At 61.1% G+C, this 57,671-nt stretch carries 47 protein-coding genes (1 of these 47 running past the window's edge); 29 read left to right on the plus strand and 18 right to left on the minus strand.

Annotation, left to right across the window (positions count from 1 at the left end):
* Positions 1-673 (minus strand): type VI secretion system-associated FHA domain protein TagH (tagH, locus tag BFP89_RS02245; protein ID WP_141689026.1); only part of this gene is annotated, 673 nt, incomplete at its 3' end.
* Between the two features lie 391 nt (positions 674-1,064).
* Between tagH and tssA the strand changes: the two genes are divergently transcribed.
* The 14 genes from tssA (at position 1,065) to BFP89_RS02310 (ending at position 19,613) form a co-directional block, all read left to right on the plus strand.
* On the plus strand, positions 1,065-2,081 hold the full coding sequence (tssA, locus tag BFP89_RS02250) for a type VI secretion system protein TssA (RefSeq protein WP_065883757.1): 1,017 nt from the start codon (positions 1,065-1,067) through the stop codon (positions 2,079-2,081).
* A gap of 54 nt (positions 2,082-2,135) precedes the next feature.
* Positions 2,136-2,642, plus strand: coding sequence for a type VI secretion system contractile sheath small subunit (tssB, locus tag BFP89_RS02255; RefSeq protein ID WP_003195557.1), 507 nt, complete (start codon positions 2,136-2,138; stop codon positions 2,640-2,642).
* A gap of 2 nt (positions 2,643-2,644) precedes the next feature.
* Positions 2,645-4,141: a type VI secretion system contractile sheath large subunit gene (tssC, locus tag BFP89_RS02260; protein WP_065883759.1), complete on the plus strand. Its 1,497-nt coding sequence runs from the start codon at positions 2,645-2,647 to the stop codon at positions 4,139-4,141.
* A 175-nt stretch (positions 4,142-4,316) separates the two neighbouring features.
* A complete protein-coding gene (locus BFP89_RS02265) occupies positions 4,317-4,805 on the plus strand; it encodes an Hcp family type VI secretion system effector (protein ID WP_017735732.1) in 489 nt (162 codons plus the stop codon).
* Between the two features lie 78 nt (positions 4,806-4,883).
* Positions 4,884-5,399 (plus strand): type VI secretion system baseplate subunit TssE, encoded by a 516-nt coding sequence (gene tssE / locus BFP89_RS02270; protein ID WP_065883847.1) that lies wholly within the window; start codon positions 4,884-4,886, stop codon positions 5,397-5,399.
* Positions 5,396-7,255 carry a type VI secretion system baseplate subunit TssF gene (gene tssF / locus BFP89_RS02275; RefSeq protein ID WP_065883761.1) on the plus strand — a complete coding sequence of 620 codons (1,860 nt, stop codon included), beginning with the start codon at positions 5,396-5,398 and terminating at the stop codon, positions 7,253-7,255. The genes tssE and tssF overlap by 4 nt, the downstream gene beginning before the upstream one ends.
* Complete coding sequence (tssG, locus tag BFP89_RS02280) at positions 7,219-8,262, plus strand: type VI secretion system baseplate subunit TssG (RefSeq protein WP_065883763.1); 1,044 nt, start codon at positions 7,219-7,221, stop codon at positions 8,260-8,262. Before tssF ends, tssG begins: the two co-directional genes overlap by 37 nt.
* On the plus strand, positions 8,255-10,906 hold the full coding sequence (gene tssH / locus BFP89_RS02285; RefSeq protein WP_065883766.1) for a type VI secretion system ATPase TssH: 2,652 nt from the start codon (positions 8,255-8,257) through the stop codon (positions 10,904-10,906). The genes tssG and tssH overlap by 8 nt, the downstream gene beginning before the upstream one ends.
* A 152-nt stretch (positions 10,907-11,058) precedes the next feature.
* Complete coding sequence (locus BFP89_RS02290) at positions 11,059-13,002, plus strand: type VI secretion system Vgr family protein (RefSeq protein ID WP_065883768.1); 1,944 nt, start codon at positions 11,059-11,061, stop codon at positions 13,000-13,002.
* 15 nt (positions 13,003-13,017) lie between these two features.
* Positions 13,018-13,452, plus strand: a complete 435-nt coding sequence (locus BFP89_RS02295; protein WP_065883769.1) for a DcrB-related protein — start codon at positions 13,018-13,020, stop codon at positions 13,450-13,452.
* 12 nt (positions 13,453-13,464) lie between these two features.
* A complete protein-coding gene (locus BFP89_RS02300) occupies positions 13,465-17,841 on the plus strand; it encodes an RHS repeat-associated core domain-containing protein (protein ID WP_083207999.1) in 4,377 nt (1,458 codons plus the stop codon).
* Entirely contained in the window at positions 17,835-18,392 is a 558-nt protein-coding gene (locus tag BFP89_RS02305) for a hypothetical protein (RefSeq protein WP_065883770.1), read from the plus strand. Before BFP89_RS02300 ends, BFP89_RS02305 begins: the two co-directional genes overlap by 7 nt.
* Entirely contained in the window at positions 18,382-18,690 is a 309-nt protein-coding gene (locus BFP89_RS28205; protein ID WP_141689027.1) for a hypothetical protein, read from the plus strand. The genes BFP89_RS02305 and BFP89_RS28205 overlap by 11 nt, the downstream gene beginning before the upstream one ends.
* 260 nt (positions 18,691-18,950) lie before the next feature.
* The gene (locus BFP89_RS02310) at positions 18,951-19,613 is read left to right on the plus strand and encodes a hypothetical protein (RefSeq protein ID WP_065883772.1); all 663 of its coding nucleotides are present in this window, start codon (positions 18,951-18,953) and stop codon (positions 19,611-19,613) included.
* Between the two features lie 94 nt (positions 19,614-19,707).
* On the opposite strand, the gene BFP89_RS02315 is transcribed toward BFP89_RS02310, so the two are convergent.
* The 3 genes from BFP89_RS02315 to BFP89_RS02325 all read right to left on the minus strand — a co-directional run bounded on the left by BFP89_RS02315 (position 19,708) and on the right by BFP89_RS02325 (position 21,526).
* The gene (locus BFP89_RS02315; RefSeq protein ID WP_003213368.1) at positions 19,708-19,983 is read right to left on the minus strand and encodes an HU family DNA-binding protein; all 276 of its coding nucleotides are present in this window, start codon (positions 19,981-19,983) and stop codon (positions 19,708-19,710) included.
* 190 nt (positions 19,984-20,173) lie between these two features.
* Positions 20,174-21,322, minus strand: coding sequence for an NAD(P)/FAD-dependent oxidoreductase (locus BFP89_RS02320; protein ID WP_065883774.1), 1,149 nt, complete (start codon positions 21,320-21,322; stop codon positions 20,174-20,176).
* 36 nt (positions 21,323-21,358) lie between these two features.
* Positions 21,359-21,526 (minus strand): rubredoxin, encoded by a 168-nt coding sequence (locus BFP89_RS02325; protein WP_017476746.1) that lies wholly within the window; start codon positions 21,524-21,526, stop codon positions 21,359-21,361.
* Between the two features lie 194 nt (positions 21,527-21,720).
* Here BFP89_RS02325 and BFP89_RS02330 point away from each other — a divergent pair, with 194 nt between their 5' ends.
* Together BFP89_RS02330 and ubiA are read left to right on the plus strand one after the other, a co-directional pair.
* Positions 21,721-22,284: a chorismate--pyruvate lyase family protein gene (locus BFP89_RS02330; protein ID WP_065883775.1), complete on the plus strand. Its 564-nt coding sequence runs from the start codon at positions 21,721-21,723 to the stop codon at positions 22,282-22,284.
* On the plus strand, positions 22,284-23,174 hold the full coding sequence (ubiA, locus tag BFP89_RS02335; RefSeq protein WP_065883776.1) for a 4-hydroxybenzoate octaprenyltransferase: 891 nt from the start codon (positions 22,284-22,286) through the stop codon (positions 23,172-23,174). Before BFP89_RS02330 ends, ubiA begins: the two co-directional genes overlap by 1 nt.
* 118 nt (positions 23,175-23,292) lie before the next feature.
* Here the strand turns inward: ubiA and BFP89_RS02340 are convergent, their stop codons facing one another.
* Positions 23,293-23,670: a COG4315 family predicted lipoprotein gene (locus tag BFP89_RS02340; protein ID WP_065883778.1), complete on the minus strand. Its 378-nt coding sequence runs from the start codon at positions 23,668-23,670 to the stop codon at positions 23,293-23,295.
* A gap of 156 nt (positions 23,671-23,826) precedes the next feature.
* Here BFP89_RS02340 and phoB point away from each other — a divergent pair, with 156 nt between their 5' ends.
* From phoB to BFP89_RS02355, 3 genes are all read left to right on the plus strand, one after another.
* A complete protein-coding gene (gene phoB / locus BFP89_RS02345) occupies positions 23,827-24,516 on the plus strand; it encodes a phosphate regulon transcriptional regulator PhoB (protein ID WP_065883780.1) in 690 nt (229 codons plus the stop codon).
* A 94-nt stretch (positions 24,517-24,610) separates the two neighbouring features.
* Positions 24,611-25,897 (plus strand): phosphate regulon sensor histidine kinase PhoR, encoded by a 1,287-nt coding sequence (gene phoR, locus BFP89_RS02350; protein WP_237140443.1) that lies wholly within the window; start codon positions 24,611-24,613, stop codon positions 25,895-25,897.
* A 265-nt stretch (positions 25,898-26,162) separates the two neighbouring features.
* Positions 26,163-27,503, plus strand: a complete 1,341-nt coding sequence (locus BFP89_RS02355; protein WP_057726098.1) for a hemolysin family protein — start codon at positions 26,163-26,165, stop codon at positions 27,501-27,503.
* Positions 27,504-27,623: 120 nt separating this feature from the next.
* On the opposite strand, the gene BFP89_RS02360 is transcribed toward BFP89_RS02355, so the two are convergent.
* The 7 genes from BFP89_RS02360 to BFP89_RS02390 form a co-directional block, all read right to left on the minus strand.
* Positions 27,624-28,526: a response regulator gene (locus tag BFP89_RS02360; RefSeq protein WP_065883784.1), complete on the minus strand. Its 903-nt coding sequence runs from the start codon at positions 28,524-28,526 to the stop codon at positions 27,624-27,626.
* 165 nt (positions 28,527-28,691) lie between these two features.
* A complete protein-coding gene (phoU, locus tag BFP89_RS02365; RefSeq protein ID WP_057726096.1) occupies positions 28,692-29,453 on the minus strand; it encodes a phosphate signaling complex protein PhoU in 762 nt (253 codons plus the stop codon).
* 70 nt (positions 29,454-29,523) lie between these two features.
* Entirely contained in the window at positions 29,524-30,357 is an 834-nt protein-coding gene (gene pstB / locus BFP89_RS02370; RefSeq protein WP_065883786.1) for a phosphate ABC transporter ATP-binding protein PstB, read from the minus strand.
* A 119-nt stretch (positions 30,358-30,476) separates the two neighbouring features.
* Positions 30,477-32,147: a phosphate ABC transporter permease PstA gene (pstA, locus tag BFP89_RS02375; RefSeq protein ID WP_065883789.1), complete on the minus strand. Its 1,671-nt coding sequence runs from the start codon at positions 32,145-32,147 to the stop codon at positions 30,477-30,479.
* A gap of 15 nt (positions 32,148-32,162) precedes the next feature.
* Positions 32,163-34,196 (minus strand): ABC transporter permease subunit, encoded by a 2,034-nt coding sequence (locus tag BFP89_RS02380; protein WP_176718386.1) that lies wholly within the window; start codon positions 34,194-34,196, stop codon positions 32,163-32,165.
* 483 nt (positions 34,197-34,679) lie between these two features.
* Entirely contained in the window at positions 34,680-35,666 is a 987-nt protein-coding gene (locus BFP89_RS02385) for a phosphate ABC transporter substrate-binding protein PstS (protein ID WP_065883793.1), read from the minus strand.
* A 204-nt stretch (positions 35,667-35,870) separates the two neighbouring features.
* Positions 35,871-37,160: an MFS transporter gene (locus BFP89_RS02390; RefSeq protein ID WP_065883795.1), complete on the minus strand. Its 1,290-nt coding sequence runs from the start codon at positions 37,158-37,160 to the stop codon at positions 35,871-35,873.
* 403 nt (positions 37,161-37,563) lie between these two features.
* Between BFP89_RS02390 and BFP89_RS02395 the strand changes: the two genes are divergently transcribed.
* Together BFP89_RS02395 and BFP89_RS02400 are read left to right on the plus strand one after the other, a co-directional pair.
* Entirely contained in the window at positions 37,564-37,968 is a 405-nt protein-coding gene (locus BFP89_RS02395) for an acyl-CoA thioesterase (protein WP_003176975.1), read from the plus strand.
* Positions 37,969-38,033: 65 nt separating this feature from the next.
* Positions 38,034-38,933, plus strand: a complete 900-nt coding sequence (locus tag BFP89_RS02400; RefSeq protein WP_065883797.1) for a D-hexose-6-phosphate mutarotase — start codon at positions 38,034-38,036, stop codon at positions 38,931-38,933.
* Positions 38,934-39,053: 120 nt separating this feature from the next.
* Here BFP89_RS02400 and BFP89_RS02405 read toward each other — a convergent pair whose 3' ends face one another.
* From BFP89_RS02405 to BFP89_RS02425, 5 genes are all read right to left on the minus strand, one after another.
* Positions 39,054-39,590, minus strand: coding sequence for a DUF3299 domain-containing protein (locus BFP89_RS02405; RefSeq protein ID WP_065883799.1), 537 nt, complete (start codon positions 39,588-39,590; stop codon positions 39,054-39,056).
* Positions 39,591-39,667: 77 nt separating this feature from the next.
* Positions 39,668-39,913, minus strand: coding sequence for a GlsB/YeaQ/YmgE family stress response membrane protein (locus tag BFP89_RS02410; RefSeq protein ID WP_065883801.1), 246 nt, complete (start codon positions 39,911-39,913; stop codon positions 39,668-39,670).
* 105 nt (positions 39,914-40,018) lie between these two features.
* Positions 40,019-41,104, minus strand: coding sequence for a 5-(carboxyamino)imidazole ribonucleotide synthase (locus BFP89_RS02415; protein WP_065883803.1), 1,086 nt, complete (start codon positions 41,102-41,104; stop codon positions 40,019-40,021).
* 12 nt (positions 41,105-41,116) lie between these two features.
* Complete coding sequence (gene purE, locus BFP89_RS02420; RefSeq protein WP_003195648.1) at positions 41,117-41,608, minus strand: 5-(carboxyamino)imidazole ribonucleotide mutase; 492 nt, start codon at positions 41,606-41,608, stop codon at positions 41,117-41,119.
* A 345-nt stretch (positions 41,609-41,953) separates the two neighbouring features.
* Positions 41,954-42,862 (minus strand): LysR substrate-binding domain-containing protein, encoded by a 909-nt coding sequence (locus BFP89_RS02425; protein WP_065883805.1) that lies wholly within the window; start codon positions 42,860-42,862, stop codon positions 41,954-41,956.
* Positions 42,863-43,045: 183 nt separating this feature from the next.
* Here BFP89_RS02425 and aspA point away from each other — a divergent pair, with 183 nt between their 5' ends.
* The 7 genes from aspA to BFP89_RS02460 all read left to right on the plus strand — a co-directional run bounded on the left by aspA (position 43,046) and on the right by BFP89_RS02460 (position 55,410).
* The gene (gene aspA / locus BFP89_RS02430) at positions 43,046-44,470 is read left to right on the plus strand and encodes an aspartate ammonia-lyase (RefSeq protein ID WP_065883807.1); all 1,425 of its coding nucleotides are present in this window, start codon (positions 43,046-43,048) and stop codon (positions 44,468-44,470) included.
* 390 nt (positions 44,471-44,860) lie between these two features.
* Positions 44,861-46,306, plus strand: coding sequence for an alanine/glycine:cation symporter family protein (locus BFP89_RS02435; protein WP_065883809.1), 1,446 nt, complete (start codon positions 44,861-44,863; stop codon positions 46,304-46,306).
* Positions 46,307-46,383: 77 nt separating this feature from the next.
* The gene (locus BFP89_RS02440) at positions 46,384-47,361 is read left to right on the plus strand and encodes an asparaginase (RefSeq protein WP_065883811.1); all 978 of its coding nucleotides are present in this window, start codon (positions 46,384-46,386) and stop codon (positions 47,359-47,361) included.
* A 50-nt stretch (positions 47,362-47,411) separates the two neighbouring features.
* The gene (locus tag BFP89_RS02445; RefSeq protein ID WP_065883813.1) at positions 47,412-48,404 is read left to right on the plus strand and encodes an AraC family transcriptional regulator; all 993 of its coding nucleotides are present in this window, start codon (positions 47,412-47,414) and stop codon (positions 48,402-48,404) included.
* A gap of 132 nt (positions 48,405-48,536) precedes the next feature.
* Complete coding sequence (locus tag BFP89_RS02450; protein ID WP_065883815.1) at positions 48,537-49,571, plus strand: histone deacetylase family protein; 1,035 nt, start codon at positions 48,537-48,539, stop codon at positions 49,569-49,571.
* Positions 49,568-50,659, plus strand: a complete 1,092-nt coding sequence (locus BFP89_RS02455) for a polyamine ABC transporter substrate-binding protein (RefSeq protein ID WP_065883817.1) — start codon at positions 49,568-49,570, stop codon at positions 50,657-50,659. The genes BFP89_RS02450 and BFP89_RS02455 overlap by 4 nt, the downstream gene beginning before the upstream one ends.
* A gap of 287 nt (positions 50,660-50,946) precedes the next feature.
* The gene (locus tag BFP89_RS02460) at positions 50,947-55,410 is read left to right on the plus strand and encodes a dermonecrotic toxin domain-containing protein (RefSeq protein WP_256097305.1); all 4,464 of its coding nucleotides are present in this window, start codon (positions 50,947-50,949) and stop codon (positions 55,408-55,410) included.
* 8 nt (positions 55,411-55,418) lie between these two features.
* Here the strand turns inward: BFP89_RS02460 and BFP89_RS02465 are convergent, their stop codons facing one another.
* The gene (locus BFP89_RS02465) at positions 55,419-56,957 is read right to left on the minus strand and encodes a MocR-like pyridoxine biosynthesis transcription factor PdxR (protein WP_065883819.1); all 1,539 of its coding nucleotides are present in this window, start codon (positions 56,955-56,957) and stop codon (positions 55,419-55,421) included.
* An 88-nt stretch (positions 56,958-57,045) separates the two neighbouring features.
* Between BFP89_RS02465 and BFP89_RS02470 the strand changes: the two genes are divergently transcribed.
* Positions 57,046-57,671, plus strand: the 5' portion of a protein-coding gene (locus BFP89_RS02470) for an FMN-binding negative transcriptional regulator (RefSeq protein WP_065883822.1). It continues 13 nt past the right edge of the window; the window shows 626 of its 639 coding nt (coding positions 1-626); it begins with the start codon at positions 57,046-57,048; its stop codon lies beyond the right edge, outside the window.

The raw sequence follows: 57,671 nt of genomic DNA on the forward strand, positions 1-57,671 counted from the left end.
TAGGCGGCGTAACAGCGGCGAGCGGCGCGGGTGCGTCGCCAAGCAGGTCCCAGTCTTCGGGAATGACCGCACCGGGCACCGCCGGCGATTCGGCAACCGGCACGGCAACCGGCGCCGGCGGACGAAAGTCATGTTGCTCGGATGGCACGTGGTCTGCCACGGTGGGCGGTGGCACGGCAGTGGGACTGAGGAAATCGAACAGGTCCGGCAGGGTCTCCATCGACGAAGCGCCATGAAACTGAGGCGCGATCATCGGAGTCGGCGCGGGCGGGCTCGCCACCGCGCCCATCAACGCCTCAAAGCTGTTCGGCGAATCACCTGCGAACGGCTGGCTGTCGACGGCCTGCACATTGAAGTCGATGCGCGCCTGGATTTCGTAATCGCCGATGCGAATCAACTCGCCATCCTGCAGCGGCTCGCTGTTACCACGGCGCATCCGGACGCCGGCGTTGACCAACTCGACACCGTTGGTACTGTTGTCGGTTAAATAGTAACGGCCATCTTTGTACTGAATAACGCAATGTTGCGAGGAGACAAGTCGTTCGGGATCGGGCAATACCCAGTCATTTTCCGAACTGCGGCCGATCGCCATCGAGCCCTGGTTCATGGACTTTTCGGCGCACTGCCCTGGGGTAATCTTGTGATAACTAGTGATAGTCAAACACAGCGACATCTTGCCTCCTTGCTGATACATCGCGCGCGGTCGAGATCAGGCTACGCTTGCCTGAATATCGCCGCCAGGTCGTCGGACCCAGCGTCCAAATCCGCATTTGCCAGCATGATCGCTGATCTTATCCGGCTTGCATGACAAAAATCCTCTACGGGCGCACCGTTCGACCCGTCAGTCGCGCAGGGTGTTAAACACCGCACATCTGTCACAGAGGGCGAATAGCTTACCTTGACAACGCATAAGTACTACACCAAAAATGCACAACTTCTTGAACATCAGTGATGTCACGGTAGTGGCGCGCTGAGACTATGACCAAGAAAACATGCAAAGTTCACCGCGCAACTAATGCATGCATTGCCCGGCATCTAACGGGCTGATAGGGAGATCGAACTCAGTGGATGTGCCGTTGCTGCTCACCGCCGTTTCCGCGACTTCGCCCTGTGGCGAAGACATGGAATATGACGCGCAATTTCTGCAATTGGAACGTGATGCCAAGGGCCAGCCCGAGCGCAGCATGGGCGACTCCATCCTGCCCGCCGAGCCGCCGGAGTGGCGCAGCATCCAGCAGCAGAGCCTCGACCTGTTGCAGCGCAGCAAAGACCTGCGCATCACTCACTTTCTGCTGCAAAGCACCCTCGCCCTCCAGGGCGTGGCCGGCCTGGCCGAAGCGCTGACGCTGATCGATGCGTTGCTGCGCGATTACTGGGCCGACCTGCACCCACGCCTGGATGCCGACGACGATAACGATCCCACCGTGCGCATCAACGCCCTCACCGGCCTGACCTGCGACACCAATATCCGCCTGCTGCGCGAAAGCATCCTCACGCGCTCACGCACCTTCGGCCCCGTGACGCTGCGCGCGGCGCTCAACGCCAGCGGCCTGTTGAGCTTCCCCGATGAACAACTCGGCGCCCAGCAACTCAACGCCGCGTTCCTCGACAGCGACCCGGAGCAACTGCAGGCCACCCGCGATGCGCTGATTGCGGCGCGCGGCGCCTGCGAAGCGATCGAACAACAGGTCAACGAGCAGGTCGGTTCCGCCCAGGGCGTGGACCTCAGCGCCTTGAAGCAACCGCTCAAGCAGGCCCTGCAATTGCTCAATCAAGCGGTGCCCGGCACCGACAGCAGCGAACCCGAGGCCGTCAGTGAAGACAACGCCCCCTCGGTGGACTACGCCGCTGCCCCCGCAGCCCCGCGTCCGGTCGGCGACATCGCCAGCCGCGACGATGTGCTGCGCAGCCTCGACAAAATCCTTGCGTATTACACCCGGCACGAGCCTTCAAGCCCGCTGCCGGTGCTGTTGAACCGAGCGAAGAATCTGGTGCATGCCGATTTCGCGGCCATCGTGCGCAATCTGATTCCCGACGGCATGTCCCAATTTGAAAACCTGCGCGGCCCTGACAGCGAGTAGGCCGCCGGACCGTGCAGTAACAACACCGTCGCTCAAGCGACCAGGAGCAGCAACGTGGCGAAGCAAAGTTCTCAGAAATTCATCGCGCGCAACCGTGCGCCTCGAGTGCAGATCGAGTACGACGTCGAGCTTTACGGCGCCGAGAAAAAGGTCCAGCTGCCCTTCGTCATGGGCGTGATGGCCGACCTCGCCGGCAAACCAGCCGAGCCGCTGGCACCCGTGGCCGACCGCAAGTTCCTTGAAGTGGACGTCGACAACTTCGACTCGCGCCTCAAGGCCATGCAGCCACGCGTGGCGTTCCACGTGCCCAATGAGTTGACCGGCGAAGGCAACCTGAGCCTGGACATCACCTTCGAAAGCATGGACGACTTCAGCCCGGCCGCCGTGGCGCGCAAGGTCGACTCGTTGAACCAGCTGCTCGAAGCCCGCACCCAGCTGGCCAACCTGCTGACCTACATGGACGGCAAGACCGGCGCTGAAGAAATCATCATGAAGGCGATCAAGGACCCGGCACTGCTCCAGGCTCTTGCCAGTGCGCCCAAGCCTGCAGGGGAGCAGTAAGCATGACTGACAATACCGTTCGCGAAGGCGCGTCCAACCTGGGCGCCACCGAAGAAACCAGCGAGTTCGCCTCGCTGTTGATGCAGGAATTCAAGCCCAAGACCGAGCGCGCCCGCGAAGCCGTGGAGACTGCCGTGCGCACCCTGGCCGAACAGGCCCTGGCGCAAACCGACCTGGTGTCCAATGACGCGATCAAGTCGATCGAATCGATCATCGCCGCGATCGACGCCAAGCTCACCGCCCAGGTCAACCAGATCATCCACCATCAGGATTTCCAGCAGCTGGAAAGCGCCTGGCGTGGCCTGCACTACCTGGTCAACAACACCGAGAGCGATGAGCAGCTCAAGATCCGTGTGCTCAACATCTCCAAGCCCGAACTGCACAAGACCCTGAAGAAATTCAAGGGCACCGCGTGGGACCAGAGCCCGATCTTCAAGAAGATGTACGAAGAAGAATACGGCCAGTTCGGCGGCGAACCTTACGGTTGCCTGGTGGGCGACTACTACTTCGACCAGTCGCCTCCCGACGTAGAGCTGCTGGGCGAGCTGTCGAAAGTCTGCGCCGCCATGCACTCGCCGTTCATCGCTGCGGCGTCGCCGACCGTGATGGGCATGGGCTCCTGGCAGGAACTGTCGAACCCGCGCGACCTGACCAAGATCTTCACCACCCCGGAATACGCCGGCTGGCGTTCGCTGCGTGAATCGGAAGACTCGCGCTACATCGGCCTGACCATGCCGCGCTTCCTGGCACGCCTGCCGTATGGCGCCAAGACCGACCCGGTGGAAGCCTTCGCTTTCGAAGAAAACACCGACGGCGCCGACAGCTCCAAGTACACCTGGGCCAACGCCGCGTACGCGATGGCAGTGAACATCAACCGTTCGTTCAAGCACTACGGCTGGTGCTCGCGTATCCGTGGCATCGAGTCCGGCGGCGAAGTGGAAAACCTGCCGGCCCACACGTTCCCGACCGATGACGGTGGCGTGGACATGAAGTGCCCGACCGAAATCGCCATCAGCGACCGCCGTGAAGCGGAGCTGGCGAAGAACGGTTTCATGCCGCTGCTGCACAAGAAAAACACCGACTTTGCCGCGTTCATCGGCGCACAGTCGCTGCAGAAACCGGCCGAATACGACGACCCGGACGCTACCGCCAACGCCAACCTGGCTGCGCGCCTGCCGTACCTGTTCGCCACCTGCCGTTTCGCCCACTACCTCAAGTGCATCGTGCGCGACAAGGTCGGCTCCTTCAAAGAGAAGGACGAGATGCAGCGCTGGTTGCAGGACTGGATCCTCAACTACGTCGATGGCGATCCTGCGCACTCCACCGAGACCACCAAGGCCCAGCACCCGTTGGCGGCTGCCGAAGTGATCGTGGAAGAAGTCGAAGGCAACCCGGGGTATTACAACTCCAAGTTCTACCTGCGCCCGCACTACCAGCTTGAAGGGCTGACGGTGTCGCTGCGTTTGGTATCGAAGCTGCCTTCGGCCAAGAGCGCCTAAAAAATCGGGACTGGCTCGCTCCCTGTAGGAGCGAGCTTGCTCGCGAAAAACGTGAAGGCGCTGCGTTCATCCAGGATGCCCGCGTCACCGTTGACGACCTTCGCGAGCAAGCTCGCTCCTACAGGGGTCGGCGGCGTTAACAAATACAGTGGCTGAGTCCACACAGGGAGAAAACATGGCTGTTGATATTTTCATCAAGATCGGCGACATCAAGGGCGAGTCCATGGACAAGGCCCACAAGGACGAAATCGACGTGCTGAACTGGAGCTGGGGCATGGCCCAGTCCGGCAACATGCATGTGGGCGGTGGCGGTGGCGCGGGCAAGGTGAATATCCAGGACCTGTCGCTGACCAAATACGTCGACAAGGCATCGCCGAACCTGATGATGCACTGCGCCAGCGGCAAGCACATCGACAAGGTCAAGCTGACCGTGCGCAAGGCCGGTGGCGAAAGCCAGGTCGAGTACATGGTGATCAACCTGGAAGAAGTGCTGGTCACCTCGCTGAGCACCGGCGGTTCGGGCTCCGATGACCGCCTGACCGAAAACGTCACCCTGAACTTCGCCCAGGTGATGGTCGACTACCAACCGCAGAAAGCCGACGGCACCAAAGATGGCGGCGCGATCAAGTTCGGCTGGAACATCCGTTCCAACACCAAGCGCTGATAGCCCCTGCAGCCGTGGCTTTGCGCCACGGCAGCAGACATTTTGTCCCTCCCGCAACCCGTCCGTGGAGCTGCTTTGGTGGTAACTGAAATCGCTTCCCGCGACCGTCTGCAACCGTCCCTGCTGGACCGGCTGACCGACGACGACCCAACCAATCCCAAGGAAAGCGCCGACAAACGCGTGCTGTCCCTGACCCAATTGAAAGCCTCGGTACTGCGCGACCTGGCGTGGCTGCTCAACACCACGTCGTTGCTCGATGCCGATGCCACGCTGCACACCCCGGCCGGTACGTCGGTGGTCAATTACGGCCTGCCGGCGCTGGCGGGCAACAGCGTTTCCAGCGTGGATATCAAGGCGCTTGAAGCCCTGATCTACCAGGCTATCGCCACCTTCGAGCCGCGCATCCTGCGCCATACCCTGCGGGTCAAGGCCCGTGTCGGCCCTGGCGAGATGAATCACAACGCGCTGAGCTTCGAGATTGAAGGCGACCTGTGGGCGCAGCCGGTGCCGTTGCGCCTGTTGCTGCAAACCGACCTGGACCTGGAATCCGGGCATGTGCGCGTGGTCAATGCCGACCAGCGGAGACGCCCATGAACCCGCGCCTGCTGGAGCTGTACAACCAGGAACTGCACCACGTGCGCGAAAGCGCCGCCGAGTTCGCCAAGGAATACCCGAAGATCGCCAGTCGGCTGACCCTGTCCGGTATGGACTGCGCCGACCCGTACGTCGAACGCTTGCTCGAAGGCTTTGCCTACCTCACGGCCCGCGTGCAGCTCAAGCTCGACGCCGAGTACCCGACCTTCACCCACAACCTGCTGGAAATCGCTTACCCGCACTACCTGGCGCCGACGCCGTCGATGACCGTGGTGCAACTGCAGACCGACCCCGACGAAGGCTCCCTCGCCGGCGGCTTCCCGCTGCCCCGCGACACGGTATTGCGTGCAGCACTGGGCCGTGAAACCCAGACCTGCTGCGAGTACCGCACCGCGCACCCGGTGACGCTGTGGCCGCTGCAGGTCAGCAATGCCGAGTACTTCGGCAACCCGTCCGCGGTGCTCGGCCGCCTGGCCGCCAGCGAACCGAAAGCCAAGGCCGGCCTGCGCCTGACCCTGCGCACCGGCGCCGAATTGCCGTTCCACAGCCTCGATCTGGATAACCTGCCGCTGTACCTCAGCGGCGCCGATGAGCAGCCGTTTCGCCTCTACGAACAACTGCTGGGCAACGCCTGCGCGGTGTTCGCGCGCAAGCCCGGTGGCGACTGGGTTGAGCGCCTGCCTCAGGATGCGTTGCGTTCACGCGGTTTCGACGATGCCGACGCGGCCATGCCGGTGGTGGCGCGGGCGTTCCAGGGCTATCGGTTGCTGCAGGAATACTTCGCCCTGCCCCATCGATTCCTGTTCGTCGAATTCGCCGAACTGAGCCGTGCGGTCAAGCGTTGCGACGGCCAGGAGCTGGAGCTGATCGTGCTGTTCGACCGTCACGAACCGAGCCTGGAAGGCAGCGTCGGCGCGGCGCAGTTCCTGCCGTTCTGCACGCCGGCAATCAACCTGTTCCCCAAGCGCGTGGACCGAATTCACTTGTCGGATCGGGTCAACGAACACCATGTGATCGCCGACCGTACACGGCCGATGGATTTCGAGATTCACTCCCTGAGCGGCATCACCGGCCACGGCACCGGGCCGGAGCAGCCGTTCTTGCCGTTTTACGCCGTGCGCGATCCCTCCCGCTATGGGCGCGACCAGGCCTATTACACGGTACGCCGTGAACCGCGCGTGCTGTCCAGCGACCAGCGGCGCAACGGCCCGCGTTCCACCTATGTGGGCAGCGAAACCTTCGTCAGCCTGGTGGACAGCCGCCAGGCGCCGTATCGGCATGACCTGCGCCAGCTCGGCGTGACGGCGCTGTGCACCAATCGTGACTTGCCGTTGTTCATGAGCGTGGGCAACGGCAAGACCGATTTCACCCTGGCCGACAGTGCCCCGGTGCTCTCTGTGCGCTGCGTCGCAGGCCCCAGCCGCCCGCGCGCCAGCCATGCCCACGACGCCAAGGCGTGGCGCCTGATCAGCCAGCTATCGCTCAATTATCTGTCCTTGAGCGAACAGGGCCAGGGTGCCGGCGCCTTGCGCGAACTGCTGCGCCTGTATGGCGACAGCAACGACGCCGCGCTGCAATTGCAGATTGAAGGCTTGCGTGAAGTCAGCAGCAAAGCCGTGACCCGACGCCTGCCGATGCCCGGCCCGATCGTGTTTGGCCGTGGCCTGGAAATCACCCTGGAATTCGATGAAAACGCGTTTCGCGGCACCGGCGTGTTCCTGCTCGGTGCGGTGCTGGAGCGCTTTCTGGCACGCTACGTGTCGATCAACAGCTTTACCGAGACGGTGATCCGTACCACCGAACGCGGCGAGATCATGCGATGGAAAGCCAAGCCCGGACGGCGTCCGACCCTGTGAGTACCCTGGACGCGATGCACCAGGAGCCCTGGGAATATGACTTCTTCCAGGCGCTGCGGCGTATCGAGTGCGAATCGCCGGACCTGCCGCGCCTGGGCCATTCCCTGCGCCTGGCCGATGACCCGCTGCGCCTGGGGCAACAGGCAGACTGCACCTTCGCCCCGGCCACCCTGGCGTCGGTCGACCCTGGCGGCGACGGCAAACCGGCGCGGCTGGAGCAATTCTTTTTCGGCCTTGGCGGCCCCAACGGCCCGCTGCCGCTGCATATCACCGAGTACGTGCGCGAGCGCCAGCGCAACAACGCCGACAGCACCAGCAAGCAGTTCCTGGATGTGTTCCACCATCGCCTGCTGACCTTGTTCTACCGCGCCTGGGCCGAAGCACGGCCGACGGTCAGCCATGACCGACCGGACGATGACTATTGGTCCGCACGCCTCGCCGCCCTGAGTGGCCGCGGCATGCCCAGTTTGCTCAACCAGGGCTTGATCCCCGACACGGCCAAGCTGCATTACAGCGGCCACTTGTCGGCGCAAACCCGTTACCCGGATGGCTTGAAGGCCATTCTCAGCGAGTACTTCGGCCTGCCGGTCGCGATTGAAGAATACGTCGGCCAATGGCTGGAACTGCCCGAACGCAGCCGCGTCGGCGTGAGCGCCAACCGGCTGGGCGTGGATTTCTGCCTCGGCAGCCACGTGTGGGACCGCCAGCACAAATTCCGTATTCGCCTCGGCCCGCTCAAGCTCGACGACTACATGGGCATGCTGCCCGGCCACCCGCCGTTCAACGAACTGGTGGCCTGGGTGGCCGAGTACCTGGGCCATGAACTGGACTGGGATTTGAACCTGGTTTTGCAACAACCTGAAGTCCCGGCACTGCAGCTCAATGGCCAGTTTCGCCTGGGTTTCAATACCTGGCTCGGCCAACCTGCGCATGACGCCAACGACCTAATCCTGGCGCGGCATTACGCCGACCACGCCACCACCTCAAGGAATCCAGAGCATGGGTGAAATCAGTCGCGCCGCACTGTTCGGCAAACTCAACAGCGTGGCCTACAAGGCCATCGAAGCCGCCACCGTGTTCTGCAAACTGCGGGGCAACCCGTATGTGGAACTGGCCCACTGGTTTCATCAGTTGCTGCAACTGCAGGACTCGGACCTGCACCGCATCATCCGCCAGTTCAACCTGGAACCGGCACGCGTGGCCCGTGACCTCACCGAGGCCCTGGACCGCCTGCCGCGCGGCTCGACCTCGATCACCGACCTGTCGTCCCATGTGGAGGAAGCGGTGGAGCGCGGCTGGGTGTATGGCAGCCTGATGTTTGGCGAAAGCCAGGTGCGCACCGGTTACCTGGTGCTGGGCATTCTGAAAACGCCGAGCCTGCGCCATGCGCTGCTGGGCTTGTCTGCCGAGTTCGACAAGATCAAGCCCGAAGCCTTGAGCGAGCGCTTTGACGAGTACGTCGGCGACTCGCCGGAAAATGCCTTGAGCGCCAGCGACGGCTTCAATGCCGGTGTGCCGGGCGAAGCCAGCGGCGCCATGGCCCCCAGCGCGATGGGCAAGCAGGAGGCGCTCAAGCGCTTTACCGTCGACCTGACCGAACAGGCCCGCAGCGGCAAACTCGACCCTATCGTGGGTCGCGATGAAGAGATCCGCCAACTGGTGGACATCCTCATGCGGCGCCGCCAGAACAACCCGATCCTCACCGGTGAAGCCGGGGTGGGCAAGACCGCTGTGGTCGAAGGTTTCGCCCTGCGCATCGTCGCCGGCGACGTACCGCCTGCGCTCAAGGACGTGGAACTGCGCAGCCTCGACGTGGGCCTGCTGCAAGCCGGCGCCAGCATGAAAGGCGAGTTCGAACAGCGTCTGCGCCAGGTCATCGAAGATGTGCAGGCCTCGCCCAAGCCGATCATCCTGTTTATCGACGAAGCCCACACCCTGGTCGGTGCCGGTGGCGCCGCCGGCACCGGCGACGCGGCCAACCTGCTCAAGCCTGCGCTGGCCCGGGGCACCTTGCGTACCGTGGCCGCCACGACCTGGGCCGAGTACAAGAAGCACATCGAAAAAGACCCGGCCCTGACCCGCCGCTTTCAGGTGGTGCAGGTCGCCGAGCCGTCGGAAGACAAGGCGCTGCTGATGATGCGCGGCGTGGCCTCGACCATGGAGAAACACCACCAGGTGCAGATCCTCGATGAAGCCCTGGAAGCCTCGGTCAAGCTGTCGCACCGCTATATTCCGGCGCGCCAGTTGCCGGACAAATCCGTGAGCCTGCTCGACACCGCCTGCGCCCGCGTCGCCATCAGCCTGCACGCGGTGCCGGCCGAAGTGGACGACAGCCGCCGCCGTATCGAGGCGCTGGAAACCGAGCTGCAAATCATCGCCCGCGAGCATGCCATCGGTATTGCGATTGGTGCGCGCCAGACCAACAGCGAAGCGCTGCTGAGCGCTGAACGTGAGCGCCTCGCCACACTGGAAAGCCGCTGGGCGGAAGAGAAAACCCTGGTGGACGAACTGCTCGCTACCCGCGCGACGTTGCGCGAGAAAGCCGGCGCCGTAGACAGTGGCGACGACGCCTTGCGCGAGCAACTGGTCGACCTGCAGCAGCGCCTCAGCGCACTGCAAGGCGAAACCCCGCTGATCCTGCCGACCGTGGATTACCAGGCCGTGGCCTCGGTGGTCGCCGACTGGACCGGCATCCCGGTGGGCCGCATGGCACGCAATGAACTGGAGACGGTGCTCAACCTCGACCAGCACCTGAAGAAACGCATCATCGGCCAGGACCACGCTTTGCAGATGATCGCCAAGCGCATCCAGACCTCCCGCGCCGGCCTCGATAACCCGAGCAAGCCGATTGGTGTGTTCATGCTCGCCGGTACTTCGGGCGTGGGCAAGACCGAAACCGCCCTGGCCCTGGCCGAAGCCATGTACGGCGGCGAGCAGAACGTGATTACCATCAACATGAGCGAGTTCCAGGAAGCTCACACGGTGTCGACCCTCAAGGGCGCGCCGCCGGGCTATATCGGCTACGGCGAAGGCGGTGTGCTGACCGAAGCGGTGCGGCGCAAACCGTACAGCGTGGTGCTGCTGGACGAGGTGGAAAAAGCCCACCCAGACGTGCATGAGATCTTCTTCCAGGTGTTCGACAAGGGCGTGATGGAAGACGGCGAAGGCCGCGTGATCGACTTCAAGAACACGTTGATCCTGCTCACCACCAACGCCGGTACCGAGCTGATTTCCCGTGTCTGCAAGGACCCGGCAAACATCCCCGCGCCCGAGGAAATCGCCAAGGCCCTGCGCCAGCCGCTGCTGGAGATTTTCCCGCCGGCATTGCTCGGTCGCCTGGTGACGATTCCGTATTACCCGCTGAGCGACGAGATGCTCAAGGCCATCACTCGCCTGCAACTGAACCGCATCAAAAAGCGCGTGGAAAACACCCACAAGGTCGCCTTCGACTACGACGACGCGGTGGTCGACCTGATCGTCTCGCGCTGCACCGAAACCGAAAGTGGCGGGCGCATGATCGACACTCTCCTCACCAACAGCCTGCTGCCGGACATGAGCCGTGAATTCCTCACGCGCATGCTCGAAGGCAAGGCGCTGGCGGGGGTGCGGATCAGCAGTCGGGATAATGAGCTGCACTACCAGTTTGGCTGACGGAATGCGGTTAAAACTGTGGGAGGGGGCTTGCCCCCGATGGCGGTGAATCAGTCACCGAATGCATCAACTGCCACACAGCTATCGGGGGCAAGCCCCCTCCCACACTTTGAACCGGTTTCTTCAGTTATTTAGTCATTAAGAGACGCCTGATGCTATTCAACCAAGCCTCACGCCTGGCCCGGATCACCAGCCCCCTCGGGCCGGATGTGCTGTTGCTCAATGAAATGGGCGGCGGCGAAGAGTTGGGACGGCTGTTCAACTACGAGCTGCAACTGACGTCCCTGGACGCCAACATCGACCTCAACCAGTTGCTGGGCAAGCCAATGAGTGTGGGCCTGCAACTGGCCGACGGTGGCGAACGGCACTTCCACGGCATCGTCGCGCGCTGCAGCCAGAACATCGACAAAGGCCAGTTCGCCAGCTACCAGGTGACGCTGCGCCCATGGCTGTGGCTGCTCAGTCGCACCTCCGATTGCCGGATTTTCCAGAACCTGAGCATCCCGCAGATCATCAAGCAGGTGTTTCGCGACCTGGGCTTTTCCGACTTCGAAGACGCCCTGAGCCGGCCGTACCGCGAGTGGGAATACTGCGTGCAGTACCGCGAGACCAGCCTGGATTTCGTCAGCCGCTTGATGGAACAGGAAGGCATCTACTACTTCTTCCGTCACGAGCAGGACCGCCATGTCCTGGTGCTGGCCGACGCCTATGGCGCCCACACCACGGTGCCCGGCTACGCCTCGATTCCGTATTACCCCAGGGACGAGCAGCAGCGCGAACGCGACCATATGCATAACTGGCACCTGGCGCAGGAGGTGCAGCCCGGCTCGCTGGAGCTCAACGACTACGATTTCCAGCGCCCCAGCGCGAGCATCGACGTGCGCTCGGCCATGCCGCGTCCGCACACCGCCGGCGACTATCCGCTGTACGACTATCCCGGCACCTACGTGCAGAGCGCCGACGGCGAACACTACGCGCGCACCCGCATCGAAGCCCTGCAAACCCTGCATGAACAGATCGAGTTCGCCGGCAATGCCCGCGGCCTGGGTTCGGGCCATTTGTTCAGCCTCACCGGCTTCAGCCGCCAGGACCAGAACCGCGAATACCTGATCGTCGGCTGTCGCTACTACATCGTCCAGGAAAACCTGGAAAGCGGCGGCGGTTCGGGCTCGGCGCAGTTCGAAAGCAGCCTGACCTGCATCCCCGCGCAACAGAGCTACCGTACCCTGCCCACCACCCATCGGCCCGTGGTCAAAGGTCCGCAAACCGCGCTGGTGGTGGGACCCAAGGGCGAGGAAATCTGGACCGACCAATACGGCCGCGTGAAGGTGCACTTCTACTGGGACCGTCACGACCAATCCAACGAAAACAGCTCATGCTGGATTCGTGTGTCGCAGTCCTGGGCCGGCAAGAACTGGGGCTCGATGCAGATTCCAAGGATCGGCCAGGAAGTGATCGTCAGCTTCCTCGAAGGCGACCCCGACCGCCCGATCATCACCGGGCGGGTCTACAACGCCGAGCAGACCGTGCCTTACGACCTGCCGGAAAACGCCACCCAGAGCGGCATGAAAAGTCGATCCAGCAAAGGCGGCACGCCGGCCAACTTCAATGAAATCCGCATGGAGGACAAGAAAGGGTTGGAGCAGTTGTACATCCATGCCGAGCGTAACCAGGACATCGTGGTGGAGGTGGATGAGAGCCATTCGGTGGGGCATGACCGGAATAAGAGTATCGGGCATGACGAGGTGGTGACCATCGGCAACGACCGTGTACGCGCAGTCAAGCACGACGACATGCTCATGGTGGGGTTCAGCAAGACAGACGCCATCAGTAAAAGCTACCTGATCGAAGTGGGCGAAAACCTGCGCCTGGTCTGTGGCAAAAGCGTGCTGGAGCTCAATGCAAGCGGGCAGATCAACCTCACTGGTGTTCAGATCAATGTGTACTCCGAAGGCAGCTCTGAAATTAATACCGGGGGCAAACTGCACCTGAATATTGGTGGTAAGGGCGGTACAACCCCCATGGGCCAAGGGGTCAAGGGCGACATCGACGCTGCCGTCAACTCCATGTTTTCCAAGCCGTCTTCCGGCCAATAACGAGAACTGTGTTTAATGACTTATCGACTCAATGAATTTCAATTCACCCTGCCCAGCGATGAGGTTCAGGATGCTTCCATCAATATTCTGAAGTTTGCCGCCCTGGGTACGTCATTGATCGTCAGCCGCAGCCTTCTCGGCGATGGCGAAACACTGCAGAGCAACTTCGAGGAACAACTGACCAAGCTGCAGAAACAAGTGCAAGACCTGCGCTACCAACCCGCCCAGGCCGTGCGAGTGGGCGCAGCGCAGGATATCGACGCCATCGAAGTGCATAACCAGTTCAGCAAAGGTGCCGAGCGCATCCATCAGTATCAGTTGGCGCTCGTGATACCGGGCACCCGGCAAATGCTTGCTCTGAGCTATGTCAAAGCCCAGCCCCTGGGCGACGCTGAAAATGCGCACTGGGCGACTATCAAACAAACCCTGTTGCTGAATCCGCAGCCTTGAAGCCTCTCCTCCATGTCTGACGCACTCTGGGCGGCACGTCTCGGCGACGGCCTGCTGCACACCTCTGTGATGGCCGACATTCTGGGCGGTGTACTGGAAGTCGCAGCCAACATAGCGATTACTGCGGTCGCGACAGCCGCCGTGGTGGCGGCGACCGGTATTACCGTCGTCACCGGCGGGCTGGGCTGCTTTGTGCTGGGCGCAGTGGTGGGCATCATCGTCGGCATCGGCATGAGCAAGACGGGGGCGGACAAGGGACTGACAAAGGTCTGTGACTGGATAGGCAATGCCCTGTTTCCGCCGGTCGTGATGGCGACTATTGCCACCGGCTCACATAACACCTTCACCAACGGCATACCCGCTGCGCGTGCCGCAGGCGCAATCGGCCCGGTCAGCCCGCAACCAGCCGAAGGCGGCACTCCCGAGGAAGCCAGCTACCTGGACATGGCCAAGGGCTTTTTCTCGCAGATGTGGCGCCCTACCGTGGCGGTGCCTGCGCCGGGCGCTGTTCCCAAACCGCTGGACATCGTGATTTGCACCAAGCATCCACCCATGCCACCTCAGTTCATTGCCGAAGGCTCCAGCAAGGTCACGATCAATGGTCAGCCGGCCGCCCGCAGTGGTGACCGAAGTACCTGCGACGCATCGATTGTCGAGTCGGGAATGATCTCCAGCAACGTGCGTATTGGCGGTAGCCCGGTGGTGGTCCGCGAGATTCGCAGCGGCAAAACCCCGGGTGTCGGGCTGGCGGTAACTGCACTGTTGATGCTGCGCGGTGGCGGCTCGAAGTTCTTCAGCAAGCTGCCGTGCATGGTAGTGGGCGGGCTGGTTTCGTGGGGCACCAGCCAGGTGACCAATGCCATTACCTCGGCAGTGGTCGGTTCGCCCAATCCGGTGCATAGCTCAACCGGCGCTAAAATCCTCGATGGTGAAGACGACCTGGACTTCGCCCTACCCGGTCTGCTGCCGATCGAATGGCAACGCTACTACAGCAGCCGGGATGAGCGCCGCAATGGTTTGTTCGGTGCCGGCTGGAGCGTGATCTACGAGGTATTTGTCGCGATCGAGGCACACCCTGACGGCGGGGAGCGGCTGATCTATACCGACGAACAGGCACGACAAATCGACATGGGCGTCATCCCATTGGGGGGCGCCGTGTTCAGTGCCGGCGAAGGCCTGAGCGTGCGGCGTAACACCAATGGTCAACTGCTGATCGAAAGCGTCGACGGCCTCTATCGGCTGTTCGAGCCAACCCCGGGCGCGCCCTTTCACCTGCGCCTGAGTCAGTTGGGGGATCGTAATGACAACCGTATTTTTCTCGACTACGACAGCCAGGGTCGTCTGAACCGACTGCGGGATACGTTCGACCAGGTGCGCATCGAACTGGGCTACAGCCAGCAATGGCCTGCCCGGGTGGAGCACATCGAGCGGCTATGCCTCGATCACAGTCGAGAGCCTCTTGTCAGTTACCGCTACGACGCCCGCGGCGATCTGGCCGAAGTTCGCGATAACGCCACCAACGTGCAACGCCGTTTCGCCTACGACAGCGGCCAACGCATGATCGAGCACCAACTGCCTACCGGGCTGCGCTGTCATTACCAATGGGACTGCGTGGACGGTAGCGAATGGCGCGTTGTGCGGCACTGGACTGACGAAGGTGACGAGTACCGGTTCGACTACGACCTGCCGAACGGGGTCACACGCATAACTGACGGCTTGCAACGGGTCAGCACACGGCGCTGGAACCCGCAGTACCAGATAACCGAGTACACCGACAACCTGGGCAAAACCTGGCAATTTGAATGGAATGACGAGCGTCAATTGCTCAGTGCGACTGACCCGCAAGGCGGCAAATGGCAGTTCGGCTACGACGACTCCGGCAACCTGTGCAGCACCCAGGATCCGTTGGGGCGTATCGACTCGACGTTGTGGCTGGAGCATTGGTCGCTGCCGCTGGTGGAGACCGATGCGGCAGGCCACGCATGGCAATATCAGTACGACCAGCGGGGCAATTGCGTCAGTGAAATCGACCCGTTGGGGCATGTCACACGGTATCGCTACGATACGTTTGGACAGGTGGTGGAGATCATTGACGCCACGGGCAAAAGCAAAACCCTGCGCTGGAATGAAACCGGACAGTTAATCCAGCATATCGACTGCTCGGGCTACCCCACAGCATTCGAGTACGACCGCCAGGGTCATTTGCAGGTCGTCATTGACGCCTTGGGTGAGCGCCAGCGTTATCAACACGACAGCCAAGGCAGGCTGCTGCAGAGCGAAATGCCGGACGGCCGCATCGAGCAGTACCTGCGCGATACCAGCGGTCTGTTGATCGGCTATACCGATGCCGCAGGTCACACCACCCGCTACCAATACGGTCGTCGCGGGCAAGTGCGCCAACGAATAGATGCCCACGGCCGGCAGATTGAGTTCCGCTACGACGCCTATGGCCGGTTGCAAACCCTGACCAATGAAAACGCCGAAAGCTACCGTTTTACCTGGGATCAGGGCGATCGCCTCGTGGAGCAACAAGACCTCGACGGCAGCGCTCGACGTTATGCCTATGACCTTCTGGATAATGTAGCGGCTGTTGAATACGTGCCCACGGGGCAGACACCCGAGCTGTCAATTGTGCATCGACTCGAACGAGATGCAGTGGGCCGCTTGCTATTGAAGCAAACCGATGATGGTCGCACAGAATACGCCTACGACCCATTGGACCAACTCACCGCTGTCACCTTCACCGGCAACGACGAAACCACCCAGACACTGGCTTTCGCCTACGACCCGCGCGGCCAACTGCTCACCGAACAAAGCGCCAGCGGCAGCCTTAACTACCACTACGACGAGTTGGGCAACCTGTTACAGACGCAACTGCCCGACGGCCGCTGGCTCAATCGCCTGTACTACGGCAGCGGCCACTTGCATCAGATCAATCTCGACGGCCGCGTCATCAGCGACTTCGAGCGCGATCGCCTGCACCGTGAAGTCCTGCGTACCCAAGGCCAGATCACCACGCGCAGCGAATACGACCGCAGCGGCCGCCTGCGCTCGCGGATACGCCGCCCCAATGGCCAGCCAACGCAACTGCCGGCCGCCCAGCAAAAACACTTCGACTACGACCCGGCCGATAACCTGATCGGCCGCCTGGAGCGCGACCGGGAAAAACACCGCGATCAACGCCAACTGCTGCACTACGACGCGACTGGACGCATTATCGCCAGCCAGGACAACGCCCAGGGCCAGCGAGAAACGTTTGCCTACGATGCCGCCGCGAACCTGCTGGACGGGCCGGCGACCAGTGCGGGACTGGTGGTGCATAACAAGCTGTTGACCTATCAGGACAAACGCTACCGCTATGACGGTTTCGGCCGAATGATCGAAAAGCGTAGCGCTGTGCGGGGTGTGCAATATTTCGCCTACGATGCCGAGCATCGCTTGATACAAGTGCGTAGTCAGAAAGATGGACGCGAAACGGTCGTGAACATGACCTACGACCCACTCGGGCGGCGCATCGCTAAAACCGAACATGACAGCAACGGCTACCCGCTGGGCGAAACCCGCTTTGATTGGGAAGGCCTGCGCCTGCTGCAGGAACATCGGCACAGCCAGACCAGCCTCTATATCTATGAAGACGACGGCTATGCACCGCTGGCCCGCGTAGACGGTACCGGCGAGCATCAAAGCGTGCGGTATTACCACAACGACCTGAATGGGTTGCCTGAGCAACTGACCGAAGCCGACGGGAAAACCGTGTGGCAGGCGCGGTATCAGGTATGGGGGAACACGGTCGAAGAAGTGCGTGAAGCGTATTTCATCGAAGAGCAGAATGTGCGGTTCCAGGGGCAGTACCTGGATCGGGAGATCGGGCTGCACTACAACACGTTTCGGTTTTATGATCCGGATGTGGGGCGGTTTACGACGCCGGATCCGATTGGGTTGCTGGGTGGATTCAACCTTTATCAATATGCGCCAAATCCCTTCGGCTGGATTGACCCGTGGGGATGGGCAGGTGACCCTGCAAAAGCGACTCACATCACTTACGTCGGCGTGAAGGACGGTAAACCTTACGTGGGTTATGCCAGCAAGCCTGGACTGGGGCATTCGGCCCGAGATGTGTTGGACTATCGTTATCCTAACAAGGATATTTTTGACGTCGCACCGCGCGCAGTATTCAAAGGAAACGGACAAGAAGGTAAAGACATCGCACGCGGTTTGGAGCAAAGAATTTATGAGGACAAATTGAAAGAAGGACCGGTCGCTAACAAGCAAAGACCTGTAGGTCCGAAAAACAAAAGGCGGGATATTTACTTGGCTGCCGCTGACAAACATAGAGGCGTTAAGCCTCAAAAACCCATCAGCAAACCTAAAGGTCCGGGACGATGCTAAAAAAAATCACTTGGCAAGAAGGCAAGGTTTTCAGTTTAAAATTGAAAGATGACCTCTACACGCTCGTCCAGATGCGTGCAGACTACTACCTTCAATACTTCGATATAACACGTGCTCAAGATGATTGGACGAGCGTGGATCTTGGAAAAACAAATACTTTATTTTTTATCTTTACCGCGACCAAAGCACTGAAAACTCTAGCTGTCAGTGAACCGTCTCCGGAGGAGATCACCATCGATAAACGCCCTCCAGAAAAAAAACTGCTGAGAGCCATCATTGGAGGCAACTACGGTGCTGATTTAATTGAACTGCCAGACTCCCTCGACGAATTAGATGCTAAAGTTTTGAAGAGCAACCTGACAATCAATGATGACTTGGAAATAATCCATAAATATGAACTTTCAGGCATGGTCGGCGACCCGGAAAAATTGCGAGAGCGCTTGATAAATTATTTTGACACCGGAATCGACTGGGACAAGTCGAAGGAATTTCTATTCAAAGGTATATCAACGCCTTCTAACAATAGCTATAAAAAACCCCATGAAAAATAAAGAACTAAAAAAATTTCACATAGACTATATTAATTTGAACGGCGAAAAACACCTTGCCACAAAAATCAGGATATCTTTTGACACACTTATCAATGACTTATTAACTCTTCCTGAAAACTCAACTCAATCAGTAATTTTAAGCTACTTCAAGAATTGTATATACAACATTAATCGCTTCGAAGACGAAATAGAAACTATTGAGCGCGAATTCATACTTGAAAACATTTATGCTTTAGGAGAGATTATAGGGCTTGACCCAACATCCCAGTATGCAGAGGCATGGCGAGGCGATTGGTAAAAGATTTAAAGCATAGAAAATGACCAGAGCAAAAGCGGACGAATGTATTTCGCTTTTTATTTATCGGAGAAGACACGGACAAACCGATGGATATCATTGAATCGATAGAACTCTCACTGTCGGACAGTTTCATCAACTGGTTTGCCCAGCCAGTTCGTTCCTAGATGACTTAACTAACTTTTACCAACAGGCCAGAACGGCGAGGCGCTCCGTCACTTCATTCGCCAAACGAAAAGGTTGTTTCTAAAGGATCACGCGCTATGGGCATCAACCAAATCATTCTTTCAGAGCAGGATCATAGCCTTGGACAGGTAGGTGGAGGCGCGTGGCTGAAAGATCTCGCTCTCTGGCCTAAAGACCCGCAGACCGGGCAATTGATGCTGCCCGTGATGATGATGACTTCAACGTTCCTGAGCGTGCCATTCATTCCACCTGGAATGGCGTTGACGGTGTTTGTCAGCGTTGAGCGAAATGACGAAACCTACACACGCTCATCGGTACGCAAGTTGGCTGTTCATCAACAAAGCGAGATGCAGACACTTCAAACTGGCCATAGCTGTGTTCTGCTTCACACGCTCGCGTCCGCTGAGCTCACACCCGCTACATTGGCTGACCCGATTCCGCGAAGGTACATCGCACAGCAACCGTTGACTCCAGAACAAATGGAAGAAGAACTGGAAGACGTGGAATGTGGGGTGGGTATCAGCAAGGTTCTAGGGCGCCCGGCATGGCTGCAAGACCCGCTGTATGAAAACCCTCGCTACTATTTCCTGGCTCAGTTGACCGACGCCGACATCGCAAAATTAAGCGCTCGTCACGAAGGTATATTCGGTGGCGGCATAGGTTATGTATTTGCCGATAATCGAGCGAAAAAAATGAAAGAAGGCGAAATAGGGGGCTACTTCCTCGTTCAATTTAGCTGATCACACAAACGCAAAGACCAAAAAAATGGGCACCCAACCCCGTCGGCGTGCCCATTTTTCATACCAGCCCGCTTCCCTTCAGGCGGTACCGCTTTTACGGATTGACGCTGTCTTTAAGCGACTTACCCGGCTTGAACGCAACGGTATTGCTGGCCTTGATCTTCACCGGCTCACCGGTCTGCGGGTTTTTGCCGGTGCGGGCGCCGCGATGGCGTTGCAGGAAAGTGCCGAAGCCAACCAGGGTGACGCTGTCCTTGCGGTGCAGGGCGCCGGTGATTTCTTCGAGAACGGCGTTGAGGACGCGGTTGGCCTGTTCCTTGGTGAGATCGGCCTTTTCAGCGATGGCGGCGGCGAGTTCTGGTTTACGCATATGTGAAGCCTCTTTGACGGTTTTTTGTTGTTATGTCCGTGCTGCTCTCTGGTGGAGCAGCGCCAAGGCGCCGCAGGCTCTACTCTGCGGCAGACGGGAGTGAGGATGGCATGCCCTCGCACGCTCCGCCAGCCTCGCCGCGACCTTTCTACGGGTAAGAAGAGGCTGATTCCGACAGAACGACCGACATTTACGCCAGCAGCGGCGGAAGTTCCTTATTCAATGCCAGTTTTTCCATCACGGCGGTGCCGGTCAACGCGTAGCCCAGCAGGCGACCGCTGGCGTCGCGGCACAGGGCCTTGATGTCGGCGCCCTCGCCTTCGACACTCCATACGCCTTCGCTACCGCGTGGAGGCGGTGAAACCACCAGCGGACAGACCGGGGTCTTCACGGTGATCGGCATCGGCCCGTAGCTCACGGCGGTCGCGTTGCCGGCCAGGGTCTGGGCCAGGGCGCGGGCGCAGGTCATCAGGGGCATGACGTACAGCAGGTTCAAGCCATCGACCTCGGCACAGTCGCCCAGGGCGTAGATATTGGCGTGGGAGGTTTTGAGGTGGCGGTCCACCAGGATGCCACGGTTGATCTGCAGGCCGGCCGCCGCCGCCAGGTCTGTGCGCGGGCGCAGGCCGATGGCGGAGACCACCAGGTCGCACTGGATCACTTCGCCGTCCGACAGATGGGCTTCGAGGCCATCGGCGTTGCGTTGCAGACGATTGAGCACCGGCCCCAGGTGGAAACGCGCGCCAATGCCTTCCAGCCCGGCCTGCACCGCAGCCGCAGCCGCCGGATGCAGCAGGGTCGGCATGACTTGCTCGCACGGCGCGACCAGGTCGACTTCATAGCCGCCAAGGATCAGGTCGTTGGCAAACTCGCAGCCGATCAGGCCGGCGCCGAGCAACAGCACGCGGCGTTTGCCGGCAGCGGCGGCGCGAAAGCGCGCATAGTCTTCAAGATCGTTGATCGGGAAAACCAGCTCGGCAGCATCACCCTCGACCGGAACACGCACGGTCTCGGCGCCCCAGGCGAGGATCAGGTCGCGGTAGGTCACCGACTCCTCGCCGATCCACAAGCGCTTGTGGCCCGGGTCAATGCCGCTGATACGGGTGTGGGTGCGTACCTGGGCCTTGAGTTGCTCGGCCATGGCGCCAGGTTCGGCCATGCTCAGGCCATCGGCTTCCTTGTTCTTGCCAAAACCGGTGGAGAGCATGGGCTTGGAGTAGGAGCGCCCGTCATCCGCGGTGATCAGCAGCAATGGGGTGTCGCTGTCGAGCTTGCGAAACTCCCGGGCCACGTTGTAACCGGCCAATCCTGTGCCGATGATCACGACAGGTGAGTTCATTCCTTTCTCCTTGCAGTAAGTTTCGTAAACTTCAAATTAGCCGATTTCGATCATTTCGAAATCCATTTTGCCTACGCCGCAGTCCGGGCACAGCCAGTCTTCCGGGACGTCCTGCCACAGGGTGCCCGGAGCGATTCCGTCATCCGGCCAGCCATCTTTTTCGTCATAGATCAGGCCACAGACGATACATTGCCACTTTTTCATTACGTACTTCCTCAGGGTCCAGGCATCTTGGCCGACGGTCGATAGACCAGCGCTGCCGCTCGGCTCAGGGCGTTTGTACTGATCGCAGCCGGCAGATGCAAGTAGGATTGGCTTAAACGGCGGGTTCAGCCCGGCAAAAGTTCAGGACGCCATGGTAAGCTCGCCGCCTCTTTTGCTGCCAATATTGACTTGCCGTGCCGCACTCAATCGCCCCTTCCGATGCTTGCCGATGGCTGCCCCAGAGCCTTCTGAGCCCGATGCCTGCGCCCTTGACCCTCGATTGGCTGTTCGATGAAGGCTCGCTGACGCGGCGGCTGACAGGGCTGTCCGCCGGCAATTTCAGCGTGACGCCGCTGCTCGAAGGCTGGCAACCGTTGCGCGACGATGAATGCGCGGCGCTGGCCCTGCCGCCTGCCACTGTCGGCTGGGTACGCGAGGTGTATTTGCGCGGGCATGGCCAACCCTGGGTGTTTGCCCGCAGTGTCGCGTCACGCGGCGCCTTGCAGGGCGACGGCTTGCATATGGATGAGCTGGGCAGCCGGTCGCTGGGCGAGTTGTTGTTCTGCGACCGCGCCTTTACCCGTCAGCCGATCGAGGTGTGCCATTACCCGGCACATTGGCTACCCGCTGCGGACCAGGCCGACGGGCTGTGGGCGCGCCGCTCGCGCTTCGATCGCGGGGCGCTGAGCGTGCTGGTGGCGGAAGTCTTCCTTCCGAGTGTGTGGCAGGTGCTGCATGACCATCCGGAGAACTGCTGATGTACCAACGTGTGCTCAAATCCTTGAATCGCCTGAACCCCAGGGCCTGGGATTTCATTCAACTGACGCGCATGGACAAGCCCATCGGTATCTACCTGCTGCTGTGGCCGACGCTATGGGCGCTGTGGATCGCCGGCAAGGGCTCGCCGTCGCTGCTAAATATCGTGATTTTCGTGCTGGGCGTGGTACTGACCCGTGCCGGCGGCTGCGTGATCAACGACTGGGCCGACCGCAAGGTCGACGGGCATGTGAAGCGCACCGAACAACGTCCGCTGGTCAGCGGCAAGATCAGTTCGAAAGAGGCGCTGGTGTTTTTTGCGCTGCTGATGGGCATCAGTTTCCTGCTGGTGCTGCTGACCAACGCCAGCACCATCCTGCTTTCCCTTGGCGGGCTGGCGCTGGCGGCAAGCTATCCGTTCATGAAGCGCTACACCTATTACCCGCAGGTGGTGCTGGGCGCGGCGTTCTCCTGGGGCATGCCGATGGCGTTCACGGCCGAAACCGGGCATCTGCCGGCCGAGGCGTGGCTGCTGTACATCGCCAACCTGTTGTGGACAGTGGGTTACGACACCTATTACGCGATGACCGACCGCGACGACGACTTGAGGATCGGCGTGAAATCCACCGCGATCCTGTTCGGTGATGCTGACCGTGTGATCATTCTCACCCTGCAGGGCCTGGCGCTGGTGTGCCTGTTGCTCGCCGGGGCTCGGTTCGAGCTGGGCGGCTGGTTTCACTTGGGGCTGCTGGCGGCGGCAGGCTGTTTTGCCTGGGAGTTCTGGTACACCCGGGACCGGGACCGCATGAAGTGCTTCAAGGCGTTTTTGCACAACCACTGGGCCGGGTTGGCGATTTTTGTGGGGATTGTGGTGGATTACGCGGTTCGCTGAGAGGGTTGCGGTGGCTGTAGCGACGCCATCGGGGGCAAGTCCCCTCCCACATTTTAGGTGTTCACCCATCAACTGTGGGAGGGGGCTTGCCCCCGATGATTTCAGCAGCGCCGCGCAGTCAAGGCTTGATGATATGCCAAGCCCCACCCTTGCCATCCCCGGTCTTGTCACCGGCTTTCTTGTCATCCTTGTAGGTGTAGACCGGCTTGCCTTTGTAGGCCCATTGACTGGTTTGATCGTCGCGAGTAATCACTGTCCAGTCGCCAGCCTTGGTATCCGTGGACTCCGCCTTCAGCGGCGGCCAGTTGGTCGCGCACTGGTCCTTGCACGCGGACTTGCCATCGGCGTCCTTGTCGAAGGTGTAGAGCGTCAGGCCTTTGTGATCCACCAGCATCCCGTCTTTCGTCATCGCAGGTTCTGCGGCAAAAGCCAGGCCCGGCAGCGTCAACGCGGCCGTTACCAGCAGGGCTTTCCAGGAAATCGTGCTGTAAGTCATCGGAACCTTCCTTTTGTGGTTGTCAGGATTCGGACCCAAAGGGTAGTCCAGAGTGCCGTGAATTGCCCAAGGGACTAAATTACTGTCACACGACTGCAATAATTCCGTTATCTAATGCGGCGCAAGACAGTTAAATGACAAAGAGGATTTTTGAGCATGGTTGGCAGGAGCATTCTGATTGTTGACGACGAAGCGCCCATTCGCGAGATGATCGCCGTTGCGTTGGAAATGGCCGGCTACGACTGCCTGGAGGCGGAGAACTCCCAGCAGGCCCATGCCATTATCGTCGACCGCAAGCCGGATCTGATCCTGCTCGACTGGATGCTGCCCGGCACTTCCGGTATCGAGCTGGCCCGGCGCCTCAAGCGTGACGAGCTGACCGGGGATATCCCGATCATCATGCTCACCGCCAAGGGCGAAGAGGACAACAAGATCCAGGGCCTGGAAGTCGGCGCCGATGACTACATCACCAAGCCTTTCTCCCCGCGAGAGCTGGTAGCGCGCCTCAAGGCCGTGCTGCGCCGAGCCGGCCCGACCGACGGCGAAGCCCCCATCGAAGTCGACGGCCTGGTCCTGGACCCGATCAGCCACCGCGTGACCATCGACGGCAAGCCGGCTGAGATGGGCCCGACCGAATACCGTCTGTTGCAGTTTTTCATGACCCATCAGGAACGCGCCTACACCCGCGGCCAACTGCTGGACCAGGTGTGGGGCGGCAATGTGTACGTGGAGGAGCGCACCGTGGACGTGCATATCCGCCGCCTGCGCAAAGCCTTGGGCGATGCCTATGAGAATCTGGTACAAACCGTGCGCGGCACGGGCTACCGGTTTTCTACCAAGGGCTGAGCCAGCTGGTTGTAGACTCAAGAGCCTGACTTAACAGCTGACAAGGACGCATGTTCAAGTGAACCAAAACTGGCATGGCACCCTGATTCGCCACATGCTCCTGCTCGTCACCGGTTGCCTGCTGGTCGGGTTGATCAGTGGTTATTACGGCTGGAGCCTGGCCATCGGCATCGCGCTGTACCTGGGCTGGACCCTCAAGCAACTGCTGCGCCTGCATGAATGGCTGCGCCAGCACAAACCCGACGAAGCACCGCCCGACGGCTACGGCCTGTGGGGCGAAGTGTTCGACAGCATTTACCACTTGCAGCGCCGCGACCAACGGGTGCGCGGGCGCCTTCAGGCGGTGATCGACCGGGTACAGGAGTCCACCGCCGCGCTCAAGGACGCGGTGATCATGCTCGACAGCGACGGCAACCTGGAATGGTGGAACCGCGCCGCCGAGACCCTGCTGGGCCTCAAGACGCCCCAGGACAGCGGCCAGCCGGTGACCAACCTGGTGCGCCACCCGCGCTTCAAGGAATACTTCGAGCAGGACAACTACGAAGAAGCCCTGGAAATCCCCTCGCCCACCAACGATCGCGTGCGCATCCAGCTGTACCTGACGCGCTACGGCAACAATGAGCACTTGATGCTGGTGCGCGACGTGACCCGCATCCATCAGCTGGAACAGATGCGCAAGGACTTCGTCGCCAACGTCTCCCACGAGCTGCGCACGCCGTTGACGGTGATCTGCGGCTACCTGGAGACGCTGCTGGACAATGTCGACGAGATCAACCCGCGCTGGAGCCGCGCCCTGCAGCAGATGCAGCAACAAGGCTCGCGCATGCAAACCCTGCTCAATGACTTGCTGCTGCTGGCCAAGCTTGAGGCCACCGATTACCCCTCCGATAACCACCCGGTGGCGGTGCAAAGCCTGTTGAAAACCATCAAGAACGACGCCCAGGCGCTCTCCGGCGAACGCGGCCAGCAGATCACGCTGGACGCCGACCCGACGGTGCTGCTCAAGGGCAGCGAAGGCGAGTTGCGCAGTGCGTTCTCCAATTTGGTGTTCAACGCGGTGAAGTACACCCAGGACAAGGGCAACATCCGCATCCGCTGGTGGGCCGACGAACAGGGCGCACACTTGAGCGTGCAGGACTCCGGCATCGGTATCGACGCCAAGCATCTGCCACGCCTGACCGAACGCTTCTACCGCGTCGATTCCAGCCGCAACTCCAATACCGGCGGCACCGGGCTGGGCCTGGCGATCGTCAAGCATGTGCTGCTGCGCCATCGGGCACGCCTGGAGATCAGCAGCGTGCTGGGGCATGGCAGTACCTTTACCTGCCACTTTCCGCCGGCGCAGGTGACGCGCTCGCAGCTCGTCGGGAATGACGAATAACTCAGCCACGGCACTAATTTAAATGTGGGAGGGGGCTTGCTCCCGATAGCGGTGTATCAGTAGCAGATGTGTTGACTGACACCCTGCTATCGGGGCAAGCCCCCTCCCACATTGGTTTTGCATGAATTTGGGCAATGTATTCCAGGCCCCGCCCGGCAGCAGCCACTAGGCAAGCGCCCCGTCAGCCGCTACATTGGCCGACTTGCGCCTGCCTTTCAGGCCTGCTTTCCCCCTATTGAACATACGGAACCTGCAAAACCCCATCATGGACCCTTCCCCTGGCATCACCCTCGCGACACTTTTCGCCGATTTCGGCATGATTCTTTTTGCACTGGTCCTGGTACTGCTCAACGGCTTCTTCGTTGCGGCGGAATTTGCCATGGTCAAACTGCGCTCGACCCGGGTCGAGGCCATCGCCCACACCAACGGCTGGCGCGGACAGATCCTGCGCACCGTACACAGCCAGCTCGACGCCTACCTGTCGGCCTGCCAGCTGGGTATCACCCTCGCCTCCCTGGGCCTGGGCTGGGTCGGTGAACCGGCGTTTGCGCACATCCTCGAGCCGTTGTTGGGCGCCGCAGGCGTCGAGTCGCCGGAGGTGATCAAGGGCGTGTCGTTCTTTGCCGCCTTCTTCGTGATTTCCTACCTGCACATTGTGGTCGGCGAGCTGGCCCCCAAATCCTGGGCCATCCGCAAACCCGAATTGCTGTCGCTGTGGACCGCCGTGCCGCTGTACCTGTTCTACTGGGCGATGTACCCGGCGATCTACCTGCTAAACGCCAGCGCCAACGCGATCCTGCGCATCGCCGGCCAGGGCGAGCCCGGCCCGCATCACGAACACCATTACAGCCGCGAAGAGCTCAAGCTGATCCTGCACTCCAGCCGTGGCCAGGACCCGAGCGACCAAGGCATGCGCGTACTCGCCTCGGCCGTGGAAATGGGCGAACTGGAAGTGGTGGACTGGGCCAACTCCCGGGAAGACCTGGTCACCCTGGATTTCAACGCCCCACTCAAGGAAATCCTGGCGCTGTTCCGTCGCCACAAATTCAGCCGTTACCCGGTGTATGACGCCGTGCGCAACGAGTTCGTGGGCCTGTTGCATATCAAGGACCTGCTGCTGGAACTGGCGGCCCTGGACCATATCCCCGAATCGTTCAACCTGGCCGAACTGACCCGCCCGCTGGAGCGCGTGTCACGGCACATGCCGTTGTCGCAGTTGCTCGAGCAGTTCCGCAAAGGCGGCGCGCACTTCGCCCTGGTGGAGGAAGCCGATGGCAAGATCATTGGCTACCTGACCATGGAAGACGTGCTGGAAGTGCTGGTCGGCGATATCCAGGATGAACACCGCAAGGCTGAACGCGGCATCCTCGCCTACCAGCCGGGCAAACTGCTGGTGCGTGGCGACACGCCGCTGTTCAAGGTCGAACGCTTGCTCGGCATCGACCTGGACCACATCGAGGCCGAAACCCTGGCCGGCCTGATCTACGACACCTTGAAACGGGTGCCGGAAGAGGAAGAAGTGCTGGAGGTTGAAGGCTTGCGGATCATCATCAAGAAGATGAAAGGGCCGAAGATCGTGCTGGCCAAGGTGCTGATGCTGGATTGACTACCCAATGTGGGAGGGGGCTTGCCCCCGATAGCGGTGCTTCAGTCAGCATATTTTTGACTGACAGACCGCAATCGGGGGCAAGCCCCCTCCCACATTGGTCAGGCGGTGCTCTGTAGATCACGCACCCGGCACGAAGTGCTTCTGCGCGGTGCCACGGGCGATCAGGCGGGAGATGTAGTCCAGCTTCTGCGCATCCTGGTCGATAAACCGGAAGGTCAGCTGCAGCCAATCGCTGTCGGGCCTGGGCTCGTAGGCAACGATGGCGTGCAGGTAGCCATTGAGGCGTGCCACTTCAGCATTCTCGCCCTGTTCGAGGTCGAGCACGGCGCTTTCCAGGACCTGGGGCAGGACTTCACCGCGACGCACCACCAACAACGCCTCCTTGATGCTCAGCGCCTTGATCACGCATTGCTGGGTGCCGCTGGACAGGCGCAACTGGCCCTGGCCACGGCCGCTGGCGGGCGATGCGGCCGGGACAGCGGCAACAGGCGCGCTGTTGAGCAGGCCTTTGTTCGGGGCTGCCGCCACCGGCGCCGGCTTGACGGCTTCGGGCCTGCCACCGGTCAGTGCGCTCAGGGAGTCGTTGCCGAACGCCGAGCTCATCTTGGTCGGCGCGCTGGCGATCAACGCGTCGAGGCGGCCGATCTTGTGCAGGGCCTGCTTGACCTTGTTCAGCAACTGTTCGTTGGTGAATGGCTTGCTGACGTAACCGGATACGCCGGCCTGGATGGCCTGCACCACGTTTTCCTTGTCACCCCGGCTGGTCACCATCACGAACGGCATGGCCTTCAGGTGGGCTTGCTCGCGGCACCAGGTCAACAGCTCAAGCCCGGACATCTCCGGCATTTCCCAGTCGCACAGCACCAGGTCGAAGGTCTCGCGCATCAGAATGGATTGCGCCTTCTTGCCGTTCACCGCATCTTCGATCTTGATCCCCGGGAAGTAGTTGCGCAGGCACTTCTTCACCAGGTCGCGAATAAACGAGGCGTCATCCACCACCAACACACTGACTTTACTCATCGACCCTTCATCCTATAAAACCTTGGCTGGCAGCTTGCCCATGATGGCATTTCGCCAAAACTCTGCAGTCACGTTAGGACTTATTACGCCCCGTCCGCAATCAATTCCGCTCGCCACAAACGAAAACGCCCGACCAATGGCCGGGCGTTAATTTCTCGGGCAACCTTACTTATCGTCAGATTCGCCCGGAACATTAGGGATAAGATCAGCGCTGCCTTCAACTTCGGCTTTCATGCGCTTGAGGCCCATGTGCCGAACGTCGGTGCCGCGTACCAGGTAAATCACCAATTCCGAGATATTGCGCGCGTGGTCGCCGATGCGCTCCAGCGAGCGCAGCACCCAGATGATGCTCAAGACGCGCGAGATAGAGCGTGGGTCTTCCATCATGTAGGTGGCCAGCTCACGCAAGGCGGTCTTGTATTCGCGATCGATGACCTTGTCGTACTGGGCCACCGACAGCGCCAGGTCCGCATCGAACCGCGCAAACGCGTCAAGGGCATCGCGCACCATGTTGCGCACCTGGTCGCCGATATGGCGCACTTCCACGTAGCCACGCGGCGCTTCGCCTTCTTCGCACAGCTGGATGGCGCGGCGGGCGATCTTGGTGGCTTCGTCGCCGATACGCTCAAGGTCGATCACCGACTTGGAGATGCTGATGATCAAACGCAGGTCGGAAGCCGCGGGCTGGCGGCGGGCCAGGATGCGTAGGCATTCTTCGTCGATGTTGCGTTCCATCTGATTGATCTGGTCATCGATCTCACGCACCTGCTGGGCCAGGCCCGAATCGGCCTCGATCAGCGCGGTGACCGCATCGTTGACTTGCTTCTCCACCAGGCCGCCCATCGCCAGGAGGTGGCTGCGCACTTCCTCGAGCTCGGCGTTGAACTGCGCGGAGATGTGGTGGGTAAGGCCTTCTTTGCTAATCATGTTGGCGTCCTTGGAGCGTCCGGTAAGGTGCGGAGAACCGCAGCGTCAGTGCAATCAGAACCACGGCTTCCTAGCCGTAGCGACCGGTGATGTAGTCTTCGGTCTGCTTTTTCGCCGGATTGGTGAACAGGGTATCGGTATCGCCGAACTCCACCAGCTTGCCCATGTACATGAACGCGGTGTAGTCGGACACCCGCGCGGCCTGCTGCATGTTGTGGGTCACGATGACGATGGTGAACTTGGACTTGAGTTCGTAGATCAGCTCTTCGACCTTGAGCGTGGAGATCGGGTCGAGGGCCGAGCACGGTTCGTCGAGCAGCAGCACTTCAGGTTCCACGGCGATGGTACGGGCGATGACCAGACGCTGTTGCTGACCACCGGACAAACCAAGGGCCGACTCGTGCAGGCGATCCTTGACCTCGTCCCACAGCGCTGCGCCCTTGAGCGCCCACTCGACCGCTTCGTCGAGGATGCGTTTTTTGTTGATGCCCTGGATGCGCAAGCCGTAGACCACATTTTCATAGATGGTCTTGGGGAACGGGTTGGGCTTCTGGAACACCATGCCCACGCGGCGACGCAACTCGGCCACGTCTTCGCCCTTACGGTAGATGTTGGTGCCGTAGAGGTTGATGGCACCTTCCACGCGGCAACCGTCCACCAGGTCGTTCATGCGGTTGAACGTGCGCAGCAACGTGGACTTGCCGCAGCCGGACGGGCCGATGAAGGCGGTCACGCGCTGCTTGGGGATGTTCATGCTGACGTCGAACAGCGCCTGCTTGTCGCCGTAGTAGAGACTCAGGCCCGGCACTTCGATGGCCACGGTTTCCTGGGCCAGGCTCAGGCTTTGCTTGTCGCGTCCCAGTGCCGACATGTTGATGCCGTGGGAATGGGTTTCGTGTTGCATGGGATGCTCCCTGTGCTACCAATTCATTTCATTGAACCGCCGGGGGCGGCTTACTCAAATTCTGTGTATGGCGCGGTCCAGTGTGGGAGGGGGCTTGCCCCCTCCCACACTGGATCGTGTCAGCTGTCCAGCGCTTTGTATTTCTCGCGCAGGTGGTTACGAATCCACACCGCCGACAGGTTGAGCGTGGCGATCACCATCACCAGCAGCAGGGCGGTGGCGTAGACCAGCGGGCGCGCCGCTTCGACGTTGGGGCTCTGGAAGCCGACGTCATAGATATGGAAGCCCAGGTGCATGATCTTCTGGTCAAGGTGCAGGTACGGGTAGTTGCCGTCCAGCGGCAGCGACGGGGCCAGCTTCACCACGCCGACCAGCATCAGCGGCGCCACTTCACCGGCGGCACGGGCCACGGCGAGGATCATGCCGGTCATCATCGCCGGGCTGGCCATCGGCAGCACGATCTTCCACAGCGTTTCCGCCTTGGTCGCGCCGAGCGCCAGGGACCCTTCACGCACGGTGCGAGGAATCCGCGCCAGGCCTTCTTCGGTGGCCACGATCACCACCGGCACCGCCAGCAGCGCCAGGGTCAGCGAGGCCCAAAGCAGGCCTGGCGTGCCGAAGGTCGGCGCCGGCAGGGCTTCGGCGAAGAACAGCCGGTCCACCGAGCCACCCAGTACGTACACGAAGAAGCCCAGGCCGAACACCCCGTAGACGATGGCCGGTACGCCCGCCAGGTTGTTGACCGCGATGCGGATGATCCGCGTCAGGGTGTTCTGCTTGGCGTACTCACGCAAGTACACCGCCGCCAGCACGCCGAACGGCGTGACGATCATCGCCATGATCAGGGTCATCATCACGGTGCCGAAGATCGCCGGGAAGATCCCGCCTTCGGTGTTGGCTTCCCGTGGATCGTCGCTCAGGAACTCCCAGACCTTGCTGAAGTAGAAGCCGATCTTGGTCAGGGTGCCCATGGCGTTCGGCTGATAGGCGTGCACCACCTTGCCGATACCGATTTCGATTTCCTTGCCGTTGCCGTCCCGGGCCGTCAGCGCGTCGCGGTTGAATTGGGCGTGCAGGTCGGCCAGGCGCGCTTCGATGTCCTGGTAGCGGGCATTCAGCTCGGCGCGGTCGGCGTCCATGTCAGCCTGGGCGGCGGCGTCAAGCTTGCCTTCCAGCTCCAGCTTGCGACCGTGCAGGCGAACGCGCTCCAGCCCGGCGTTGATCGCGCCGATATCGGTTTTTTCCAGGCTCTTGAGCTGGGCGGCGAGCGTGTTGACGCGCTCCACACGGGCTTGCAACTCCGGCCACGCGGCCTCGCCTTCGGCGATGATCTTGCCATCCTGCTTGACGTTGACCAGGGTGCCGTAGAAGTTGCCCCATTCACGCCGCTCGATGGTCATCAACTGCACCGGCCTGGTCTGGTCCTTCAACCATTCGCCGACGATCCAGGTGAAGTCATTACCGTTCAAGTCGCGATTGCCGACCTTGATCAGCTCGCGGGTCATGAACTCCGGGCCCTCGTCGGGCACCGGCAGGCCGGCGCTTTTCAGGCGCTCGCGCGGCACTTCTTCCTTCTGCACCACTTCGCCGATGACGATATGGTTGGCCTGGCCCGGTACGCTGTAGTTGGCCTGGATCAGGTCGGCCGGCCAGAAATGGCCCAGGCCGCGCACCGCAATCACCGCCAGCAAACCAATGGTCATGATGACCGCGATGGACACTGCGCCACCGCTGATCCAGACGCCGGGGGCGCCGCTCTTGAACCATCCATTCAGGGAGTTCTGTTTCACAGACTTCTACCTTTCTTAAAGCGACGAATATTTCTTGCGCAGACGCTGACGGATCAGCTCGGCGAGGGTATTCATGATGAACGTGAACAGCAGCAGCACCAGCGCCGAGAGGAACAGCACGCGGTAGTGACTGCCGCCCACTTCCGACTCGGGCATTTCCACCGCGACGTTGGCCGCCAGCGTGCGCAGGCCTTCGAACAGGTTCATCTCCATCACCGGCGTGTTACCGGTGGCCATCAGCACGATCATGGTCTCGCCCACGGCGCGGCCCATGCCGATCATCAGCGCGGAGAAGATGCCCGGGCTGGCGGTCAGGATCACTACGCGGGTCATGGTCTGCCAGGGCGTGGCACCGAGGGCCAGGGAGCCCAGGGTCAGGCCGCGCGGCACACTGAACACTGCGTCTTCGGCGATGGAGTAGATGTTCGGGATGACCGCAAAACCCATGGCCAGGCCGACCACCAGAGCGTTGCGCTGGTCGTAGGTGATGCCCAGGTCGTGGGAAATCCACATGCGCATGTCGCCGCCGAAGAACCAGGTCTCCAGGTACGGGCTCATGTACAGCGACAGCCAGCCCACGAACAGGATCACCGGGATCAGGATCGCGCTTTCCCAGCCATCCGGCACCCGCAGGCGGATCGATTCAGGCAAACGGCTGAACACAAAGCCGGCCACCAGGATGCCAATCGGCAACAGCATCAGTAGGCTGAAAATCCCCGGCAGATGCCCTTCCACGTAAGGCGCCAGGAACAGGCCGGCGAAGAAGCCGAGGATCACCGTGGGCATCGCTTCCATCAATTCGATCACCGGCTTGACCTTGCGGCGCAGGCTCGGGGCCATGAAGTAAGCGGTGTAGATCGCGGCGGCTACAGCCAGCGGTGCGGCGAGCAGCATCGCGTAGAACGCGGCTTTCAGCGTACCGAAAGTCAGCGGCGCCAGGCTCATCTTGGGTTCGAAGTCGGTGTTGGCGGCGGTCGATTGCCACACGTACTTGGGCTCGTCGTAGTTCTCGTACCAGACCTTGCTCCACAGCGCGCTCCACGACACTTCCGGGTGCGGGTTGTCGAGCAGCAACGGCTGCAGCTTGCCACCGGCTTCGACGATGACGCGGTTGGCCCGTGGCGACAGGCCGAACACGCCTTGGCCGTCGACCACTGGATCGACCAGCAAGGTACGGTGCGCAGTGCTATGGAACACGCCGAACTGGCCGGAAGCGTCGAGGGCAGTAAAGCCTTTGCGACGCTCTTCGGCGGTAATTTCCACGATGGGCGCAGTGCCCATCTGGAAGGTACGGATCTGCTTGAGACGTTGCTCGCCGTCCGGATCGCGGGCCATGAACCACTGGGCCAGGCCGCCCTTGGAGTTACCGATGATCAGCGAGATGCCGCCCACCAGCTGGGTGCTGGCGGTGACTTCGGCATTGCCGTCTTCCAGCAGCTTGTAGCGACCGTTGAGACTCTTGTCGCGCAGGCTGAACACATCGGCCAGGGCGCGACCGTTGATCACATACAACCATTGCTGGCGCGGGTCGATGAAGATTGCCTTCACCGGCTCGGTCATTTGCGGCAGTTCGACACGCTTCTGCTCGCTGGTAACTTCGCCGGTCATCATGTTTTCTTCGCGGCTCAGGGTCAGCACGTTCAAGTGCGAACCGGCCGAGCCTGCAACCACCAGCGACGAATCCGTGGCATTGAGGGCGACGTGCTCCAACGGGCGGCCGGTATCGTCGAGCACGATAGGCGTTTCACCGTAGGGGTACTCAATCGCAGGCGTGATGGTTTTCTTGCCGTCCGGGTACGACACCTTATAGGTGTGACGGAACACCAGGGACTGACCATTGGACAAACCGAGGATCACCAGCGGGCTGCCCGGCTGGTCTTCACCAATCGACACTACGCTCGCGCCTGCCGGCAGCGCCAGGTCGACACGCTTGAGTTCGGCACCGGTAGTGACATCGAAGAACAGCGCCTGGCCCTTGTCGGAAACCCGCATGGCGACCTGGTTCTGTTCTTCCAGAGAAATCATCAGCGGCTTGCCGGCGTCCTGCATCCAGGCCGGTGTGAGCGCTTCTTCCTTGGTCAGCGAAGCACCCTGGAACAACGGCGCGACCACGTAGGCGAGGAAGAAGAAAATCAGGGTGATTGCGCCGAGAACGGCGAGGCCGCCGACCAGCACATACCAACGAGTCAAACGGTCTTTGAGCGCGCGAATGCGGCGCTTGCGTTGCAGCTCAGGCGTATTGAAATCAATGCGCTTGGGGGGAGAAGTTGTCGTCATGGTGGAATTGGCCAGATCATTCATGCGCACACCCTAGCGATCCTGTATGACAGAAAGATGACAGTGCAGTGACGCAGGAAATCCGCCGCGAAGCATAGCTGGCAGCGGACTTGAAATTAGGAGTTTCTGTAGGAGCGAGCTTGCTCGCGAAGATCGTCAACGATAACGCGCTGTTTCTGAATCAACGCGGCGCCCTGTTGCCTTTCGCGAGCAAGCTCGCTCCTGCAGAAGGCTGGTTTTACCCAGCCCGGCTACTTAGTTGCCTTCTTTCAGACCCAGGTCAGCCAGGGCCTTGGCGGCAACTTTGGCTGGCAGCGGGATGTAACCGTCTTTCACGACAACTTCCTGGCCCTGTTTGGACAGCACCAGTTTCACGAACTCGGCTTCCAGCGGTGCCAGAGGCTTGTTCGGAGCTTTGTTGACGTAAACGTAGAGGAAGCGCGACAGCGGGTATTTGCCGTTCAGGGCGTTTTCTTCGCTGTCCTCGATGAACTCAGTGCTGCCTTTCTTGGCCAGGGCCACGGTCTTCACGCTGGCGGTCTTGTAGCCGATGCCCGAGTAACCGATGCCGTTCAGCGAGGAGCTGATCGACTGCACGACCGAGGCAGAGCCAGGCTGTTCGTTCACGTTAGGCTTGTAGTCGCCTTTGCACAGGGCTTCTTCCTTGAAGTAGCCGTAGGTGCCGGATACCGAGTTACGGCCGAACAGTTGAACCGGCTTGTTGGCCAGGTCGCCGGTCACGCCCAGGTCACCCCAGGTTTTCACGTCGGCTTTAGCGCCGCACAAGCGCGTCGAGGAGAAGATCGCGTCGACCTGTTCCATGGTCAGGTGCTGGATCGGGTTGTCCTTGTGCACAAATACCGCCAGGGCATCCACGGCTACCGGGATAGCGGTTGGCTTGTAGCCGTACTTCTGCTCGAAGGCCGCCAGTTCGGTGTCCTTCATCTTGCGGCTCATCGGGCCCAGGTTGGAGGTGCCTTCAGTCAGCGCAGGTGGCGCGGTGGCAGAGCCGGCCGCTTGAATCTGGATATTGACGTTCGGGTATTCCTTTTTATAACCCTCGGCCCACAGGGTCATCAGGTTTGCCAGGGTATCGGAACCGACGCTGGACAGGTTGCCCGACACACCAGTGGTCTTGACGTAAGCCGGGATCGCCGGGTCAACGCCAGCAGCCACCGCGTTGGCGGTCGCGACGCCAGCAGCGACAAATGTCATTGCCGCCATCAAACGTTTCAGTTTCATGCCTTGCTCCTAGCAGATAGGGATAGTTGGATCGGGGCCAAGTATCGAGAGGCCGTGTGAACACTCTATGTCTGCAATGTGACAGTTAGATGAAAGGCCACTATTGGGGGGAGGATTTGCACAACGCTCGCGTATTGCCGCAGCGGGGGGGACGCAGAGCGTCCCAGGCGGCGTTCCCACGCGGGAGCGTGGGAACGATCAAGCTTAGCGGGAACGCTTCCACAGATACCCGCCCACCACCATCCCCATCACACACAGGGCAGCGACATAGTAGGACGGGCCCATCGGGCTTTCCTTCATCAGCAGCGACACCGCCAACGGCGTCAGGCCGCCAAACACGGCGTAGGCCACGTTGTAGGAGAACGACAGGCCGCTGAAACGCACCACAGGCGGGAAGGCTTTGACCATCACGTAGGGCACCACACCGATGGTGCCGACAAACAGGCCGGTCAAGGCGTACAGCGGGAACAGCCAGTCCGGGTGGGCCATGAGGCTGTGGTACAGCGTCCAGGAAGTGGCCATCAACAACGCGCAGCCGGTGACCAGCACACGCCCGGCACCAAAACGGTCGGCCAGGGCACCCGAGGCAATGCAACCCAGGCTCAGGGTGACGATGGCCAGGCTGTTGGCCTGCAACGCAACCGTGGGGCTGAAGTGGTAGACGGTCTGCAGCACGGTCGGGGTCATCAGGATGACCACCACGACGCCGGCCGACAGCAGCCAGGTCAGCAGCATCGACAGCACAATGGCGCCACGGTGGTCACGCAGTACCGCGCGCAACGGCAGTTCGGCGGCCAGGGTCTTGCGTTGCTGCATCTCGGCGAAGATCGGTGTTTCATGCAGCCAGCGGCGCAGGTACACCGACAGCAGGCCGAAGACACCGCCGAGCAGGAACGGGATTCGCCAGGCGTAATCGGAAACCTGCTCCGGGGTATAGGCCGTATTAATCGCGGTGGCTACCAGCGAGCCCAGCAGAATACCGGCGGTAAGGCCGCTGGTCAGGGTGCCGCAGGCGTAGCCGATGTGACGTGGGGGGACGTGTTCGGAGACGAATACCCAGGCGCCGGGTACCTCACCGCCAATCGCCGCGCCCTGGATCACGCGCATCAGCAGCAGGAGGAGCGGCGCCCACAGGCCGATCTGCGCGTAGGTCGGCAGCAGCCCCATTATCAAGGTCGGCACGGCCATCATGAAGATGCTCAGGGTGAACATCTTCTTGCGGCCCAGCAGGTCGCCGAAGTGCGCCATGATGATGCCGCCCAGCGGGCGAGCCAGGTAGCCGGCGGCGAAGATGCCGAAGGTCTGCATCATGCGCAGCCATTCGGGCATGTCGACGGGGAAGAACAGTTTCCCGACCACGGTGGCGAAAAATACGAAAATGATGAAGTCGTAAAATTCCAGCGCCCCGCCCAAGGCAGACAGCGACAGGGTTTTGTAGTCGTTGCGGGTCAGCGGGCGCGACGGTTGCGCACTGCTTGCGGGCACGGAGGACATGGCAAGGCTTCTCTTATAGTAATCAGCGTAAAGGACTGCACGCCCGTGACTTGCGGCGGGTCTGGCAAGATAGCAAATCGCCTGAAAAAGCACAGCGCTATGAAAACAGTTGCGCGTAAAAGCCCCGATACAGCGTCTATTTACCGACCAAATGAGCCTCAGGTGGTCGTCGTCGCGCCAGCGTCCCGATATACTCGCCCGTGCAAGCGCAGGAACCCCAGTCTTGACGGGCTGCTGTGCCAAAACGTTGTTGGGCGCCATCCAGCCGATTTGGCAGAGTTTCCCTTTAGTTCGCCTTACGAGAAACGCATCGAGCGGTGTATGTTGGTGCTGAAACGTTTTTCCAGAAGACGGCTATCCACTTGAAATACCCATGAAGCGTCACGGGTCAGAGGCCCTCGGCATGATCGAACTCGAACAAGAAGATCCTATCCCGCAAGGCGATCTCGCCCTGCAAATCACTGCACTTCCACGTGAAACCAACGGTTTTGGCGATATCTTCGGTGGCTGGCTGGTCGCGCAGATGGACCTGGCCGGCACGGCAATGGCCAGCAAGGTGGCCGGCGGGCGTGTAGCCACCGTGGCCATTGATCGCATGGCATTCCTGGTACCGGTCGCGGTGGGCGCGCAGTTGTCCTTCTATACCCAGGCCCTGGAAATCGGCCGCAGCTCGATCCAGATGATGGTCGAAGTGTGGAGCGATGACCCGCTGTCCAGCGAATGGCGCAAGGTGACAGAGGCGGTGTTCGTGTTCGTCGCCATCGACGGCAGCGGCCGCACGCGCTCGGTTCCGTCGCGCGCGCGTTAAACCTCATCGGGGTTTCACGGTCAATTGCCCCACTGCCCATTGCCTGCCATTGAGAGAGCTTTGTTATGCCGACGCCCCACGTTGAAACCGTGAAAATCGACGAGCTGGACTGCTGGCGCATCCGCCACAACGGCGCCGAATTGATGGTGGCCCAACAGGGCGCGCATCTCTTCAGTTATCAGCGCGATGGCGAGCAGCCGCTGATCTGGCCGAACCCCGAGGCGGTGTTGAAGCAGGGCAAAGGCATTCGTACCGGCGTCCCGGTGTGCTGGCCGTGGTTTGGTGTATTCGAGCGCAACCCGCAGAGCGTCAAGGCGATGCGCCACAGCGATCAGCCGGCCGGCGCCCACGGTTTTGTGCGGACGGCGTTGTGGGAATTAGCCGCAACCAGGCTTGAAGGCCAGGCGTTGCGGGTGGACCTTGCGCTGCCCGTACCGGCAGGCGGCTTTCCTGGCTGGCCTCATCAGGTGGACTTGAGGTTGAGCCTGGTGCTGGACGACCAGCTGCATATCCACCTCACCAGCCATAACCGCGGCACTGACACCGTGACCTTCAGCCAGGCATTGCACACCTACTTCGCCGTCAGCGATGTGCGCAACGTGCAGGTCGAAGGCGTGGAGGGGTCGACCTATATCGATACCGCCGATGGCTGGACCGAGAAAACCCAGTCCGGCCTGCTGCACTTCAGTGCCGAGACTGACCGTATCTACCTCGATACACCGGCCCGACTGAGCATCCTCGACAAGGACTGGCAGCGTCGCATCCAGCTCACCAGCGAAGGGTCGAAATCGACCGTGATCTGGAACCCATGGACCGAACGCGCCAAGGCCTTCGATGACATGGCCGACGATGGCTGGCAGGGGATGTTGTGCATCGAGACGGCGAATGTGCTGGACGACGTGGTGGCGTTGGCACCCGGCGAAAGCCACACCCTGGGCGTGAGCATCGCCGCTGTCGCCCTGTAGACGAAGTTCGAAATGTGGGAGGGGGCTTGCCCCCGATAGCGGTGGTCCAGTCGGAACATTTTTGACTGGCATACCGCAATCGGGGGCAAGCCCCCTCCCACATTGTTATGCGTTTGGCTGTTAGAGATCGGACTCCTTCACTGCCCGCACCTTCCCTGCATCCAGCGCATACGCCGCGTCCGCCAGGTCGTTATTCACCTTCTCCACCTTCAAGGTTCCGGTCACCCACAGCGGCGTGTAGATATCATCCAGCTTCAGCCCCTTGGGATAACGCACCAGCACCAGTTGGTTGGGCGGCGGTGGCGGCACATGGATGCACGCGCCGGGGTACGGCACGAGAAAGAACAGGGTGCTGCGGCCCTTGGCATCGGTTTCCAACGGTACCGGGTAGCCGCCGATACGGATGTGCTTGCCGTTCATGGCCGCCACGGTCTTGGTGGAATACATCACCGCCGGCAAGCCTTTGCTCTGCTTCAGGCCGCCCTTGTCGGTAAAGGTGCCTTGGGCTTCGGGCGAGTTGTGATCGATCTCGGGCATGGCTTCGAGGGCTTTCTGATCCGACAGCGGCATCAGCTCGAGCCAGTCGGTTTCCGGCAGTTCGCCGGCGTGGGCCAGGCCTGAGCCCAGCAAGAGGAGAGTCAACAGGAAACGGCGCATGGAGAGGCTCGGCAAGTACAAGTGCCGAGCATTCTAGCCCTCTGCGCCTGCGCAGCGCAGAGGACTTTGTCGGCTGATTACTTTCTTTTGATCAGGCCGTAGATGACCAGCAGCACGATCGCACCGATCAGCGCACCGATAAAGCCTGCGCCTTGACCGGCCTGGTAGATCCCCAGCGCCTGGCCACCGTAGGTTGCAGCCAGGGAGCCGGCGATACCCAGCAGAATGGTCATGATCCAGCCCATGCTGTCGTCGCCAGGCTTGAGGAAACGCGCCAGCAGGCCGACGATCAAGCCGATAAAGATGGTTCCAATGATACCCATGGCATTTCCCTCTGATTGGTGTGAGTCATGCCAAAGCCTAGTCAGACTTTGGCATCCTGCAATCAGAGGGACGCCGAGCCTTAATGGTTCCCGCGACGATGCAGCTTATTGTTCGGCAATCAGCGCTTCGACCTTGAGGATCTGCGCCTGCAGGGTCGCGCGGTCCTTGCAGCGCAGGTTGGCATGACCCACCTTGCGCCCTGCCTTGAAGGCCTTGCCGTAGTGATGCACATGGCAATCGTCGATCGCCATGACTCGCTCAACCGGCGGCACCACGCCGATGAAGTTGAGCATGGCGCTCTCGCCAACCTTGGCCGTGGAGCCCAACGGCAAGCCCGCCACCGCCCGCAGGTGATTCTCGAACTGGCTGCACTCGGCGCCTTCGGTGGTCCAGTGCCCGGAGTTGTGCACGCGTGGGGCGATTTCGTTGGCCTTGAGACCGCCATCGACTTCGAAGAACTCGAACGCCATCACGCCAACGTAATCCAGCTGCTTGAGCACGCGGCTGGAATAATCCTCGGCCAGGGCCTGCAGCGGGTGGTCGGTGCTGGCGACGGACAGCTTGAGAATGCCGCTGTCGTGGGTGTTGTGCACCAACGGATAGAAGCGGGTTTCGCCGTCACGGGCACGCACGGCGATCAGCGAGACTTCACCGGTGAACGGCACGAAGCCTTCCAGCAGACAGGCGACGCCGCCCAGTTCGGCAAAGGTGCCGACCACATCGGCCGCAGTGCGCAGGACTTTCTGGCCCTTGCCGTCATACCCCAGGGTGCGGGTTTTCAGCACGGCGGGCAGGCCGATGCTGGCGACGGCGGCGTCCAGGTCCGCCTGGGACTGGATATCGGCAAAGGCCGGGGTCGGGATGCCCAGGTCCTTGAACATGCTCTTCTCGAACCAGCGGTCGCGCGCGATGCGCAGGGCTTCGGCGCTCGGGTACACCGGGACGAACTGCGACAGGAACGCCACGGTTTCGGCCGGGACGCTTTCGAACTCGAAGGTCACCAGGTCAACTTCGTCGGCCAGTTGACGCAGGTGATCCGGGTCGCTGTAGTCCGCGCGCAGGTGTTCACCCAGGGCTGCCGCGCAAGCGTCCGGCGCCGGGTCCAGGAAAGCGAAGTTCATCCCCAGCGGGGTTCCCGCCAGAGCCAGCATGCGGCCCAGTTGGCCGCCACCGATTACACCGATTTTCATCAATCAACACCCTCAGGCGATGCGTGGGTCTGGATTGTCCAGCACGCTGTCTGTCTGCTCAGCACGGAATTTTTTCAGCACCGCATGGAACTGCGGGTGCTTGGCGCCCAGGATACTGGCGGACAGCAACGCGGCGTTGATCGCGCCGGCCTTGCCGATCGCCAGGGTTGCCACCGGAATGCCGGCGGGCATCTGCACGATCGACAACAGCGAATCCACGCCCGAGAGCATCGACGACTGCACCGGTACACCGAGCACAGGCAGGTGAGTCTTGGCTGCACACATGCCCGGCAAATGCGCCGCACCGCCGGCACCGGCGATGATCACCTCGATGCCACGGGATTCTGCTTCATCGGCATACTGGAACAGCAAGTCCGGGGTGCGGTGGGCGGAGACCACCTTCACTTCGTACGGAATGCCGAGTTTTTCCAGCATATCGGCGGTGTGGCTAAGGGTGGACCAATCGGACTTGGAGCCCATGATCACGCCAACCAATGCACTCATCGTCGTGCCTCTTCTCTCTGGGCGCCCGCAGGCGCGTCAAAAAACAACAAGCCACGCGGGAAATCCGGCGTGGCTTGGTGTACGAATTAAGGCCGGTTGGACCGGCCGAAGGCCGCGCAGTATACCGTAATAATCCAGATAAACAGCCCCTGGGATGACCATCTGTCTTGCCGCCCAAACCGGCGGTTTTATTGACTCAAGAGTCAGTCCAATACACCGCAAAACCCTGTGGGAGGGGGCTTGCTCCCGATAGCGGTCGGTCAGTGACATATTCAGTGCCTGACACACCGCAATCGGGGGCAAGCCCTCTCCCACATTTGCTCTGCATTGGGCCTGAGATTGGGCTCAGGTATTTTGCGCCGCGCCACCTTCCAGCTTGCGCCACAACAACCGCACATTCGCCTTGCGCACCAGCGCGCAGCGATACAGCCGAATCTCCAGCGGCACATGCCATTGCGCCCCGCCACACACCACCAACTCGCCGCGGGCCAGTTCCGCCCGCACGCTCAACTGCGGTACCCAGGCGATACCCAGACCTTCCAGCGCCATGCTCTTGAGGCTGTCGGCCATGGCGGTTTCATAAATGGTGGTAAAACGCAGCGCACGCTGGCGCAGCAGCAGGTTCACCGAGCGTCCGAGAAAGGCGCCGGCACTGTAGGCCAGCAACGGCACGCTGCCCTCGCCTTCCAGATCGAACAGCGGCTTGCCGTCGGCATCGGCGGCGCACACCGGGAGCATTTCGGTGTTGCCCAGGTGCAGCGAGGGAAAGATCTCGGCGTCCATCTGCATGGCGGCATCCGGGTCGTAAAACGCCAGCATCAGGTCGCAGCCGCCTTCGCGCAGGGCGTGCACGGCATCGCCGACGTTGGTGGCGACCAGCCGCGTGGCGATGTTCAAACCTTCGTTGCGCAATTGGGCGATCCAGCGCGGGAAAAAACCCAATGCCAGGGAGTGAGCCGCCGCCACCTGCATGACCTCCCCCTGCCCGCCTTCCAGATGATGCAAATGGCGCAGCACTTCACCGAGTTGCTCGACCACCGTGCGCGCGGTGACCAGGAACAATTGCCCCGCCGCCGTCAGCTCCACCGGCGTGCGTGAGCGATTGACCAGGGTGAGCCCCAGCGCCGCTTCCAGGCTGCGAATACGTCGACTGAACGCCGGCTGGGTGACAAAGCGCCGCTCCGCCGCCTGGGAAAAGCTGCGCGTCGCCGCCAGGGCGCTGAAGTCTTCCAGCCATTTGCTCTCAAGGTTCATCACTGCCTCCCACGGGGAATGCACCATTTTGGCACACACGCCCGTCATGGTAACCGGGTCACATCGACATTATGCCGTTTGTGCATAGGCCAGTGTTTAACAGCATTGGCCCAAAAACTCTCAAAAGCCTAGCATTCACAGCGTTCCGGCCAGTTCCGGGTCCCTATCGAGATGATTTCCGTCATGTCCTCTGCTGCATCTTTCCGTACCGAAAAAGACCTGCTTGGCGTACTCGAAGTACCTGCCCAAGCGTATTACGGCATCCAGACCCTGCGAGCGGTGAACAACTTCCGCCTCTCGGGCGTTCCGATTTCGCATTACCCGAAATTGGTGGTCGGTCTGGCAATGGTCAAGCAAGCAGCAGCGGACGCCAACCGCGAACTGGGCCAGCTCAGCGAAGCCAAGCACGCGGCCATCAGCGAAGCCTGCGCCCGCCTGATTCGCGGCGATTTCCACGAAGAGTTCGTGGTGGACATGATTCAAGGCGGCGCCGGCACTTCCACCAACATGAATGCCAACGAAGTGATCGCCAACATCGCGCTGGAGGCCATGGGCCATCAGAAGGGTGAGTACCAGTACCTGCACCCCAACAACGATGTGAACATGGCGCAGTCGACCAACGACGCCTACCCGACCGCGATCCGTCTGGGTCTGCTGCTGGGCCATGACGCGCTGCTGGCCAGCCTCGACAGCCTGATCCAGGCCTTCGCCGCCAAAGGTGTCGAGTTCGGGCATGTGTTGAAAATGGGCCGCACCCAACTGCAGGACGCCGTGCCGATGACCCTCGGCCAGGAATTCCGCGCCTTCGCCACCACCCTGAGCGAAGACCTGGCCCGCCTGAAAACCCTGGCGCCGGAGCTGCTCACCGAAGTGAACCTGGGCGGCACCGCCATCGGCACCGGCATCAACGCCGACCCACGCTACCAGGCCCTGGCCGTACAACGCCTGGCCACCATCAGCGGCCAGCCGCTGGTACCGGCGGCCGACCTGATCGAAGCCACCTCCGACATGGGCGCCTTCGTGCTGTTCTCCGGCATGCTCAAGCGTACCGCGGTGAAGCTGTCGAAGATCTGCAACGACTTGCGCCTGCTGTCCAGCGGCCCACGCACCGGCATCAACGAAATCAACCTGCCGGCGCGCCAGCCAGGCAGCTCGATCATGCCCGGCAAGGTCAACCCGGTGATCCCGGAAGCCGTGAACCAGGTGGCGTTCCAAATCATCGGTAACGATTTGGCCCTGACCATCGCGGCCGAAGGCGGCCAGCTGCAACTGAACGTGATGGAGCCGCTGATCGCCTACAAGATCTTCGACTCGATCCGCCTGCTGCAACGCGCCATGGACATGCTGCGCGAACACTGCATCGTCGGCATCACCGCCAACGAAGCGCGCTGCCGCGAGCTGGTGGAACACTCCATCGGCCTGGTCACCGCGCTGAACCCCTACATCGGCTATGAAAACGCCACCCGCATTGCGCGAATCGCCCTTGAAAGCGGTCGCGGTGTGCTGGAACTGGTGCGTGAAGAAGGTTTGCTCGACGACGCCATGCTCGACGACATCCTGCGCCCCGAAAACATGATCGCTCCACGCTTGGTCCCGCTGAAGGCCTAAGTGTTTGTTGCACCGCTCACCAGGTTGAGAGACTAGACACCTCTCACCTTTTGAGGGCCTGAAGGCTCGTTCTTCAGGCCCTTTTTTTTGCCTTGAGGTTGCTTATGACGCCTATAAAAAATCCAATATCGCACCGCTTACCCACCTCCCCTCTCACCGCTTCGCTGAAACCTTTAATCAGGCCGAGCAGACGGATCACGTTCGCCTAGGTATAGTGCCGCCCCTCTTCGTGTCAGAGATCGTCGGTAACGAGGTCCTGTACAGCGCGAAACCGCATGAATAACAACACCCGCAAAAGGATTGGGGTCGAACGTCGCGCACTGCCTGGTGCCGAGCGATGCGTCGTACCGTCCTGCGTTTGCCATTAGAAAAATCAGCGAGGAACACTCCATGCTCGAAGTCATCAACGACTTCCTCTCAGGGAAAGTACTGATCGTGCTCATTGTCGGGCTCGGCGGTTATTTCACGATCCGCTCGCGTTTCGTTCAATTGCGTCACTTTTTCCACATGTTCTCGGTGTTTAAAGACAGCCTGAAAAGCAGCTCCGGTCAACTCAGCTCGTTCCAGGCGCTGATGCTCAGCCTGGCCGGCCGTGTGGGCGCCGGTAACATCGCAGGCGTCGGCATTGCCGTGACCCTGGGTGGCCCGGGCGCCGTGTTCTGGATGTGGGTCACCGCGTTGGTGGGCATGTCCTCGAGCTTTATCGAGTGCTCCCTGGGTCAGTTGTACAAGCGCACCGATGCAGAAGGTGCCTACCGTGGCGGCCCGGCGTATTACATCCAGCACGGCCTGCACAAACGCTGGCTGGGGATGGTCATGGCGTTCCTGCTGCTGGTGACTTTCGGCTTTGCCTTCAACGGCCTGCAAGCCCACGCGGTTACCCACTCGCTGAATAATGCCTTCGGTCTCGACACCACTTACACCGGCCTCGCGCTGGCGGTGTTGCTGGGCCTGGTGTTCATTGGCGGGATCAAGCGTATCGCCTCGATCGCCGACCTGCTGGTACCGGTCAAGACGCTGGTCTACATCGCCGTGACCCTGTACGTGATCGTGCTGCAGTTCGACCACGTGCCGGCCATGCTTGCGACCATCGTCAAGAGCGCCTTCGGCCTCGACCAGGCCTTCGGTGGCCTGGTGGGCAGCGCGATCATCATGGGCGTCAAACGCGGCGTGTTCGCCAACGAAGCCGGTTTAGGCAGTGCGCCCAACGTGGCGGCGGTGGCCTCCGTGGAACACCCGATCGCCCAAGGTGTGGTGCAAGCGTTCAGCGTGTTCCTCGACACCTTCGTGATCTGCACCTGCACCGCGTTGCTGATCCTGCTGTCCGGCTTCTACACCCCGGGCTTTGAAGGCGACGGCATTGCCCTGACCCAGAACTCCCTGGCCGCCGTGGTCGGTGACTGGGGCCGCATGTTCATCTCGGTCGCCCTGGCGTTGTTCGTGTTCACCTCGATCATGTACAACTACTACCTGGGCGAGAGCAACCTGCGCTTCCTGGTCGGCAACAACCGCAAGGTACTGATGGGCTATCGCGCCTTGGTGCTGGTGCTGATTTTCTGGGGTTCGATCGAGAACCTGAGCACCGTGTTCGCCTTCGCCGACATCACCATGACCATGCTCGCGTTCGTCAACCTGTTCGCCCTGGCGTTCCTGTTCAAGATCGCCATGCGCATCCTCAACGACTACGACGGCCAGCGCGCAGCAGGCATCAAGACCCCGGTGTTCGATTCCAGCCAGTTCCCCGACCTGGACCTGGACCGCAAGGCCTGGCCGGCCAACCCGGTAAAACCCGAAGCAGCAGCGTCGGCTGAACTGAGCGCCCAGGCGCAACGTTAATCACCGCCAGATGACACGCCGCCCGGCCTTGGGCATGCTCTGGGCCCGGCGGCGTTTTTTCGTTCAGGAGATTTTTCATGCAAGCAGCCAATAACGTCATGGTGCTCTACACCGGCGGCACCATCGGCATGCAGGCCAGTGCCAACGGCCTGGCACCTGCTTCCGGTTTTGAGGCGCGTATGCGCGAGCAACTGGCCGACGCACCCGTGCCCACGTGGCGCTTTCGGGAGATGTCACCGCTGATCGACAGCGCCAATATGACCCCTGCCTACTGGCAGCGCCTGCGCAGCGCCGTTGTCGACGCCGTGGACGACGGCTGCGACGCCGTGCTGATCCTGCACGGCACCGACACCCTGGCGTACAGCGCGGCGGCCATGAGTTTTCAACTCCTCGGTCTGCCGGCACCCGTACTGTTCACCGGCTCGATGTTGCCGGCAGGCGTGCCCGACAGTGATGCCTGGGAAAACGTCAGCGGTGCGCTGACGGCACTCGGGGAAGGCCTGGCACCCGGCGTGCAGTTGTATTTCCACGGCGCGCTCATGGCGCCCACCCGGTGCGCGAAGATCCGCAGCTTCGGTCGCCATCCGTTTGCCGCCTTGCAGCGTAACGGCGGCGTCTCCCAAGCCGACATGATCCCCGCGGCCCTGCATTACCGCCAGCCCAAGTCTGAAGCCAGGGTCGGCGTCCTGCCGTTGGTGCCGGGCATCGCCGCCAACCTGTTGGATGCGCTGGTCGACAGCGGCCTCCAGGCGCTGGTGCTCGAGTGCTTCGGCAGCGGCACCGGCCCAAGTGACAACCCGGCCTTCCTGGCCAGCCTGCAACGTGCGCAGGATCAGGGTGTAGTAGTGGTTGCGATCACCCAATGCCATGAAGGCGGCGTGGAACTGGACGTCTACGAAGCCGGCAGCCGCCTGCGCGGTGTGGGCGTGCTGTCCGGTGGCGGCATGACCCGCGAGGCGGCCTTCGGCAAGCTCAACGCCCTGCTCGGGGCCGGGTTGCCGACCCGCGAAATCCGGCGCCTGGTGGAACTGGACCTGTGCGGCGAACTGAACTGAGCGGCATGTAACTTGCTCCACTTCCAGCCACCCCATGGCTGGAAGTCCCCATGCTGCACTCCCATCTCACCACCCTCAATGCCGTGTCCCTGGTGCTCAGTACCTTCGAGGCCGAAGGCTTGCCCCATGCCGCATTATTGGCCGGCAGCGGCATCTGCGCAGCGGACTTGCGCCGCGCCGACACGCGTATCGCCACGCACCAGGAGATGCAGGTGTGCGCCAACGCCGTGGCCCTGCAGCGCGATATCGGCCTGATCGTGGGGCGGCGTATGCATGTTTCTTCCTACGGCATGCTCGGCTATGCCCTGCTCACCAGTGCCACTTTCGGTGACGCTTTGCGCCTGGCCCTGCGTTATCCGGCGCTGTTGGGAACACTCTTCGAACTGAGCCTGGAGGAAGACGGCGAACGTATCTGGTTCACTGCCGGCGATTACCGCGAGAGCCCCGCACTGACGGCCTTCAATGTCGAGTTGTGCCTGGGGTCGTTGAAAGTTATCTGCGACGACCTGCTCGGCCACTCACTGCCCCTGTTGGGCGCTCGCTTCGAGCACGACGCGCCGGATTACCAAGCGCGTTACGTCGAGAGCTTCGATTGCCCGCTGCAGTTCCAGGCCACGGCCAATGCATTCGCCTTCGATAAACGCTGGCTTGCCCAACCCCTGCCCCTGGCCGACACCGTGACCCACCAGGCCATGGTCGAGCGCTGCCGGAAACAGAACACCGAATTCACCGGACGCGAGGCATGGCTGGGGCGAATCCGTCAGTTGCTGGCCGCGCAACTGCACGCCGCACCCGGGCTGGAGGGCCTGGCCCGGCAAATGAACTGTTCCGCACGCACCCTGCGTCGACACTTGCACCACCTGGGCTGCAGCTATCAGGAACTGCTCGATGAGTTGCGCTTTGAACGCGCCAAACAGTTATTGGCTGACGACCTGTGGCCGATCCACCGGATAGCCGAAACGCTGGGGTTCAGCGAAACGGCCAGCTTCAGGCATGCGTTCGTACGCTGGAGCGGCGTCGCGCCGAGCCAATTTCGCGCATGACGCCCCGTTCAGGGGCCCATTGCGGACACACAGGCTGGCCATATTTATCCCCTTTTGGCCGCTCCTGCCATTCTCATAGACCGCCCCCGCCGCAAGACTGCATGCACCGACAGAGCCTGCGGAGAACAACACATGCTGACGATCTACTCGGACGATCACCACCTGCACCACGGCCGCTGTGAATTGATGGACGGGCAACTGATGCCCTGCTTTGAAATGCCCTCACGCGCCGACCACGTGCTGCAACGCGTCAAAGACCGTGACCTGGGCCCGGTGCAGGCGCCGCAGGACTTCGGTCTGGCGCCGCTGCAACGTATTCACAGCCGCGACTATCTCGACTTCTTCAAAGGCGCCTGGCAACGCTGGACCGAGTACGGCCAGGATGGCGACCTGTTGCCCTACACCTGGCCCGCGCGCACGTTGCGCCGCGTGATACCCGCCAGCCTGCACGGCCAACTGGGCTATTACAGTTTCGATGGAGGCGCGCCGATCACCGCCGGCACCTGGCAAGCGGCCTACAGCGCGGCGCAAGTCGCCCTCACCGCCCAGGCCGCCATCACGCAAGGCGCCCACAGTGCCTTTGCGCTGTGCCGCCCGCCCGGGCATCACGCCGCCAGCGACTTGATGGGCGGTTATTGCTACCTCAATAACGCGGCCATCGCCGCCCAGGCGTTTCTCGACCAGGGTTGCAAAAAGGTCGCCATCCTCGATGTGGACTACCACCACGGCAACGGCACGCAATCGATTTTCTACCCGCGCAGCGATGTGCTCTTCACCTCGATCCACGGCCATCCGGAGGCGGAGTTCCCATTCTTCCTCGGGTATGCCGATGAGCTGGGAGAGGGTTCGGGAGAAGGGTTCAACTTCAACTATCCGTTACCGGCCGGCGCCACCTGGGAAACCTGGAGCGCCGCGCTTGAACAAGCCTGTGTCGAGATCGCGCGCTACGGTGCCGATGTCATCGTTGTCTCCCTGGGCGTGGACACCTTCAAGGACGACCCCATTTCGCAATTCAAGCTCGACAGCCCGGACTACCTGGCCATGGGTCGACGCATCGCGCAACTCGGCACGCCAACGCTGTTTGTGATGGAAGGAGGCTACGCCGTGGAAGAAATCGGTATCAACGCCGTCAACGTGCTTGAAGGTTTCGAGGAAGCAGCCCGATGAACATACTCAAATCGCTCGTCCTGTGCGTCGCGGTGGCCAGCGGCGCGGCACAGGCCGAAGAGAAAACCCTGAAGGTCTACAACTGGTTCGACTACATCACCCCCAAGGCCCTGGAGGATTTCAAGGGGCAGAACCCGTCGATAAAACTGGTGTACGACATCTTCGACACCAACGAGGCGCTGGAAGCCAAGCTGCTCACCGGCAATTCCGGCTATGACGTGGTGGTGCCGTCCAACGTGTTCCTGGCCAAGCAGATCGAAGCCGGGGTATTCCAGCCCCTGGACCGTAGCCAGTTGCCCAACTGGAAGCACCTGGATCCCAAGCTGATGAAGCTGATCGAAGCCAACGACCCCGGCAATCAGTACGCCGTGCCCTACATGTACGGCACCATCCTGATCGGCTTCAACCCGGCCAAGGTCAAGGCGGCCCTGGGCGACGACGCGCCAGTGGACAGCTGGGACCTGATCTTCAGGGAAGAAAACATCAGCAAGCTCAAGCAGTGCGGGGTCGCGTTGCTGGATTCGCCCTCGGAGATCCTGCCGCTGGCCCTGCAGCATCTGGGCCTGGACCCCAACAGCGGCAACCCCAGGGACTACATCAAGGCCGAAGCACTGCTGATGAAAATCCGCCCATACATCACCTACTTTCACTCCTCCAAATACATGGCCGATATCGCCAACGGCGACATCTGCGTGGCCGTGGGCTATTCCGGCAGTTTTTCCCAGGCCGCCAACCGCGCCAAGGAAGCCAAGAACGGCGTGACCGTGGATATGCGCCTGCCCAGGGAAGGCGCGCCGATCTGGTTCGACATGCTCGCCATCCCCAAAGGTGCTAAAAATCCGGGCGACGCCTACACCTTCATCAACTATTTGTTGCAACCCAACGTCATCGCACCGGTCAGCGACTTCGTCGGTTATCCCAACCCGAACAAGGACGCCACCGAGTGGGTCGACCCGGCGATACGCAACAACCCCAACCTGTACCCGACCGACGCGGCCATGACGACGCTCTATACCCTCAAGCCCCTGGACAGCAAAGCCGAACGCGCCAGAACCAGGGCCTGGACCAGGATCAAATCCGGCACCTGAAACACCTTGCTTTGACGGGCGCCTTCGCGGGCGCCGCGATTTATCTACCGTCCTCCAGGCTACGGCCATCGCTACCTTGCACCTCCTCGAAGCCCGTCCAGGCCAGCGATTGCAGAGGAGCAACACATGCCCAACGACCTACATAGCACTAATCACCGCCCCCCAGCACCTATGAACTGCTCACCCAGTTAACCAACGGGCCCACCACCCACGAGGTCGCCGCCATCACGTTGCGCTCGGCACTCCGAGACCTCTACCCCGCCCTCAATATCGACCCTGACCTGGCAATGGTGGTCAGCCCTCGCTGGCACATCGTGGGCAGTGCTGTCGAACCGGCGCCAGCCGTTATCCAGTCCCTGACCTCGGTACTGGCCAACCAGGCGCTGTCCGGCGAACGAGTGACCTACATCGATGGCGAGCACTTCCTCACGCTGCAGCCGAACGCGGCGGCGCCTGTACACCTTGAGGTGAAGATCGATGCCATCGCACGCCTGATCAACGAGTTGTCCGCCTTGCTGTTCACCGCTTTTCAGGAACAGCAGCTTAATTTCTGGAACGCCTCCAACGGCAGCACCGGGCCACGTTGGCGGACATTTTCCAACTCACTGAGAAAACTGTGGAACGTCAACGAAGAGCAGGGCTTGGCAGAGCACGAAGCGGCCATGGCCCGTGGATTTTTCCAGGAGCCCGACCGGGCGAGGCGCGCGTTGAATGATCGCTACCAGAGTCGTGCCTACCTGGTCGATATCGACCTGCTTCGGGACGGCGAGTCCACCCACATCAGTTTCACGGACATTGCCGTACTGGTTGGCGAGCACGACAAGCGCCAAATGGTCCTGACGCACTCGCTGGTAAGCGGGTACGAAACCTTCGCGTCAGTCGAAGCATTCGGCGCCTCACTGCCGGCCCGGTTGAGTGCGCCAGAGCGCGATACCACGTTGCAGTGGCGTCTCTATGAGCCCGATGGCAATTTTTTCGACGCGCTGGCCTGCACCCTGATTGACCTGCAAATCCGCACCATCGGCAGTTACAGCCAAGCCGCTGTCGATGAGCCGGCACAGGAGCAGCCAAGCCCTGTCACCGTCGCCCGCATTGTGCCCAGCATCGAAGAGATGAGCGATCACCAACTCTCGAGTATCCGAGAAATTCATCAACAACTGCCCGACTGGCTGGCTTCGGCGTCGGACTCGGACACCGCCGCCTATAGCCGCTACATGATCGACCTGGCCCAACTGCATGCCCACTACCAGGGCGAAACATTCCAGGACGGCATTGCGCCCATTCGGGACTATGCCCGCACACAGCTGCAAAGCCGCATCCAGTCGCATAAAGACGGTGCGCGCCTGAACCTGGACAAAATCGAGGTGGTGATCGAAAGCCCGGTGATATGGGGCACGTTCATCGTGCCGGGCAGCGTGGACATCACCCGTCGCGGCCTGATCGATCTGGCGCTGGACAACCTCACGGGTCTGCCCACCGGCAATATCACGGTGCGCTACGGCGACAATGACAATGGTGTCCCCAACTGGTTGACCTTCAGCTATCTGAAAGACCTGATCGAAGACATTGATATCGGCGAACACTACCCCGCGCTGATCAAACAGAAACTGCTCGATGAACCGGTGCAATCCAGCCACCGCCAACAGCTCTATATCAGCCACCTACGCCTGCAACTGCCGCTGCTGGCCCTGCAAATGAAAATCCGCAGGCAGGGCGCAATTGATGAGCTCGGCTACCGCTACGTTGCCGCCGTGATGCACACCGATGAACACGATCGCCACGTAGACGGGCAGCTCATTGTTATCCGCGCCCTGGCCTTCGTGCCCACCTTGCGCCCCGGCCATGAGCGCGACGTGGTCGCCAATATGTTCGTGATCGGTCCAAGGGACGCCAGCGCCGGCCCGTGCCTGCTTTATCGCCCGTTGCTGGAACCGGTGCTGATGCAATACCCGGCACGGCAAAACCTGTTGTACGCGATCAAACATGAGCGCCCCTTGCGCGAATCGGTGCTGGCCTGGCTGCCGCAGGCGCAGAGCTTCAACTACGCCCAATACGTGTTTCCCGACACGTTGCCCTCGCCCTGGACGGTGGTGCGTGCCCTCGTCGAGCCCCTCACCCTGCTGTACATGAGCGGCCCCGTGACCCTGGCCGATGAAGAAGTGGGCAATGACGCCCTGGCAACGCTGTTCAAGGCCAATGCCACCGCCATGATCGAACTGGCGGCCCGTCAGTCGGTGTCCAATGTACAAAAACGCTGGGCGACGTTTCGCCACACCGGCTGGCAAATATTCAACGCGGCCCTGCCATTCATGGGCCGCACCGTCGGAATTGCCGCCTGGATCTGGCAAATCATGGACGACCTGCAAGCCACCGAGGAAGCGGTAAACAAAGAGGATCAACACGCCTCATGGACCGCATTAGTGGATGTATTCCTCAACCTGGGCATGGCTCTGACCCTGCACATCGCCCTACGCCATCCCCCCCCGCCGGGACAGTTCGGTGCGCCGAAGATCGAAACTGAATCCGAGTCAACAATGATCGAAACCGCCGATAAACCACCTGTTGCCGAGAAAACATACACCGCTGTGCAACAAGCAGATATTCCCGACAACCAACTGCCCGCCAAGCATCAGGGCGCCGTACACATCCTGGGGGCCCTGGGTCATAGCCGCTTGGGCCTGGCCAGGACACTCGACAGTTTCAACGTCGCCAAACCCGACAAGCTTGGCGCGCAAAACAAAACGCGCGGGCGCCACTTGAATCTGTATCCACTTGGCGACAAATGGTATGCGCCGGTTGGTGCGCGTTGGTTCGAAGTCAGGGTGGATGACAACGACAGTGTCATCATCATTGACCCGCAGGCACCGTTGCGTACGGGCCCGCCGCTGATCGGCAATCTGGCGGGCCAGTGGTTTGTCGACACCCGTTTGCGACTGCGCGGCGGTGGCCTTCGAAACCGTCAGCGTGCGGTCAAGGTCAATCAGCCTGAGCGCATTACCGCACTCATGACCCAGCTCAACGCCTTTGATGCGGACGCCGCCAGGCAACAGCTGGACGTGCTTGAGTCAAAGCCCGAACTGGACGCCGCCCCTGGCCCTTCCACGGACCTGCTGCGTACAGCGTTCATAGGTAAAGTCGACAACCGGCTGACGGCGTACGATGAGGCGATCAGTCAGCTGAAATCCTTGAGCATCATCGATGCCGTGCCCGCCTATCAGGGCAACATGAGTAAATACCTGAAGCAGCAAATACAGCTGACTCAGGTAGCCATGGAACAACAACTGGTGAGCTATAAGCAGGCCCTGGAATCGTCGTTCCCGATCCTTGATGCCGAAGTGGACATTGACTATAAAAACCAGGCGCAAAGCGCGCAAAACCTGTCCACCTTGAACCTGGCAATCATCAAGCGCCTGGAGTTCATCAACGACCGTTTCAGCGATCTCAAAGTGCTGGGAGATGAAGGCGCAGCGGTCATTCAAAAAGCCATGAGCGAGTTGCCACCGCTCACCCTCGCCGAGCTCAAATCCCTGGAGATCGGCTTGGGTCGCTACTTGTGTATCGATGAAGAGCAAAGCCAGATCCCCGCCACGCTGCGAGAGCAGATGAACCAGTGCGTCGACACAGCCGAACTTAACGTCGAGAGTTTCACTGAGGTTGTCAGACGGGGCAGCGATACGTCGCTGGATGAGCGCATTGATGTGCTCAACAGCCTGGTTGAGCAATTTTCCAGTGCAGATCAACGTCTGCTGGAGCTACACGCCGACCATCCGCAGTATCTGCTGAAAACCCGCCTGCAGGGTTTTCGCCAGCAGATTGGCGAATTCAGCCAGCGGGCCATTCACGACCTGGCGCAACTGCTGCGCGAGAAAAAAGCCCTGGAACCCAAGCCCGGCAGCTCAAAGGCCTCGCGCACGCCACACCGCAAAATAATCAAGACACGCTACGACGGCGTGTTAATAGCTCAACCCCGTGAGTCCGACAGTACCCTGGCCGATGTCAGGACGTCCGTGACAGGCAAGGTGCTCGCTACATTTCATGAAAAAACCCCAGGCGTCTGGGTCAAGCGGCAAAAGGTCACCTCTGCATCGCCAGTGCCTGCCACGCTGGACCTGGATACCAGCATCAACACCGGACAAACGCTGTTGAATGCCGAGCAGGCTGAAACCCGCAAGTACCAGGGTTTCTCGCGTAAACCCTGGCACGCGCCGCAGGATATCCAGGATATGTACGAGGCCTACGCCAAACAACTGGAGGGTGCGTCAAACGACATCGAGCAAGCGCTGACCCGGCGCAATCTCACCGAAAGCGACCATACTTCCGCCGCTTCGACCAAACGCAACCTCAACGACGCAGCACAGCGGCTTTATCACCTGGGTAGAAAAACCTACATCGAGATGATCAAACACCAGCCGCCCACTGCGGCGCGGGTGGAATGGCTGCATAACCAAGGGCTGATCAGGATCACCAGAACCTTCAGCCGTCGCGCAGTCAAAGGGCCCCCAAAGGGCTATCTGGACGAGTACGAAGTCCGTGATAAAGAGACCAACGCCGTGCTGTGGTACGCGCACTTTCACTACGCAACGAAAGGCGCCGCCCTTGAGAGATTCGACAAGGCCCACCTCAAGACGCGCGAACAACAGCGGCTCGGTGGCGCTCGTCAACGCACCGGCCCCAGTGACTGGGAAATGATAGAAATCCACCGCAGCAGCATCGGTGATCAACTGGCCAAGTCGCTGTTCTTCGACAGCTGATCGCCTTTTCATGTCTGCCAAACCTGGCGCAAACGTGCCAGCGCCTGCGCGATGGCCGCCTCGGGCACGGCGGCAAACCCCATCACCAGGCCTGCGTGCTGGTCCGCCGGTGGGCTTGTGCCAGCCAGCCAATAGCTACTTAAACCGGTGATCTCAACCTCTACCGCACGGGCCTGCGCGAGCAACGCCTGCTCGCGGGCCAGGCTGTCCACTCGCACGGTCAAGTGCAGCCCGGCCGCAACGCTGGGCAAGGCGCCGACGCCGGGCAACCCATCGGGCCAACCGGCCAGCAAGGCGTTGCGTCGGTTCAATGCAGCGCGACGCATTCGGCGAATGTGGCGTTGGAAGTGCCCCGCCGCCATGAACTCTGCCATCACCGCCTGGGTGCTGACTTCGGAATGGCGCATGTCCACGGCGCGCCGCCGGGTAAACGCTTGCACAAGGGCCGCAGGCAACACCAGGTAGCCCAGGCGCAACGCGGGGAACGCCACTTTGCCGAACGTGCCGACGTATAACACGCGGCCACTGCGATCCAGCGCCGCCAGGGGCGACAACGGCGCACCGCTGTAGCGGTATTCTCCGTCGTAGTCATCCTCGACGATCCAGCCACCCGTACGCTCGGCCCAGGCCAGCAACTCCAGACGCCGGGCCAGGCTCATCACCACCCCCAACGGATATTGATGGGAAGGTGTGACATAGGCCACACGGCAGTCATGCAGAGCATTGAGCACCTGGCAATCCAGGCCCTCGCTGTCTACCGGCACACCCTGCAATCGCCCGCCGGCCAGGGCGAATGCATGGCCGGCCGCACGGTAACCCGGATTTTCCACCGCTACCCCATCACCCGGCTCAACCAGCAGCTGTGCACAAAGGCTGATTGCCTGCTGTGCACCACTGGTGATCACAATTTGTTCAGCCGTGCACTGCATACCCCGTGAACTGCGCAGGTACGCGGCAATCAAGCCACGCAGGCGGCCGTCACCTGCCGGGTCGCCATAGCACAGCTGTTCCAGGTCCGGTTTGCGCCAGAACGCCCCATTCAGCTTGGCCCATACTTCAAACGGGAACAGGTCGAAGGCCGGCACGCCCACGCGAAAAGCACGAGGTGGACCTGAAGGCGGTTGAGGCAGGTGATGATTTTTTACCCGCGCCAAACCCGTGCTGTGGATAACTTCATCGTCAAGATGTTCCGGTAAATCCGCCCATTTTGTGGATAACCCTGGGGATAAGCCTGTTGAAAACCCTGTGGATACTTGTGTGGATAGTTTTTTCGGCATCGGCAATTTGGCTACATACGTGCCATCCCCCACCCGACTTTCGATAAACCCTTCCGCATACAGCTGATCGTAGGCGCGCACGACGCTGTTTCGAGAGATCGACAATGCCGCCGCCAGATCACGGGTAGCGGGTAACCGTGTACCACTGACCAACCGTCCATCCAGCACGCGCTGGCGCAGGGCCTCATACAGTTGGCGCGTCAGGCCCTGGCGGCGGTCCAGTTCGATACCGGCAGGGTTGAAGGATAACGGCGGCGCGATGGACGGCATATTGGACCTATGAAAATAGCGCTAGATGGCTCTTACAACGAACCAATAGCCTGCCTAGGATGCAGGCATTCGCCAAGGAAAATTTCCCATGTACACCCCCCGCGCCTTTGCCATCGATGATTTGCCCCAACTCCAGCAATTGATCCAGCACACCCGTCTGGCGCAGTTGGTGACCGTGGGAGAAAACGGCCTGCAAGCCAGCCACCTGCCACTGCTGCTCAACCCCGATGAAGGTCCCAACGGCACGCTTTACGGGCACTTGGCCAAGGCCAACCCGCAATGGCGCGAGCTGCAAAATGGCCATGAGGCGCTGGTGATCTTCGCGGGGGCCGACGCCTATGTCAGTCCGGCGTTTTACCCGGCCAAGGCCGAACACGGCAAAGTGGTGCCGACCTGGAACTACATGGCCGTGCACGCCTATGGCAAGGCGCAGGTGTTCAACGACGCCGAGCGATTGCTCAAGCTGGTCAGCGCCCTCACCGAGCGCCATGAACGTGGCCGCGCCCAACCCTGGGCGGTCAGTGACGCACCGGCGGACTACATTGACGGCATGCTCAAGGCCATCGTCGGCTTCGCGCTGCCCATCGAACGCGTGATCGGCAAGCGCAAGCTCAGCCAGAACCGCAGCGCGGCCGACGTGGCCGGCGTGCGCGAAGGCCTGGCCGCCAGTACCGATGTGCGTGACCAGGCCCTCGCCCGCTTTATTCCCCAAGG

Source organism: Pseudomonas sp. 31 R 17 (genome assembly GCF_900004915.1).
Lineage (GTDB): Bacteria > Pseudomonadota > Gammaproteobacteria > Pseudomonadales > Pseudomonadaceae > Aquipseudomonas > Aquipseudomonas orientalis_A.

Coding starts and splice junctions, on each gene's coding strand:
- BFP89_RS02425 (WP_065883805.1), bottom strand. CDS start 42,862: ATGAACCTTGAGAGCAAATGGCTGGAAGACTTCAGCGCCCTGGCGGCG.
- BFP89_RS02265 (WP_017735732.1), top strand. CDS start 4,317: ATGGCTGTTGATATTTTCATCAAGATCGGCGACATCAAGGGCGAGTCC.
- BFP89_RS02435 (WP_065883809.1), top strand. CDS start 44,861: ATGCTCGAAGTCATCAACGACTTCCTCTCAGGGAAAGTACTGATCGTG.
- aspA (WP_065883807.1), top strand. CDS start 43,046: ATGTCCTCTGCTGCATCTTTCCGTACCGAAAAAGACCTGCTTGGCGTA.
- tssC (WP_065883759.1), top strand. CDS start 2,645: ATGACTGACAATACCGTTCGCGAAGGCGCGTCCAACCTGGGCGCCACC.
- BFP89_RS02440 (WP_065883811.1), top strand. CDS start 46,384: ATGCAAGCAGCCAATAACGTCATGGTGCTCTACACCGGCGGCACCATC.
- BFP89_RS02415 (WP_065883803.1), bottom strand. CDS start 41,104: ATGAAAATCGGTGTAATCGGTGGCGGCCAACTGGGCCGCATGCTGGCT.
- BFP89_RS02390 (WP_065883795.1), bottom strand. CDS start 37,160: ATGTCCTCCGTGCCCGCAAGCAGTGCGCAACCGTCGCGCCCGCTGACC.
- BFP89_RS02340 (WP_065883778.1), bottom strand. CDS start 23,670: ATGACTTACAGCACGATTTCCTGGAAAGCCCTGCTGGTAACGGCCGCG.
- phoR (WP_237140443.1), top strand. CDS start 24,611: ATGCTCCTGCTCGTCACCGGTTGCCTGCTGGTCGGGTTGATCAGTGGT.
- BFP89_RS02465 (WP_065883819.1), bottom strand. CDS start 56,957: ATGCCGTCCATCGCGCCGCCGTTATCCTTCAACCCTGCCGGTATCGAA.
- BFP89_RS02325 (WP_017476746.1), bottom strand. CDS start 21,526: ATGAAAAAGTGGCAATGTATCGTCTGTGGCCTGATCTATGACGAAAAA.
- BFP89_RS02385 (WP_065883793.1), bottom strand. CDS start 35,666: ATGAAACTGAAACGTTTGATGGCGGCAATGACATTTGTCGCTGCTGGC.
- BFP89_RS02295 (WP_065883769.1), top strand. CDS start 13,018: ATGACTTATCGACTCAATGAATTTCAATTCACCCTGCCCAGCGATGAG.
- BFP89_RS02455 (WP_065883817.1), top strand. CDS start 49,568: ATGAACATACTCAAATCGCTCGTCCTGTGCGTCGCGGTGGCCAGCGGC.
- tssH (WP_065883766.1), top strand. CDS start 8,255: ATGGGTGAAATCAGTCGCGCCGCACTGTTCGGCAAACTCAACAGCGTG.
- phoB (WP_065883780.1), top strand. CDS start 23,827: ATGGTTGGCAGGAGCATTCTGATTGTTGACGACGAAGCGCCCATTCGC.
- BFP89_RS02360 (WP_065883784.1), bottom strand. CDS start 28,526: ATGAGTAAAGTCAGTGTGTTGGTGGTGGATGACGCCTCGTTTATTCGC.
- BFP89_RS02300 (WP_083207999.1), top strand. CDS start 13,465: ATGTCTGACGCACTCTGGGCGGCACGTCTCGGCGACGGCCTGCTGCAC.
- BFP89_RS02305 (WP_065883770.1), top strand. CDS start 17,835: ATGCTAAAAAAAATCACTTGGCAAGAAGGCAAGGTTTTCAGTTTAAAA.
- BFP89_RS02395 (WP_003176975.1), top strand. CDS start 37,564: ATGATCGAACTCGAACAAGAAGATCCTATCCCGCAAGGCGATCTCGCC.
- BFP89_RS02310 (WP_065883772.1), top strand. CDS start 18,951: ATGGGCATCAACCAAATCATTCTTTCAGAGCAGGATCATAGCCTTGGA.
- phoU (WP_057726096.1), bottom strand. CDS start 29,453: ATGATTAGCAAAGAAGGCCTTACCCACCACATCTCCGCGCAGTTCAAC.
- tssG (WP_065883763.1), top strand. CDS start 7,219: ATGGAAAGCCAAGCCCGGACGGCGTCCGACCCTGTGAGTACCCTGGAC.
- BFP89_RS02290 (WP_065883768.1), top strand. CDS start 11,059: ATGCTATTCAACCAAGCCTCACGCCTGGCCCGGATCACCAGCCCCCTC.
- BFP89_RS28205 (WP_141689027.1), top strand. CDS start 18,382: ATGAAAAATAAAGAACTAAAAAAATTTCACATAGACTATATTAATTTG.
- BFP89_RS02355 (WP_057726098.1), top strand. CDS start 26,163: ATGGACCCTTCCCCTGGCATCACCCTCGCGACACTTTTCGCCGATTTC.
- BFP89_RS02460 (WP_256097305.1), top strand. CDS start 50,947: ATGGTGGTCAGCCCTCGCTGGCACATCGTGGGCAGTGCTGTCGAACCG.
- pstB (WP_065883786.1), bottom strand. CDS start 30,357: ATGCAACACGAAACCCATTCCCACGGCATCAACATGTCGGCACTGGGA.
- BFP89_RS02410 (WP_065883801.1), bottom strand. CDS start 39,913: ATGGGTATCATTGGAACCATCTTTATCGGCTTGATCGTCGGCCTGCTG.
- BFP89_RS02320 (WP_065883774.1), bottom strand. CDS start 21,322: ATGAACTCACCTGTCGTGATCATCGGCACAGGATTGGCCGGTTACAAC.
- BFP89_RS02445 (WP_065883813.1), top strand. CDS start 47,412: ATGCTGCACTCCCATCTCACCACCCTCAATGCCGTGTCCCTGGTGCTC.
- BFP89_RS02450 (WP_065883815.1), top strand. CDS start 48,537: ATGCTGACGATCTACTCGGACGATCACCACCTGCACCACGGCCGCTGT.
- purE (WP_003195648.1), bottom strand. CDS start 41,608: ATGAGTGCATTGGTTGGCGTGATCATGGGCTCCAAGTCCGATTGGTCC.
- BFP89_RS02405 (WP_065883799.1), bottom strand. CDS start 39,590: ATGCGCCGTTTCCTGTTGACTCTCCTCTTGCTGGGCTCAGGCCTGGCC.
- BFP89_RS02400 (WP_065883797.1), top strand. CDS start 38,034: ATGCCGACGCCCCACGTTGAAACCGTGAAAATCGACGAGCTGGACTGC.
- BFP89_RS02315 (WP_003213368.1), bottom strand. CDS start 19,983: ATGCGTAAACCAGAACTCGCCGCCGCCATCGCTGAAAAGGCCGATCTC.
- tssF (WP_065883761.1), top strand. CDS start 5,396: ATGAACCCGCGCCTGCTGGAGCTGTACAACCAGGAACTGCACCACGTG.
- BFP89_RS02380 (WP_176718386.1), bottom strand. CDS start 34,196: ATGCAGGACGCCGGCAAGCCGCTGATGATTTCTCTGGAAGAACAGAAC.
- ubiA (WP_065883776.1), top strand. CDS start 22,284: ATGTACCAACGTGTGCTCAAATCCTTGAATCGCCTGAACCCCAGGGCC.